The organism is Mesorhizobium sp. BAC0120, from assembly GCF_033542235.1.
In the GTDB taxonomy this organism is placed as follows: domain Bacteria; phylum Pseudomonadota; class Alphaproteobacteria; order Rhizobiales; family Rhizobiaceae; genus JAWRCU01.
In genome coordinates, this window is the sequence record NZ_JAWRCU010000006.1 from 346,030 (window position 1) to 395,781 (window position 49,752).

General features: G+C 63.9%; 43 protein-coding genes and 1 pseudogene (1 of these 44 only partly in view). 14 read left to right on the forward strand and 30 right to left on the reverse strand.

Annotated features, from left to right (window positions below; translation table 11 throughout):
• Positions 1-448, forward strand: partial view of a Glu/Leu/Phe/Val dehydrogenase gene (locus SAZ10_RS16895; RefSeq protein WP_318610531.1) — the 3' end only. The gene continues 818 nt to the left of window position 1, outside the view; 448 of the gene's 1,266 nt are visible here — the last part of the coding sequence; its start codon lies off the left edge, out of view; it ends in the stop codon at positions 446-448.
• A 73-nt stretch (positions 449-521) separates the two neighbouring features.
• Here SAZ10_RS16895 and SAZ10_RS16900 read toward each other — a convergent pair whose 3' ends face one another.
• From SAZ10_RS16900 to araD, 3 genes are all read right to left on the reverse strand, one after another.
• The gene (locus SAZ10_RS16900) at positions 522-5,636 is read right to left on the reverse strand and encodes an autotransporter domain-containing protein (protein ID WP_318610478.1); all 5,115 of its coding nucleotides are present in this window, start codon (positions 5,634-5,636) and stop codon (positions 522-524) included.
• Positions 5,637-6,209: 573 nt separating this feature from the next.
• Positions 6,210-7,139: a helix-turn-helix domain-containing protein gene (locus tag SAZ10_RS16905; RefSeq protein ID WP_318610479.1), complete on the reverse strand. Its 930-nt coding sequence runs from the start codon at positions 7,137-7,139 to the stop codon at positions 6,210-6,212.
• A gap of 562 nt (positions 7,140-7,701) precedes the next feature.
• Positions 7,702-9,444, reverse strand: coding sequence for an L-arabinonate dehydratase (gene araD, locus SAZ10_RS16910; RefSeq protein WP_318610480.1), 1,743 nt, complete (start codon positions 9,442-9,444; stop codon positions 7,702-7,704).
• 278 nt (positions 9,445-9,722) lie between these two features.
• Here araD and SAZ10_RS16915 point away from each other — a divergent pair, with 278 nt between their 5' ends.
• Complete coding sequence (locus SAZ10_RS16915; protein ID WP_318610481.1) at positions 9,723-10,496, forward strand: SDR family NAD(P)-dependent oxidoreductase; 774 nt, start codon at positions 9,723-9,725, stop codon at positions 10,494-10,496.
• Between the two features lie 142 nt (positions 10,497-10,638).
• On the opposite strand, the gene SAZ10_RS16920 is transcribed toward SAZ10_RS16915, so the two are convergent.
• From SAZ10_RS16920 to SAZ10_RS16960, 9 genes are all read right to left on the reverse strand, one after another.
• Positions 10,639-12,054 carry an FAD-binding oxidoreductase gene (locus SAZ10_RS16920; protein WP_318610482.1) on the reverse strand — a complete coding sequence of 472 codons (1,416 nt, stop codon included), beginning with the start codon at positions 12,052-12,054 and terminating at the stop codon, positions 10,639-10,641.
• Between the two features lie 23 nt (positions 12,055-12,077).
• A complete protein-coding gene (locus SAZ10_RS16925) occupies positions 12,078-13,082 on the reverse strand; it encodes an ABC transporter permease (protein ID WP_318610483.1) in 1,005 nt (334 codons plus the stop codon).
• A 22-nt stretch (positions 13,083-13,104) separates the two neighbouring features.
• Positions 13,105-14,631 (reverse strand): sugar ABC transporter ATP-binding protein, encoded by a 1,527-nt coding sequence (locus SAZ10_RS16930; protein ID WP_318610484.1) that lies wholly within the window; start codon positions 14,629-14,631, stop codon positions 13,105-13,107.
• Positions 14,632-14,737: 106 nt separating this feature from the next.
• Entirely contained in the window at positions 14,738-15,832 is a 1,095-nt protein-coding gene (locus tag SAZ10_RS16935; protein WP_318610485.1) for a substrate-binding domain-containing protein, read from the reverse strand.
• A 237-nt stretch (positions 15,833-16,069) separates the two neighbouring features.
• Positions 16,070-16,774: a ribose 5-phosphate isomerase A gene (gene rpiA, locus SAZ10_RS16940; RefSeq protein ID WP_318610486.1), complete on the reverse strand. Its 705-nt coding sequence runs from the start codon at positions 16,772-16,774 to the stop codon at positions 16,070-16,072.
• Between the two features lie 35 nt (positions 16,775-16,809).
• On the reverse strand, positions 16,810-17,649 hold the full coding sequence (locus SAZ10_RS16945; RefSeq protein WP_318610487.1) for a MurR/RpiR family transcriptional regulator: 840 nt from the start codon (positions 17,647-17,649) through the stop codon (positions 16,810-16,812).
• A 9-nt stretch (positions 17,650-17,658) separates the two neighbouring features.
• Positions 17,659-18,339 (reverse strand): phosphoglycolate phosphatase, encoded by a 681-nt coding sequence (gene gph / locus SAZ10_RS16950; protein WP_318610488.1) that lies wholly within the window; start codon positions 18,337-18,339, stop codon positions 17,659-17,661.
• Between the two features lie 19 nt (positions 18,340-18,358).
• On the reverse strand, positions 18,359-19,879 hold the full coding sequence (xylB, locus tag SAZ10_RS16955; protein ID WP_318610489.1) for a xylulokinase: 1,521 nt from the start codon (positions 19,877-19,879) through the stop codon (positions 18,359-18,361).
• Between the two features lie 5 nt (positions 19,880-19,884).
• Complete coding sequence (locus SAZ10_RS16960) at positions 19,885-21,348, reverse strand: NAD-dependent succinate-semialdehyde dehydrogenase (RefSeq protein WP_318610490.1); 1,464 nt, start codon at positions 21,346-21,348, stop codon at positions 19,885-19,887.
• Between the two features lie 388 nt (positions 21,349-21,736).
• Here SAZ10_RS16960 and SAZ10_RS16965 point away from each other — a divergent pair, with 388 nt between their 5' ends.
• Positions 21,737-21,934 carry a DUF2934 domain-containing protein gene (locus SAZ10_RS16965; RefSeq protein ID WP_318610491.1) on the forward strand — a complete coding sequence of 66 codons (198 nt, stop codon included), beginning with the start codon at positions 21,737-21,739 and terminating at the stop codon, positions 21,932-21,934.
• A 135-nt stretch (positions 21,935-22,069) separates the two neighbouring features.
• On the opposite strand, the gene SAZ10_RS16970 is transcribed toward SAZ10_RS16965, so the two are convergent.
• The gene (locus SAZ10_RS16970; protein ID WP_412535235.1) at positions 22,070-23,323 is read right to left on the reverse strand and encodes an MFS transporter; all 1,254 of its coding nucleotides are present in this window, start codon (positions 23,321-23,323) and stop codon (positions 22,070-22,072) included.
• Between the two features lie 111 nt (positions 23,324-23,434).
• On the opposite strand from SAZ10_RS16970, the gene SAZ10_RS16975 reads away from it, so the two are divergent.
• Positions 23,435-23,956, forward strand: coding sequence for a helix-turn-helix domain-containing protein (locus SAZ10_RS16975; protein WP_318610492.1), 522 nt, complete (start codon positions 23,435-23,437; stop codon positions 23,954-23,956).
• 87 nt (positions 23,957-24,043) lie between these two features.
• Here SAZ10_RS16975 and SAZ10_RS16980 read toward each other — a convergent pair.
• The 11 genes and pseudogenes from SAZ10_RS16980 to ehuB form a co-directional block, all read right to left on the reverse strand.
• A pseudogene (locus SAZ10_RS16980) lies at positions 24,044-26,268 on the reverse strand (molybdopterin cofactor-binding domain-containing protein).
• On the reverse strand, positions 26,268-26,762 hold the full coding sequence (locus SAZ10_RS16985; protein WP_318610493.1) for a (2Fe-2S)-binding protein: 495 nt from the start codon (positions 26,760-26,762) through the stop codon (positions 26,268-26,270). The pseudogene SAZ10_RS16980 and the gene SAZ10_RS16985 overlap by 1 nt, the downstream one beginning before the upstream one ends.
• Positions 26,763-26,764: 2 nt before the next feature.
• Positions 26,765-28,147, reverse strand: coding sequence for a cytochrome c (locus SAZ10_RS16990; protein ID WP_318610494.1), 1,383 nt, complete (start codon positions 28,145-28,147; stop codon positions 26,765-26,767).
• A 114-nt stretch (positions 28,148-28,261) separates the two neighbouring features.
• Positions 28,262-28,711, reverse strand: coding sequence for a PIN domain-containing protein (locus SAZ10_RS16995; protein WP_318610495.1), 450 nt, complete (start codon positions 28,709-28,711; stop codon positions 28,262-28,264).
• On the reverse strand, positions 28,708-28,962 hold the full coding sequence (locus SAZ10_RS17000) for a hypothetical protein (RefSeq protein ID WP_318610496.1): 255 nt from the start codon (positions 28,960-28,962) through the stop codon (positions 28,708-28,710). Before SAZ10_RS17000 ends, SAZ10_RS16995 begins: the two co-directional genes overlap by 4 nt.
• 157 nt (positions 28,963-29,119) lie before the next feature.
• Positions 29,120-29,887 (reverse strand): hypothetical protein, encoded by a 768-nt coding sequence (locus SAZ10_RS17005; protein ID WP_318610497.1) that lies wholly within the window; start codon positions 29,885-29,887, stop codon positions 29,120-29,122.
• Positions 29,888-30,222: 335 nt separating this feature from the next.
• Complete coding sequence (locus SAZ10_RS17010; protein ID WP_318610498.1) at positions 30,223-30,945, reverse strand: GntR family transcriptional regulator; 723 nt, start codon at positions 30,943-30,945, stop codon at positions 30,223-30,225.
• Positions 30,942-31,721: an ectoine/hydroxyectoine ABC transporter ATP-binding protein EhuA gene (gene ehuA, locus SAZ10_RS17015; RefSeq protein WP_318610499.1), complete on the reverse strand. Its 780-nt coding sequence runs from the start codon at positions 31,719-31,721 to the stop codon at positions 30,942-30,944. Before ehuA ends, SAZ10_RS17010 begins: the two co-directional genes overlap by 4 nt.
• Positions 31,718-32,377, reverse strand: a complete 660-nt coding sequence (gene ehuD, locus SAZ10_RS17020; protein WP_318610500.1) for an ectoine/hydroxyectoine ABC transporter permease subunit EhuD — start codon at positions 32,375-32,377, stop codon at positions 31,718-31,720. Before ehuD ends, ehuA begins: the two co-directional genes overlap by 4 nt.
• A complete protein-coding gene (ehuC, locus tag SAZ10_RS17025) occupies positions 32,374-33,102 on the reverse strand; it encodes an ectoine/hydroxyectoine ABC transporter permease subunit EhuC (RefSeq protein WP_318610501.1) in 729 nt (242 codons plus the stop codon). The genes ehuD and ehuC overlap by 4 nt, the downstream gene beginning before the upstream one ends.
• 54 nt (positions 33,103-33,156) lie before the next feature.
• Positions 33,157-34,026 carry an ectoine/hydroxyectoine ABC transporter substrate-binding protein EhuB gene (ehuB, locus tag SAZ10_RS17030; RefSeq protein ID WP_318610502.1) on the reverse strand — a complete coding sequence of 290 codons (870 nt, stop codon included), beginning with the start codon at positions 34,024-34,026 and terminating at the stop codon, positions 33,157-33,159.
• A 249-nt stretch (positions 34,027-34,275) separates the two neighbouring features.
• Here ehuB and SAZ10_RS17035 point away from each other — a divergent pair, with 249 nt between their 5' ends.
• From SAZ10_RS17035 to SAZ10_RS17060, 6 genes are read left to right on the forward strand one after another with little or no spacing between them, the layout of a single operon-like run.
• Positions 34,276-35,457, forward strand: a complete 1,182-nt coding sequence (locus tag SAZ10_RS17035) for a M24 family metallopeptidase (RefSeq protein ID WP_318610503.1) — start codon at positions 34,276-34,278, stop codon at positions 35,455-35,457.
• Positions 35,458-35,483: 26 nt separating this feature from the next.
• Entirely contained in the window at positions 35,484-36,632 is a 1,149-nt protein-coding gene (locus SAZ10_RS17040; RefSeq protein ID WP_318610504.1) for a Xaa-Pro peptidase family protein, read from the forward strand.
• A 6-nt stretch (positions 36,633-36,638) separates the two neighbouring features.
• A complete protein-coding gene (locus SAZ10_RS17045; protein WP_318610505.1) occupies positions 36,639-37,895 on the forward strand; it encodes a sarcosine oxidase subunit beta family protein in 1,257 nt (418 codons plus the stop codon).
• Positions 37,896-37,907: 12 nt separating this feature from the next.
• Positions 37,908-38,171, forward strand: coding sequence for a sarcosine oxidase subunit delta (locus SAZ10_RS17050; protein ID WP_318610506.1), 264 nt, complete (start codon positions 37,908-37,910; stop codon positions 38,169-38,171).
• Positions 38,168-41,116, forward strand: coding sequence for a sarcosine oxidase subunit alpha family protein (locus SAZ10_RS17055; protein ID WP_318610507.1), 2,949 nt, complete (start codon positions 38,168-38,170; stop codon positions 41,114-41,116). Before SAZ10_RS17050 ends, SAZ10_RS17055 begins: the two co-directional genes overlap by 4 nt.
• Positions 41,109-41,672, forward strand: coding sequence for a sarcosine oxidase subunit gamma (locus SAZ10_RS17060; protein ID WP_318610509.1), 564 nt, complete (start codon positions 41,109-41,111; stop codon positions 41,670-41,672). Before SAZ10_RS17055 ends, SAZ10_RS17060 begins: the two co-directional genes overlap by 8 nt.
• A gap of 138 nt (positions 41,673-41,810) precedes the next feature.
• Here SAZ10_RS17060 and SAZ10_RS17065 read toward each other — a convergent pair whose 3' ends face one another.
• From SAZ10_RS17065 to kduD, 5 genes are all read right to left on the reverse strand, one after another.
• Positions 41,811-42,593: a hypothetical protein gene (locus SAZ10_RS17065; protein ID WP_318610510.1), complete on the reverse strand. Its 783-nt coding sequence runs from the start codon at positions 42,591-42,593 to the stop codon at positions 41,811-41,813.
• Between the two features lie 88 nt (positions 42,594-42,681).
• Positions 42,682-43,194: a hypothetical protein gene (locus SAZ10_RS17070; RefSeq protein ID WP_318610512.1), complete on the reverse strand. Its 513-nt coding sequence runs from the start codon at positions 43,192-43,194 to the stop codon at positions 42,682-42,684.
• Between the two features lie 51 nt (positions 43,195-43,245).
• The gene (locus tag SAZ10_RS17075) at positions 43,246-43,647 is read right to left on the reverse strand and encodes a hypothetical protein (protein ID WP_318610513.1); all 402 of its coding nucleotides are present in this window, start codon (positions 43,645-43,647) and stop codon (positions 43,246-43,248) included.
• A gap of 171 nt (positions 43,648-43,818) precedes the next feature.
• Positions 43,819-44,157 carry a cupin domain-containing protein gene (locus SAZ10_RS17080; protein ID WP_318610514.1) on the reverse strand — a complete coding sequence of 113 codons (339 nt, stop codon included), beginning with the start codon at positions 44,155-44,157 and terminating at the stop codon, positions 43,819-43,821.
• A gap of 9 nt (positions 44,158-44,166) precedes the next feature.
• Positions 44,167-44,937, reverse strand: coding sequence for a 2-dehydro-3-deoxy-D-gluconate 5-dehydrogenase KduD (gene kduD, locus SAZ10_RS17085; RefSeq protein ID WP_318610515.1), 771 nt, complete (start codon positions 44,935-44,937; stop codon positions 44,167-44,169).
• 163 nt (positions 44,938-45,100) lie between these two features.
• Here kduD and SAZ10_RS17090 point away from each other — a divergent pair, with 163 nt between their 5' ends.
• Together SAZ10_RS17090 and ybaK are read left to right on the forward strand one after the other, a co-directional pair.
• Positions 45,101-46,393, forward strand: a complete 1,293-nt coding sequence (locus SAZ10_RS17090) for an FAD-binding protein (RefSeq protein ID WP_318610516.1) — start codon at positions 45,101-45,103, stop codon at positions 46,391-46,393.
• 8 nt (positions 46,394-46,401) lie between these two features.
• Positions 46,402-46,875 (forward strand): Cys-tRNA(Pro) deacylase, encoded by a 474-nt coding sequence (gene ybaK / locus SAZ10_RS17095; protein ID WP_318610518.1) that lies wholly within the window; start codon positions 46,402-46,404, stop codon positions 46,873-46,875.
• Between the two features lie 36 nt (positions 46,876-46,911).
• On the opposite strand, the gene SAZ10_RS17100 is transcribed toward ybaK, so the two are convergent.
• Positions 46,912-47,364 carry a quercetin 2,3-dioxygenase gene (locus SAZ10_RS17100; protein ID WP_318610520.1) on the reverse strand — a complete coding sequence of 151 codons (453 nt, stop codon included), beginning with the start codon at positions 47,362-47,364 and terminating at the stop codon, positions 46,912-46,914.
• A 133-nt stretch (positions 47,365-47,497) separates the two neighbouring features.
• On the opposite strand from SAZ10_RS17100, the gene SAZ10_RS17105 reads away from it, so the two are divergent.
• Together SAZ10_RS17105 and SAZ10_RS17110 are read left to right on the forward strand one after the other, a co-directional pair.
• Entirely contained in the window at positions 47,498-48,469 is a 972-nt protein-coding gene (locus tag SAZ10_RS17105) for a LysR family transcriptional regulator (protein WP_318610521.1), read from the forward strand.
• A 342-nt stretch (positions 48,470-48,811) separates the two neighbouring features.
• Positions 48,812-49,750 carry an IS110 family transposase gene (locus SAZ10_RS17110; protein WP_318610522.1) on the forward strand — a complete coding sequence of 313 codons (939 nt, stop codon included), beginning with the start codon at positions 48,812-48,814 and terminating at the stop codon, positions 49,748-49,750.
• The last annotated feature ends 2 nt before the right edge of the window (positions 49,751-49,752 follow it).

Here is a 49,752-nt window from a genome sequence, read left to right on the forward strand (position 1 = left end):
TGGGCATGAAGCCCTGTCTCCCGATGCACTCGTCGGCGTCACTTGCGACCTGCTCGTGCCGGCTGCACTGGAAAACATGATCGACGAGAAGAACGCCGCCTCGGTCAAGGCCAAGTTGGTGCTGGAACTGGCGAATGGTCCGGTTACGCCGGAAGCGGACGCCATCCTGGCGAGCAACGGCGTCGTGGTCCTCCCCGACATTCTGGCCAATGCCGGCGGTGTGACCGTGTCCTATTTCGAATGGGTGCAGAACCGGCAGGGCTACTACTGGCCCTTGGAGGAAATCCACGAGCGGCTGCGCGCCATCATGGAGCGCGAGGGCCGCGCGATCTGGAACATCTCGCGCGTCAAGGACGTCACGATGCGCACGGCCGCCTATGTCCATGCGCTGGGCCGCCTCGCCGAGGCAATCGAGGCGCATGGCACGCAGAGCTTCTTCGTAAGCTGAAGTCGGCGGGCTCTCGCCAGATGGCGGGAGCCGTAGATGAAGAGCCGGGAAATAGCCGCGCCACGACGTCGGTTCAAAACTTCACGTTGAAATTGGAGCGGACGGACTGGTCAGAAAGGCCGGGGCCGAACTGGCCGCCATAAGAGAAGCCGAGGGTTGCGGCCCGGGACAGCGCAATATCCAGACCGGCTTCGGCCACGGCCACGTCCCGCGTAAAAGGCACGCCGCCGACAGTGAAAGCGTCACCGCCGGCAAAATACAATGTGGCGAGCGGGGTGAGATCGCCAAAGGCATGGCGCCAGCCGACCATGCCCCTGGCGGTGACCGCGGCCCCGTTCAGGTCGAAGCTGCTCGAAGCACGCAGGCCGATCGTGGTGAAGGTCGCGTCGGTGTTCGCCGAAGCGCCGCTCAGCGCCGCGGCTCCGCCCTGTTCCGTGAAGCCGTCCGTATGCAGGTTCACATAGGCCAGATTGGCGAAGGGCTCGAACCGGGCCGCGCCAAGCTTGACGCCATATCCCAACTCGCCGAAGGCTTGTGCGGTGCCAGCCCTCTGGTCGCCCTTCAGGCTGTCGCCGAAGCCCGGGAACGCAACGCTGCGGCTCGTCGAAATGTCATGCCAAGTGTAGGCCGCGCCGGTGCGGAAGGCGAGATCGCCCAACTGCGTGCCGCCATAGAAGCCGACATGGTAATTGTCGCTCGAGCCCGAAGAATGGCGCTCCTTCACGTCGAAGCTCGAGCGGCTAAAGCCCGCCACCGCGCCGAAGCGCCAAGTGTCGAAGACCGGCGCATCCGCGCCGACGAAGAAGCCGCTGGTCCAGCGGCTGAGACGCGCGGCATTGCCATCGCCATCCGTGTGGCCCCAGGAGCCGAGCGCCTCACCCCAAACCGCGAAGTCATCAGTATTGGCCGCTGCCAGGCGCGGCTTACCGCGCTCATAGGTCACGACCGTGCCGCCGGCGGAACCCGCCTCGCCGAAAGCGGAACGGATGCGGTCGTCGACGGCGTTGCGGATGAAGCGGCTGTCCTCCATCAGTAACGTGCGCGCCGAAGCGTGGATCTCCCCCGAGAGCTGGTCGAAGGCGTAGCGGGCCTGGCTGGCTGACAGGTTTGCCACTGCATTGTAGAGCGGATTGCCGAAGCCAAGGCTCTCGACCCCGCCGCCGGTAGCGACCTGGTCCGGCGTGATGCCTGCGTCGACAAAGCTGGTGTTGTTGCGCCTCAACGTCAGATAGACGTTGTTGGCGTCATAGTTCAGCGTCGGATCGAGGAAGGCGAGGTTCGAGCTCACACCGTCAAACGTGCCGCTAAGCCCGCCATTGGCGCTCAGGATCGTGTAATGGGTCGAGGCTGCGTAGTTGCCTATGCCGGCCAGCACCTTGACCGAGCCGCCGTCAATTCTGGCCGTCCCGCTCGCATTGATGCGGTCGCCTTGCCCCGCCGCGTTCACCTCCACCTCGTAGATCGAACCCGGAATGAACGCGATGCCGGCGACGTTGAGCGTGCCGATCGAGTTGCCGGGCGCCACCGTACCCAATACAGTGGTGCTGCCGACTGTTCCGGTCCCTTGCAGGCGACCGCCCCGGAGCAGATCGACCGTTCCACCAAGCAATCCATCGACTGCAAGACTGCCTGCGGCGATCGAGGTCGTACCGGTGAATGCAGCTGCATTCCCGCTCAGCCGGAGCAGGCCGGCGCCGGTTTTGAGGAAGCTGCCACTTCCCGACAAGGTACCCCCATAGGCCGCCTCCGTGGCCTGGTCGAAGGTCAGGGACGCGCCAGCTCCGATCGCCGCATTGCCGCCGAACCGCTCGGCCGAGGACATCACCCCGCCGGCTTCGATCGTCCAGTCCAGTGAGGATGTTCCGGCGAGGGTCAGATTGCCCGCGCCGCGTTTGACCATCAGGCCGCGCCCACCATTGAGCGCCGTGATGTCACCGGCGAAGCGAGCGTCGCTCTGTTGATCGATAATGACGGTCCCCGCGTTGCCAATATGGCCCGAGATCGAACCGGCGCTGCCGATCAGCGTGCCGTTCCGGACGATCGTGTCACCATAGGCGTTGGCCGTATTATCGAGCCGCAGCGTACCAGAGCCGCTCTTCACGAAATTGCCGCCGCCGCTGACGGTTCCCGCCAGGCCGAGTTCGGTGTTCGCGGCGACATCGAAGCGTCCATCCTGCATCAATGTGATCGCGCGGCTGGTATCGAACGAGTCGGTGTTTGCGAGCATCCCGCCCTTGAAGGTCAGTCCACCGGTCGCTGCACCCAGGTTGGCGTCGCGTGCAACCTGGAGCGTGCCGGTCCGGATCTCGGCGCCGCCCGTGTAGCTGTTGTCGCCGTCCAGAATCAGCGTGCCGTGATCGGTCTTGACCAGCTTGCTGGTGCCGGTGAGTTCGGAGGCGATTGTTGCCGTCATGCCCGATCCAGCCGCCGAGCCGTCGCCGACGCGAACGATGCTCTCGCCGCCTGCTCCCTGAAGCGTGATGGGATCGCCCGTGATACGGTAGCCGTCGGTGCTGAACTGCAAGCCCGTGACGCCGATCGCGCCGGCAGAATCATCCACGTCCACCGTGCCGGCCGCGCCTTGGAAGACCGCAAAGGTTGGACTGGGCTGGAGCGGGCCGTTCACGGAACCATCGGCGGTCGTCCAGTTGCGACCATCAGCGCGCCAGACGCCGGAGCCCCCGTTGATGACGCCGTTGTCGTACAACGCCGTGTTGCCGCCATCCCAAAAGCCGAGCGTGGCGCCGACGCTCGAAATAAGGTTCACCTGTCCCCTGACCGAAGTCTGGATCTCGAGGTTATCCGCCGTCGCACCGTTGGGCGCCGAGCCGATCGTCAATCCGCCGCCGAGCAGGCTGCCGCCATAGTCGAACAAGCGATAGACGCCGACCCCAAATCCGCCCTGATCGGTGATGTGGAGCGCACCGTTGAGCGTCAGGTTGCTGCCGACGTCGAACAGCGCCCAGCCCGACGCTCCCCCGAGCGCAACATTGACCGTGCTGCCGGGCGCGAGCGTCAGATCGCCGTCGACTGTCAGCGTGCGGCCCTGAGTCCCGGCAAGAACGCCGCCTGCATTGATCCGAGTGGCGCCGACCCTGCCGGCGCCCGTCAGGGTGGCGCCGTTCTGGACGGTGGTGAGGTTCGAGCTTGCGATCGATCCGTCCACCTCGAGCGTGCCCGCTGCAACAGTAGTCGCACCGCTATAGCTGTTCTGCCCGATCAGGATCAAAGTCCCGGTTCCGGCCTTCACCACATCGCCGGGCGAGCCGCCATCGGCGATGACCCCCGAGATCGTGCTGACATTGCCGCCATTGATGGTGAAGGTCGGATCGCCGGAAACGGTAACGGCGTTGGCCAAGGTAAGACCGTTGCCTGTGAAGATCAGCTCGGTGCCGTTGGCCATTGCGAGCGTCCCACTGCCGAGCGCAGCGCTCGCGCCAACCGCAAGCGCGCCGGCCGTGAGTGTGGTACCGCCGGTATAGCCGTTGGTACCGGTCAGCGCCTGAGTCCCGCTGCCGATCTTGGTCAGGCCGCCGCGGCCGGAGAGCGTGCCCGCAAAGCTCGTCGAGGTGCCGTCGGCGCCGGTCGTCAGGATTGCGGAACCGAGCGTGACATTGCCCGCACCGGCGAGCGAGCCTACGGTTTGGTTCAAGCCGTTGAGGTCAAGTATCGCATTCGAGGCCACTGTCACCTTGGTGTTCTGGCCGAAAGCCCCCGTCGCGCCCGCGCGCAAGGTTCCGGAGGCCACCGTGGTCACGCCCGTATACGTATTGGTCCCAGCGAGGATCAACGTACCTTCGCCAAGCTTGGTGAGTGAACCGCTTCCGCCGAGGTCCTGGCTCAACGTGAACGCGTTCAACGAATGGGCAATGTCGAAGCCGCCGCCATGGGCGCCCCAATTGACCGTGCGCGCAGTAGAGGAAAAAGAGGTTCCGGTGACCTGCAACGTGCCGCCGTCGAACGTCAGGGCACTAGAGGCCGCGCCGAGATTGCTGTCCGACGCAACCGACAGCGAGCCCCCCGTGAGCGTCGTACCGCCGGAATAGCTATTGACTGCCGAGAGCGTCATGGCGCCGCTGCCGCTCTTGATGAGCCTGCCGGTGCCTGTGATGGCATTCGCGACCACCGTATCGTTGGACTGATCGAACGTCAGCGAGCCGGTCACGCCGACATCCCCGGTCAATCCCGACACCGGACCGGTCAAGTGCAACGTGTTGAAGCCCCCCGTAAAGGTGATGGCATTCGCGCGCGTCACCCCGTCGGCACCAAGACCTCCAACGATGCTGCCGCTCGAACCGATCGTGACGGTCAGATTTTGACCGACCAGACCGCCACCGCCGCTGCCACGAGTGCCGCGGGGCGCGCCGACGCCCAAGTGCCCGCCGGCACCGCCCTGGACGATGCCGTTGACAGTGATGGTTGCCGCGCTGATGTTTGCAAGCAGAACCCCGATACCGCCGTCGCCTCCGCTGCCTGCCATCATATTGGAGCCGCCGTTACCTCCCGCACCGGCCAGCACCCGGCTGTTGATGGTGACGATCGCCTCGCCGGACGTCGTCAGAACCAGTGCGGCCCCACCATTGCCGCCCTTGCCTCCGTCGACGGCAAAGGTGACCGCATCGCCTCCCCTGCCGCCAGCTCCGCCTTGGACCCGAGCGTCGATCGTGACCGTCGCCGCGCCGGACGCCGTGAGCAACAATCCGATACCGCCGCTGCCACCATTGCCGCCTTGGCCGCTCGCCTCGCCACCGGCGCCGCCGGCGCCACCGCGGACATTGTCGGTGAGCGCACCGAGATCGCCCGAGCCCGTAACGACAGCCCCGTAGCCCCCGGCGCCACCCCCACCGCCATATGGGCTCACCGTGTTGCCAGAACCGCCGGCGCCGCCAGAACCGCCTGTCACCATGGATGTCGGCAGCGTATCGCCCATGAAACCATGGGCGCCACCACCACCGCCGGCGCCGGTGCCGTTCCCCCCGGCAGCGCCCCGCAGGTCAGTGGCGTTGCCGCCTGCTCCTCCCTTCGCGCCGGAATAGCCTGATCCGCCCTGTCCGCCGGTTTGTCCTGCGCCACCACCTCCACCGGTACCAGCGCCACTACTGCCGCTACCGCCCGCGCCGGCAGGGTCGTCAATGCCACCGGTTCCACCACGCCCCCCCGAACCACCATCGGCGAGCGCGGTCGACATCGGCACCGTGCAAAATGTGCAAACAGACAGGGCGATTGTGGCGAGAACGGTTGTCGGGCGAAGAGGCCCGGCATGGCACCATTTGAGCGAACGATGGCGTTGGCCTTTGCTTACGCCGGATGGCAGACTGCAAATCATCATCAGCAAGCCGGAGGTGTCTTGCCCGACGTCGATGTCATGCTGCTCAAAACCACACCCCCGCACGCCGCAGCCGCCACCGCTTCGCCGTCGCGGCCGCGGACCTGACGTTGTCATCGTTGAATATTGATCCGTCGCGATGCCGAAGGCCGCGGTGCCTCCGGGTCGATCGACTTCGGCCCCCATATCAACGCGGTCGCAAATGATCACGCGGTCTCGGCGGGCGACCTTGAAATGTTGCCTGCCGTGCAAGACCGGTAACGTTCCATGCAAGAACAAGGACCCAGCCGCGGTTCCACGGCCGATGGAAACAAGGTCTTCGTTGGGCCGCCTTCGTGCGAGGCTGTTGCTAGAGCGGCGTGAGTTCAAATTGAACCGCCACGCCGCTCTATCTCTTTGTTTCGCATCGGAATTCTTACTTTTCGGTCCGATGCTCTAGCGCAGCCGCTGGATCCAGGACCACCAATCGTCCGCCCGCGCGTGGGGCGCAGGGTGCCCTTCGCCGTGGGCGGCCAGGCTGCGCACCTCGCGTGCGGTCATGCCGATATGCCGCCGGAAGGCGCGGCTGAAGCTCTTGGAGTTGGTGAAGCCGTACGCCTCGGCGATCTGAGCGACGTTGCGGTGGCGCTGCGCCGGGTCAGCGAGCGCGTTGCGGCACGCTTGCAGCCGCTGCTGCAGAACATAGCTGGCGAAGCCGTCGAACGGTTCGAACAGATAATAGAGCTTGCGCCGCGAGATGCCGAACGCCGCCGCAACGCTGTCGGCCGACAGGCCGGGGTCGCCGAGGTGGAGTTCGATGTGGCGCGAAATGGCGCCGAGCAGCGAAGAGACGACGCCCTGCCGGCCCTCCTCGCGCACGCTGCCGTTGATGGCGGTGGCGGCAAGCTGCAGCGTCGGCGCCACCAGCGCCTCGGCATCCTGCGGCTGCAATTGCGGCGCGCTTTGAAACAGCGCCTCGAGGTGGCCGTGCAGCAGCCGCACCAGCGGGTCGCTGCCCGATACCACGCGCATGTTGTGGTTGTCCGCTGTGGCAAGCAGCGGCGTCAGCAGCCGGCGCGGGACCACAAGGTTGAGGTTGCGAAAATCGGTCGCGGCCGCGGCCTGCGGCTGGGCGAGGTCCGATATCCAGAGGTCGCCGGGCCGGGTCCGCTCGCCCGCGCCGCCATCGCGCCGGCCGCAGCTTCCCTCAGTGTAGAATTGCAGCAGCAGGTGGTCGAGGCCGTCGCGGCTGATGCGCCGCGCAGAACGGTCGAAGGTCTGCGCGACCGTGCGGCAGCTTCCCAGCACGAGTTCACCGAGTTGGAAACCTTCGACGGTGGCCCGGAAGCCGTTCTCCGGCGCTTGGTGCAGGCGGATGTCGAACATGACGCCGACCCTGTCCTGCCAGACGGCGGCCGCCTCCCTTGCGCAAAGGCCTGCGGTATCGAGCACGGAGCGGGGCAGCATCAGGATATCGTGGTCGTCAATTACAAGGAGTCTGTAGGAGGAGCTTGGCAGAACGCTGAGGAGCGTTCGCAGCGCGGATCGGCCACTATTTATAGTATGACAGGATCCTGGCAATCCGGGATGAAGGCAATGCGCACGGCCGAGATTCGATCTGCGAGAAGCGGCAATGTGATGTGAGGATAGCCCATCAGGTGGTGGGTCAGGGCTCACTCGACCTCGTATTCGTGCCGAGCTTCCTGTCCAATCTGGACGTCCTGCCGGAGGAGCCGAAATATGGACCGCATTGACCTGCTGGTTGTAGACCTGCATGGCGCGCCTTTCGGCAGGCGGCACTGACGTGAGCCCGCGTCCCGCTCTGTCCTGTTGAACCAGCAACGCCAGCCGGCGCTCCCGCACGCTCAGGTGGATTATTTCACCGTTGCGGACCAGCGCGGACGGCCCGCCAGCGGCGGAATTCCGGCGAGATATGCAGGACGGAGCTTCAGGAAAAGCCGGCTTCGGGATCCGGCGTCATGCCGGGCTTCGCCAGGAAGTCGAGGTCACAGCCCTCATCGGCCTGCAGCACATGCTCGGAGAAGAGCGCGCCGTATCCTCGCTGGTAGTGAGGCGGCGGCGGTGTCCAATCGGCCCGTCTTTGCGCGAACTCCTCCTCGGTGATCAGAAGGTCGAGGCTGCGCGCGTCCGTATCAAGCCGGATAAGATCACCGGTCCGTACCAGCGCCAGCGGCCCGCCGACCCGGCTTTCCGGGCAGACATGCAATATGCAGGTTCCGTAGCTGGTGCCGCTCATGCGCGCGTCCGAAATGCGCACCATGTCGCGCACGCCTTGCGCAAGAAGCTTCTTGGGGATCGGCAGCATGCCCCACTCGGGCATGCCCGGCGCGCCGATCGGGCCGGCATCCTGAAGGACGAGCACGCTGTCCGGCGTCACGTCGAGATCGGGATCGTCGATATGGGCGAGCATCTCCTTGAAGTTCGGAAAGACGATCGCCGGGCCCGTGTGCTTGAGGAGTTGCGGGCTGGCGGCGGCCCGCTTCAGCACCGCGCCGCGCGGCGCGAGATTGCCCTTGAGCACGACCAGTCCGCCGGCAGCATAGACGGGGTTGTCGAGAGGCCGGATGACATCGCTGTCATAGGGTGCCGCGCCCTCGATCTCCTCGCCGAGCGAGCGTCCCGTCACCGTCAGGCAGGAAAGGTCTAGTTGGTCACGGATCACGGAGAGCAGCGCCCTGAGACCGCCAGCGTAATAGAAGTCCTCCATCAGATATTTGCCGGAGGGCTGCAGATTGCAGACCACCGGGACGGCTTCCGCGGCAGTGGAGAAATCGTCCAGAGACAATGCGATCTCGAGCCGCCGCGCCATCGCGATGAGATGGATCAGCGAATTGGTGGAGCCCGAGAGCGCCATGTCGGCGACAACGGCATTGAGGAAGGACGCGCGGCTCACAATGTCGCGCGGACGCAAATCCTCCCAGACCATTTCCACGATGCGCCGCCCGGCGAGGCTCGCCATCTGCGAGTGGGTGGAATCGACCGCCGGGATGGAGCTTGCGCCGGGCAGCGACATGCCGAGCACGTCGACGAGCGAGGTCATGGTCGAAGCCGTGCCCATGGTGTTGCAGGTGCCTGGCGAGCGCGCGGTCCCTTCCCCGAAGGCGCGCCAGGTCTTCTCGTCGATTTTGCCGGCCCGGAAATCGGCAAGCGCTGCCCAGGTGCTGGAGCCGGTACCGAGATTGCGCCGGCCGCGGAAATGGCCGCTCAGCATCGCGCCGGCCGGCACGAAGATCGCAGGAATGTTCATGCTCGCCGTGCCCATCAGCAGCGCCGGCGTGGTCTTGTCGCAACCGCCCATCAGGACCGCCCCATCGACGGGATGCGAGCGCAGGATCTCCTCCGTGTCCATGGCAAGCAGGTTGCGATAGATCAGCGTGCTCGGCCGCACATAGGACTCGCTGACGCTGAGCGCGGGCAGTTCCACCGGAAAGCCGCCTGCCTGCCAGACGCCGCGCTTCACATCTTCGACGCGCTGCGGGAAATGGGTGTGACAGGAGGCAAGCTCCGACCAGGTATTGATGATGCCGATGACCGGCTTGTCCCGGAAATCCTCGCCGGCATAGCCCATCTGCTTGGTGCGGTAGGACTTGTGATTGCCCGGCTGGCCAGGCGCCGCGAACCAGCGCTGGCTGCGCAAATCGGAAACGGAGATTCTCTTCTTCTCGGTCATCGGCTTGCTTTCAAAGTGGACGCGCTTATCGCTTCTTCCGCTGGAGCGCCCGCCTACTAAGATCGTCCACTTTGCCCATAATGCCCCCCTCTGCCCAGGCCACCTTCTGACCGCCGACGGCTATCGAGGCAGGTCAACTTGGAGCGCCTCGGCGCATCGAAGCCTGCGGCAGCCACCAATTCAATGAATACATGGAAACGCAGGTCGTCTATATCGAAAGCGGTTGAATCGCTCGCCGGCGCGGGAGCCTGCGAGCACGAAACGACGAGTGAGGAATAATGTATCTCCAGAAGTTCGATCTGACCGGCCGCGTGGCCGTAGTCACCGGCGCGGGTCAAGGTATCGGCCTGGCCTGCGCCGAGGCGCTCTGCGAGGCGGGCGCCGATGTGGTGCTGACGGATGTCAGCGCCGAGCGATGCGAAAGTGGTCGCGCAGCGCTCGCATCGAGCGGCTACAAGGTGAGAACCGAGATGCTGGACGTGACGGACAAAGCCTCCATTGACCGCGTCGCCAACGAGATGGCCCGCGAAGGCCGTCCAGCCGACATTCTCGTCTGCAACGCGGGCATCGCCCAGGCCGGAATTCCCTCGGAAGAGATGGACGACGCCGACTGGAACAGGATGATCGACATCAATCTCAGCGGCGTGTTCCGCTCTTGCCGCTCATTCGGCCGACATATGCTGGCGAAGGGCGCTGGCTCGATCGTCAACATCGGCTCGATGTCCGGAATAATAGTCAACCGCCCGCAGACACAGTGCCACTACAACGCGGCCAAGGCCGGGGTTCATCACCTCACGAAATCGATGGCCGCCGAGTGGGCGACGCGCGGCGTTCGCGTCAACGCGGTCGCCCCGACCTACATCGATACGCCTCTGCTGAGCTTCGCCAAGGAGGACAAGCCGATGTTCCAGCAATGGCTGGACGATACGCCGATGCATCGGGTCGGAAAGCCGGATGAGATTGCCTCGGTGGTGCTGTTCCTGGCGTCCGATGCCAGCAGCCTGCTAACCGGCTCGATCGTTTCGGCCGACGCTGGTTACACCTGCTGGTAGGCTCCGAACTGGGGCGCAGCTGATACTGCTGCGTCCCGGAGCTAATATCGCTAAAGTCTTCTCCGCCGGAACCGGATCAGTATTTGACGCATCGGACCGAAATAGTGCGTACCGTTATTCGAACAAATCTGGAAACAAAGAGCTAAAGCGGGATCAGGCTGCCCGGATTCATGATGCCGAGCGGGTCGAAGGCGGCCTTTATGGCTTTCACGGCCGCGCGCTGCTCCGGCGGCAGCCAGTCCCAGTAAGTATCCCGGCGACTGCGGCCGACGCCGTGCTCGGCGCTGAAGGAGCCGCCGAGCTTGCGCACGACCGCATAAAGTCCGTCGAGAATTTCCTTCCCGCTATCGTGTATGGCCTCGTTCGAGAGATCGGGCGGCGGCATGACGTTGAAATGGATGTTGCCATCGCCGGCATGCCCATAGGCCAGCGGCTCCCATGATGGCCATGCCGAAAGAATATGGCGGCGCGAATCCTCGATCATCCGGGCCACATCGCTCAGGCGGACCGAAAGGTCGGTGCGGATGTGCCTGCCGCGTCTGGCCTGCCCTTCGACAAGATCCTCGCGGATCGCCCAGAAGGCGCGCGCATGCGCCCTGGTCTGTGCGATCGCACCGTCACCAAGCAAATCCGCCTCGAAGGCTTCCCCGAGCAGGTTCTCGATCAGCGCTCGGCCATCGATCGCGGAACTGCAGCCCAGCTCCATGATGACATGGACCTGCCAGTCCCCCTCCAGCGGCACGCGGGTATCAGGATTTGCCAGCTGCGCAAGCGCGATGCACTCCGAACCAATGACCTCGAAAGCGGTCAGGAGATCCGAGCAAACGCGGCGAGCCATGCCGAACAGGGCCATGGCATCTTCGAAGCTGCGAACCCCGAGATAGGCGGTCTCGACATTTGCCGGCCGCGGGAAGAGCTTCACCTCCACGCCCGTGACGATGCCGAGCGATCCCTCCGAGCCGATCAGAAGCTGCTTCAGGTCGTAACCGCGATTGTCCTTGCGCAGTCCGGTCATGCCCTGCCAAAGGCTGCCATCGGGCAGGACTGCCTCCAGCCCGAGCACCAGGTCGCGGGCCATCCCGTAGCGCAGCACATTGATGCCGCCCGCATTCGTGGCGACATTGCCGCCGATCTGGCAGGAACCCTGCGCGCCGAGCGCGAGGGGAAACAGCAGATCTTCAGCTTCCGCCGCATCCTTCAGCGTCTGAAGCACGGCGCCGGCATCGGCGCGCAGCGTAAAATTGGTCGGATCGAGGCCGCGAATGCGATTGAGTCGCTCCAGCGAAACGACAACAGCTTGAGCTAATCCATCCGCAATGCTTCCCGAGACCAGGCCTGTGTTGCCGCCTTGCGGGATGATTGGAATGCGCCGATCGGCGCAGATGCGCACGATTGCCTGGACCTGCTCGACCGAGTGTGGACGCAGTATCGCCAGCGCGGAGCCCTGATAGTCGCCCGTCCAGTCATGAAGGTAGCGTGCTGCTTCAGGCGCCTCGCCTTCGATTACACCCGCGCTGTCGAGGACCGCACGAAAGCTCTGAAGGTCAGCGGTGGCCATGCCGTTGAATTCCGTGGCTCGTATCAGCCGAAGTAGCGGACGCGGATCGCGTCTATGGCCACGGCGATGAAGATCATCAGGCCGCCGATCATGCCCACATAGAAAGAAGGCACGGCGATGATCGCCAGGCCGACCTGTATGATGGTGAGCAGAAGCACACCGCCCAGCACGCCGACCACGTTGCCACGGCCGCCAAAGACGCTGACGCCGCCGATGATGGGAGCGGCAATCGCATAGAGCAGATAGCTCGATCCCTGGTTCGAAGTGATCGCCATCTGCCAGGATGCCAGAAGGTAGCCTGCCACGCCCGACAGGAAGCCGGCGATGGTGAAGGCGATGATCTTGATGCGATCGACACGAATGCCGGCCGAATTGGATGCAACCGCGTTGCCGCCCACCGCATAGATGCTGCGGCCCAGCACGGTGTTGCGCAGCAGCACCGCCATCGCGACAAGCGTCACGACAAACACCACCGGCATCACCGGCCAGCCACCACCAAATGCGGCCTGGCCGATCCAGACATAGCCGTCGGGAAGATTGGTGATGGTGCGGCCCTGCGTCAGCGCCAGAAGGGCGCCCTGGAGGATGATCATCATCGACAAGGTCTGGATGAGGGAAACCATCTTCAGCTTGGTGATGCAAAGCCCGTTGAAGAAGCCGATCAGGGTCGCCACTGCGATGCCGACAATCATCGCCAGCACCCAGGGCAGCCCCAGATCTGAGTAAGCCATTGCGCCGATGGCCGAGGAAAAGCCGAGATTGGCGGGCAACGACAGATCGATCTCGGCCACCAGAAGCGGCAAGGCGACGGCCAGCCCTATCATGCCAAGCACTGTGGCCTGCACCATGATGTTCTGCAGGTTGAAGGTGGTGAAGAAATACTCGTTGAAGAGGCCAAAGATCACCACCAATGCGATAAGCCAGATCCAGACGACATTGTGCAGAATCCAGCCAAGCGCAGATTTCCCGCCTTGCTTTGGCACAGGTGCTGCGGCCGGCTTCACACCGGCTGTTGTGGCTTGGCTCATGGCGTCCTTCCCTGTCCGGCTATCATACATCCGCCTTCTCAATGCTCTCCTGGCGGAGGCGCTCGCTGGAGATCGCCTCGCCTGCGAGCTCTTCTCGAATTTCGCCGTTCTCGAACACGCAAACCCGGTCGACGGCACGTACGATCTCGTCGATGTCGGTCGACACGATGATGACGGTGACGCCGGAACGGCTCAGCTCGTCGATGATGCGCAATACATCCTGCTTCACGCCGATATCGATGCCGCGCGTCGGCTCGTCGAGGATGAGCAGCCGCGGTTCCGTCGCAAGCACGCGGCCAAGGCACACCTTCTGCTGGTTGCCCCCGCTCAGCGTGTCGACGACGGTGGACGGGCCAGCGGCCTTGATGCCCATCGCGCGGAAATAGCGCTCCGAGAGCACCCGTTCCGCTTCCGGCCGCAGAAAACCGGCGCGTGCGACGGCGGAGAGGGATGACAGCGATATGTTGGCGCCGATGGTCATCTGCGCCACGAGGCCGTCCCGCCTGCGATCATCCGACAAGAAGGCCACTCCCAGGTCGAAAGCGTCGCGCGGTGTCGCCGGCAAAGGGCGAGGACTGTCCTTGCCGAAGGCAATCGTTCCGGACCGGACGGAAGCCAGCCCGAAGATGGTCCGCGCCAGCTCCTTGGCCCCTGCTCCAGGCAAGCCGGTGAAGCCGACGATCTCCCCCGGCCGGAGATCGAGTTCCCTGACGTTCAGCCGATCGCTGACGACGTCCCGCAGTCGAACGGCCGGTTCTTCACCGTCAAATGTTCGACGCGCGTGCTGGAACAGCACCAAGCCGCGGCCCAGCACCAGTTCGGAGAGCTGTTCGGAGGTCAGGCTCGCGACATCCTCTGTGCCTCCGGCGAGAGCGCCGTCGCGCAGAACGGAGCAGGCGTCGCAGATGTGCAATATCTCGTCATTGTAATGGGAAATGAAGATGAAGGTGACGCCCTGCGCCTTCAGTTCGCGCATGAAAGCGAAAAGCTGGACGCGATCCTCGACGGTCAGTGCCGCCGTCGGCTCATCGAGGATGATCACCTTGCCGCCGCTGAACATGGCCCGCAGGATGTTGAGCTTGCGGCGGGCGACGGCGTCGAGCTTGCCGGCCATCGCCTGCGGGTCGATGCCGGAGCCATCCAGCATTCGGGCGGCCTCGGCCTTCAACCTGCGCCAGCTCACGAAACCACCCTTGCTCGGCCAGATGCCCAGCATCAGATTTTCAGCCGCCGTGATGTGGTCGACTATCATCGGCTCCTGGGTGACCAGGAAGACGCCAGCCTTCTCCATTGCCTTGACGTCGAACTTCTCGATTGGTCGGCCGTCCAGATAGATCGTTCCGGTCGATGGTTCGCGCTGGCCGGAGATCAGGCCGACCAGTGTCGATTTGCCCGCGCCGTTTTCGCCCAGCAAGCCGTGGATGGTTCCTCGACGGATGCCCAGTGACACGTTGCGCAGCGCGGTGGTGGGCCCATAACGCTTGCCGAGATTCTCGACCTTGAGGATGAAGGGATCCTCGCCTGATTGCCTGGCGGAAACGGCTGTCAATTCGGGTTCCAACTCAGATGAAGCATGCTTGCGCGGCTCTCGACCACGCGGCAATGCCACGCCGGCGAAGCCGGCGTGGCACGGGAGGATGATGCGTCGCTATGCATCAAGTATATGGAATGCCCCATTCTTTCTCCGAGATCGCGCCCCAGTGGCGCTTGTCGCCCGAGTTGGCGCCATCGATGACGAATGGGGGGATGATGAGGGTCGGGCCGGTCGAGCCGGCGACGATCTCGCCCTTCTCCCAGAAGTACTTCTTGTTCTCGTAGGTGCCGGTCGGCACCGCCTCGCCCTTGATCGAATGCTTGACGAGCATCTCGACGGCGATCTCGCCATAGGCGATCGGATCTTGCGAGACGCAAGCGTCCATATAGCCGTCCTGGATCCATTTCAGCGCAACCGGCTCGCCATCGATGTTGACGAAGATCACATGCCCGTCTTCGCCGACCTTCTTCCACCGACCCTTCTGCTGGAGCGCCGTGACGATACCGCGCGACGGTGAATCGGACGGCGCATGGACCGCATCAAGATCCGGGAATTCCGACAGCGTCGAGAGGGTAACGGCCAGCATCTGATCGAGCTGCCCTTCGGTCGGGCGCGTCAGATACTTGATGTCCGGATATTTTGCGAACTCCTCGTCCATGCCTTCCTTGCGCAGCCGCCAGGCGACGCTCTGCAGCGCGCCGAAGCAGTTGAGCACGGTACCCTTCGGGCTACCGTACTTCTTGGTCAGCTGCTTCACGATCTCCTGCGCGGCCATGACGCCGCCCTGCTTGTTGTCGAAGCTCACCGTGATGGCTACGTCACCGCCGTCCGACGGGGTGTCGATGATCGCGACGGGAATCTGCTTCTGATTATAGCGACGGATGGCCGAGACGATGGCCTGACTGTCGATCGGGTCGGAAACGATCGCGGAGGGCTGGCTCAGCATCAGGCTCTGCCATTGCTCGAGCTGACGCGTGTTGTCGAAGCTCGCATTGGTCGCCTGAAACTTCATCTTGTTGGCCTCGACGGCGCGCTTCACCGCCTCCTCCTGGATAACGAAGAAATAGTAATCGAGGCTCTTGTTGCTGAACGGGATGAAGCCCGCATCCTGCGCCCAGGCGGATTTGCCAAGGAGCGCGCCCGCACCCATGGCCATACCCAGTGCGCCACCGGCCTTCAGCACTCCGCGACGCGTCAGTCCATTCGTTCGATTCATCTGCCTCTTCCCAATGTGTCCATCTAGCAATACTAGTTACCTCGATAACGCGCAAGGCTCGGCTTACCTGAGAAACCAATTTTTCGCTGTTTGTGGGGCCAGAGCAGTGAACGCTACCAGGCCACAAAGCGTATTTTTTTCTGCTGTTTAGCTCGATAGTACGCCGCAGCGCCAGGAACGGGGAAAAGTCCGGCACCGACGCCGCTCTTTCAGCGGCAAAATGTTCAATTCACTAGATCACCGCATCGAGACGTAGCTTGTGCCGTCGAAGCGGCCAACCACCATGCCCTGCGATTCGCGGGTGAAGAGCCCGTTCTCGACCACGCCGGGGATACGATTAAGTTCGATCTCGAGTTTGGCGGGCGAAGGAATGACGCCACAGCGGCAGTCCAGAATGAAATTGCCGCTGTCGGTCACGACGGGCTGGCCACCGCGCATGCGGCGCTCGATAACGGCCCCCTTTATGCGGTGATCGGCGAGCACGTTCGCGACCATGCGCTCGGTCTGCTTCCAGGCGAACTGGACGACCTCGACCGGAAGCGGAAAAGCGCCGAGCCGTTCAACGATTTTGCTCTCGTCGCAGATGGTGATCATGCGTTTCGAGGCATGGGCGATGATCTTTTCCCACAACAGGCAGGCGCCACCGCCCTTGATCATGTTGAAGTCGCGATCGATCTCGTCCGGCCCGTCTACGGTCAGGTCAATTTCACCGATGTCGTTAGGGTCGGTAAGCGCGATGCCCGACTCGCGGGCCACGTCGTTAGTCGAGCGCGACGTGGTGGTGCAGGTGACCTTCAGACCGTTGGCAACATGCTTGCCGAGCTCACGCACGAAGAAGTGGGAGGTCGTACCCGATCCCAGACCGAGCTTCATACCATCCTTCACGAACTCCTCGATCACCCGCCGTCCGGCCGCTTTCTTCGCTTCGTCCTGCCCGCTCATTTCATATCCTTTTCCTTAGGCCCCGAAGGGCAAGTTCAGATTTTATCGGTCTGCCAGGAGTCGAGGGCCGGCAGTTGGTCCGGGAATTCGCTGCCGCTCCTCATCGCGATCGCCGTCACCAGCATGTTGACGACGAGGTGGTGGTTCAGGCGGGACGCAAGCGGCGTCATGATCTCGGTCCGGTCGTACGGCAGCACGGCAATCAGCACGTCCGACACGTGAGCGAGCGGACTGTCGGCTGCGGTGATCGACAAGATGCGCGCTCCCCTGGCGCGGGAGGCGATGGCGACATCGACCATCTGCTTGGTGTGGCCCGACTGGGAGAAGATCAGCGCGACCTCGTTGGGCCGCGATGTCTCGGCGTGGAGCCACTGTTTCTTGCGCCCGATGAGGGCTGCGCATCGCATGCCCAGGCGCTGGAACTTGTGCTCGGCGTCGAGCGCCGTGATCTCGGAAATGCCGCTGGCATAAATGCCGATCCACGCTGCTGCGTGCAGCAATTTCGCCCCGGCATCGACCTCACCTGGATCGAGGTCCTCCAACAGGCGTTGAACGGCGTTCAGCGAGTTGCGCGCCGTCTTGCGCACGACGTTCTGAATCGAATCGCCCGGAACGATCTGCTCATAGGCAAACGGCGCGGACGGCACGAGGCTCTGGGCAAGGCTCAGCTTGAAATCCTGATAGCCCTGGAAGCCGAAACGCCTGCAGAAGCGCATGATCGTCGGGTCGCTGACGTCGCACTGCTCCGACAGGCGGGCCATGCTCATGTGGATCACTTCGCCCGGATTGGCGCTTACGAAGCGCGCCACTCGAAGCTCCGCCGCGCCCATCTCCTCGCTTTCCTGCAACACACGCTGCAACAAGCTCGTCGCCATCTGTTCCCTCTACCTTGTTGGCACAGGTCCAGGATTGGCCGCGAGATCGATCAGGCGGTCAAGGCGCCACTCCGGTTCGACCACAACCTGACTGCCCGATCCCCAGGAAACCGCATAGAAGGGAACCCCCGCCGCGCGGGCGGTCGCCTGATCGACCTTGGTGTCGCCGACATAGGCCCAGGCGTTTCCATTGAGGTCCATGCGCTCGGCCACAGCCAGCAGATGACTTGGATGCGGTTTGCACGCCGGAGCGGCGTCGGCGCCCACCACCGTCTCGAACAACGAGGCGATACCCAGGATTTCCAGGACCCTGAGAGACAGTCCTTGCGGCTTGTTGGTGCAGATGCCGAGGCGCACACCGGCGCCGCGAAGCGCTTCGAGATCCTCGCGGACATGGGGATAGAACAAGGTGCGCTCGGCCGGTTCGCGGCTGTAATTGTCGAGATATTCCTCGACCGCCTCATCAACGGTCTTGTCGTCGACAGGCAGGCCTAGCGCCTCAAACATGTCCAGCAGCAGGCGACGCGCCCCGAAGCCGATGAACTTCTCGACGAAGTCAACGGTTTGCGTCGGCCAGCCACGTCGATCCAGCACCTTGTTCATGGCAGCCGCTATGTCCGGTGCGCTGTCGATCAACGTGCCGTCGAGATCGAAGACAAGCGCTTTGTAGCTGGCATGACGATGGCTCATGACGCCTCTTTCTCTGTTATCAGGGGTCAAGTCGGGCTCTGTCGATCTCGTCGAAGCTCGGGGCAAGCGCATGGTAGAGGCCGGCATAGACGTCGAAGGCCTTGCGGAGAACTTTGGCTCCGGCGCTGTCGGGCGTCTCACGCGTCACGGGCCGGCAGACCTTGGCCGCCTCGACGGCATTCGGCCACATATCGATCCCGACACCGGCCACGAGCGCCGCGCCGAACGCACCGCCCTCGGCGGCCCCCTCGGTTGTCACGACATCGCAGTCGAACAGGTCGGCCTGCATCTGACGCCACAGTGCCGAACGCGCGCCACCGCCTGAAGCCTTGATGACTTTGCGGCCGATATCGACCTTTTCCATGAGGGCGTAGATGTCGAACAGCGAATGGGTCACGCCTTCCATGACGCTCCTCGCCATGTCGGCAGCGCCGTGGCGGGCCGTCAGCCCCACAAACCCGCCGCGAGCGGCAGGGTCGGGATGCGGACAGCGCTCGCCGTTGAGGTAGGGCAAGAAAAAGAGCCCACGTGACCCGGCCGGCGCACCGGCGGCAATCTCACAGACCTGCTCCGCCGAGAGCGCGTTGCCTTCGGAAAAGCCGGCAAGCAGCGTGCGGAACCATTCCATCGCGCCGCCGGCGTTGAGGGACACTCCCATGCAGTGCCATTTCTCCGGCGCTACATTGCAGAAGACCTGCAGCCGCCCGTCAGGATTGGCTACCGGCTCGTCGAGGGCTGCCGCCACGATGCCTGCGGTCCCTATCGTGGTTTGAAGCTCGCCCGGCCCGATCACGCCCGAACCAATCGTCTGAATGACGCTGTCGCCACCGCCGCCGACCACGGGCGTGCCGGCCGGCAGACCGAAGAGTTCCGCACCGGACCTGCTGACGCGGCCGCTGACGATGTGGGATTCGTGGCATGGGGGCATCAGCGCAGGATCGATGCCGATCACCTCCAGAAGGCCGGTCGCCCAGCTTCGATTGCGGGTGTCGAAAAGCCCGGTGCCGGACGCGTCGGACACCTCGGTCGCGAGCTCGCCCGTCAACAGCAGCCGGAGGTAGTCCTTCGGGTTGAGCACATGCCTGAGGCGGCCGAACAGCTCCGGCTCGTGGTTTCGCATCCAGACGATCTTGCCACCGGTGTAGCCCACCAGCATGCGATTGTTCGTCTGGCGGAGCAGGCCATCAAGGCCGCCCGCGCGCTCGGTGATATCGATGCATTCCTGACCATTCCTCTGATCGTTCCACAAGATCGCCGGGCGCAGTACCTGGTGCGCCGCGTCCAGCGGCGTGAGCCCGTGCATCTGGCCGGAAAGGCCGATGGCCGCGATCTCGACGCCCGGGCTTCGCGCGAGCACGCCGGCAACCGCGGCTCGCGCCCCATTTACCCAGAGTTGAGGATCTTGCTCAGTCCATCCGGGGTGCGGCTGCGACAATCCGTAGGTTTGCGTGCAGCTGGCGAGCGGCGCACCGTCAACGTCGATAAGCAACGCCTTGCAGCCGGAAGTGCCGATATCGATACCGAGGAGAGCCTGGGTCATGGCGCTCACCCCGCCTTGGGCTCGTCGTAACGGATGCGGATGTGCTTAAAATTCAGGTATTCAAGCATGCCCTCACGGCCGTGCTCGTAGCCCACGCCACTCTGCTTGCGGCCGCCATAGGGCGCGTTCATGATGCCTGCGTCGACATTGTTCACGGCGACGTTGCCATAGTCGAGTCGGCTCGACAGGTAACGGATCTCGTCCGCGTCCTTGGCATAGACATAGGAAGCGAGGCCGTAGGGCGTGTCGTTGGCGAGTTCGACGGCTTCATCCAGATTGTCGAAAGCCATGACGCCGACCAATGGCCCGAAAGTCTCTTCCGTCATCACCTTCATCGCGTGCGTGCAGTCGGAAACGACTGTCGGACGGAAGAAGTGGCCGCGCGAAAAAGCCTCGCCCTCCGGGGCACGCCCGCCGGCAATGAGCTTTCCACCCCTGGCCAGGGCGTCGGCCAGGTGATCCATGGTTTTGTTCAAAGGTTCGGCCGACGCCATGGCGCCGACATCGGCATCCGGCGTGTCGATGCCGTTCCCGACCACCAGCCGGTCGGCCGCCTCGCCGAGGCGGCACACGAAGGTCTCGGCGACCGGCCGCGCGACATAGATGCGATTGATGGCAATACAGATCTGCCCCATGTTGCGGAAGGAACGCCGCACCGCTCCCTTGACCGCAGCATCCAGATCCGCCGATGCCGTAACGATCAACGGGCAATTGCCGCCGAGCTCGAGCGACAGGCGCTTGATCGTCGTGCAGGAGCGCTGGATCTGCAGGCCAACCCTGCTCGACCCGGTGAAGGCGATCTTGTCCACGTCGGGATGCTCGACCAAGGCCTGCCCCACCTCGGCTCCGGAGCCGGTGAGGACGTTGACCACACCGGCGGGGATGCCCGCCTTTTCAGTCATCTTGGCAATAGCAAGTGCTGTGAAGGGAGTGAGTTCAGCCGGCTTGATGACGATGGTGCAGCCTGCAGCCAGCGCGGCGCAAAGCTTCCACCCGATCAGCTCGGCCGGATAGTTCCAAGGCGTGATGGCGCCTACCACTCCGATCGGCTCGCGCACGACCAGGCTATCGATATCGGTCGTGGTATTGGGGACAATCTCGCCATGGATGCGGACCGCCTCTTCGGCGTAGAAGTGGCACGCCTCGGCCAGCTTCAGGATCTCGCCCTTGGCCTCGTTGAGCGGCTTGCCCTGCTCCAGCGTCATGATGCGGGCCATCGCGTCCGCCTCGGCCGCAATATTGTCGCCGAGCGCGTGCAATGCTCTGGACCGCTCCAATGGCGCTCGTCGCGACCAGGTCTTGAACGCCTTGCGAGCCGCGGCGACGGCTTGATCGACCTCGCGGGGCGTCGCCGCAGCGACATGGCCGATCACTTCCCTTGTGGCCGGATTTTCGACAGCAATATGTGCGCCTTCGCCGCGGCGCCACGAGCCGTCGATAAAGAGCCGTTCGACGAGGTCCTGCAACACGGGACGATGCTCCTCTAAGCCTTGCCGGCCGCCAGTCTCGACTGCCGGCGGAGGGGATAATATAGAAATACTACATGCGCAACACCCTTCACTGAAGCGCGGTCATGTGCCCCGTTTCGTCAGGCGCATGGCTCAACCTGTTGATAATTTGATCACGAGAAACTCGGAGCGAGTGCGATAGCCTTGCACACGGGAAAGCCATGAAGCCATCCCGGTTCGGGCTTTGGCCAAAATAGTAGTTATACTATGAGTCAACCTCCGCTCGCGTACCCCGCTTTGTCAATGCCTCAGACGTGCCCTTCAGAGAAGAGTGACGATCCGATCTCCGAAACCGATCGGCTGGGGTCGCGTTCATCCCAAGAGCGGGCGACACCAATGGAGCAGCGCAATGCCTAGCAAGGAAGAGTGGATCAAGCAGCGCGCGCGAGAGCTTTGGGAGCGCGAAGGCCAACGACCCGAGGCCGAGCAGGAATGCTGGGACAAAGCCGTCCATGAATATGAGGCGGCGAGTTCGGAGAGTGAGCACGGGCCCGCAAATACGGATCCGACCGTCGGTTCAGGTTCGGATCCCACGCGAGAGACCTGATAGCCTCGCCCGCCCACAATGATGGATGCTCACATGTTGGCGAGCATGCGCCATCAAGTTGCAATTGCCGCGACGCTGAAGCGCAGACGGATAAGCCCAGGTTGGAGAATTGGCTGCCGTTGCGAGCAGCATCGCTCACACCAGCGGCAGATCGCGAACGCCGCGACTGCCACGGCGGGTCAAGCACCAGAACACGAGACCGGCTGCGCTGAAGGTGGCCCCGAGAATGGCGACCCCGGGCCAACCTAGAAAAGCATAGATCGTCGTTGCCGAGATCGCGCCGATGCCGCTGCCTATGGAATAAAACACCATATATCCACCCACGAGGCGGCTTTGGGCTTCGGGATGCGCAGCAAGGATGAGGCTCTGATTGGTCACGTGGACAGCTTGCACGGACAGATCGAGCAAGATGACGCCGATCGCGAGAGCAATCAGCGAGGAATGCAGGAGCGCGATCGGCAGCCAGGAACAGGTCAAAAGAGCCAGCGCGATTCCGGTCGTCGATTGTCCAAGTCCACGGTCAGCAAGACGGCCCGCACCGCCGGCGGCGAGAGCGCCTGCCAGTCCGGCCAGGCCGAAAAGACCGATCTCTGTATGCGACAAGAACAGGGGCGTTGCGCTCAGCGGCAGGACCAGTGAGGTCCACAGTGTGCTGAAGCTCGCGAAGATCAGAAGCGCCAAGACGGCACGGCCCCTGACGAGCCGATCACGCAGGAACAGCGTCGGTATTGAGCGCAATATAGCTCCGTAGCTTTCGGAGGTTGGCTTGGTGGCATTGCGCGGCAGGAGACAGGCGAGCAACGCGCTCATGACGAATGTCAGCAGAGCGGAGGTGAGATAAACAGACCTCCAGCCACCGAGATCGGCGATAACCCCTGACACGAAGCGGGCGGAGAGAATTCCGATCACGACACCGCTGGTGACAAGACCCACGGCGCGCCCGCGTTGGGACGGCGTGGAGAGCGTTGCAGTAAAGGCGACGAGAACCTGCACCACCACGGCCAGCAGTCCAACCACGATCATCCCAGCGAACAGCACGCCCACATGGTGCGCCGTGCCAACAAATACGAGCGCCACCGCCGACAGGAAGGTTTGAGCGACGACGAGCTTGCGGCGATCGACGAGATCGCCGAGCGGCACGATGAAAACAAGACCGAGCGCATAGCCCGCCTGCGTCAGCATAACGACAAGTCCGATCGAGGCAGGGCTGATCGCGAAGGCGGCAGCCATCGAATCGAGCAAGGGTTGAGCGTAGTAGATATTGGCGACACTCATCCCGCATGTGACTGCAAACACAAGCAACAGGCCTCGGGTCACTCCGTAGGGCGAGCCGTGCTGGTGTGATCCGGCGACGATTGTCCCGGTTGCCCCGCCCGCTGCTTCCGTCATGCTCACGCGACCTCATACCAAAAATTAGTCCTATATTGAGACCACTTGCGTTTCACCAAGTCTAGTTCTATTTTAGAACCAGTTTTGCGATGGTAGGTTGGAGGACGCCCGGTGGCGAAGCGGATCAGTTTGGCAGACGCGGATTGCCCAGTCGCTCGCGCTTTGGATGTCATCGGCGACTGGTGGTCGTTGCTGATCATCCGCGACGCCTTCGACGGTGTGCGGCGCTTTAGCGACTTCCAGTCGGGACTGGGCATCGCCAAGGGAATGTTGTCAACGCGACTCCGCGATCTTGTCGAGCGCGGCGTGCTCACGACGGAGCCGGCCTCGGACGGGAGCGCCTATCGGGATTACGTCCTGACGGAGCGGGGCCGCAGCCTGTTCCTTGTTCTCGTCGCGCTTCGCCAATGGGGGGAAGGTCATTTATATCGGGAAGGCGAGCGTCACTCGCTGCTTGTGGATACCGCAAAGAGCGAGCCTGTCGCTCGGCTGGAACTTCGGTCGAGGGATGGGCGCGTGCTCCGCTGGACTGACACGCGCGTCCGGAAGGTCGACGAAAAATCTGAACTGCCCGGACGCAAAGCCGTTGGTCGAACCAAGGTAAAGGACCTCACGCGAAACGCGCGAGATTGACGGATTGCGGCAACCATTTCGGCCTCATGGACGAGGATCCATCTCCGCACCTATCCTGGCCTGCGGTTGTGATGCGCGAACACATGATCATATTGCGTTCAGCGCCGCGCTGACGCGCTCACGTGTAAGCGGCAGGTCGAAGAGCCGTTTGCCGATCGCGTTGCGAACGGCGTTGCTTACCGCCGCCGAAGTCGGGCCTTGTGCTGCCTCGCCGGTTCCCAGGAAAGGCTGGCCAGGCTGGTCGATGACGTGCACGTCGACGCTGTCCGGAACACTTGCAAAGCGCAGGATCGGATAGCTCGACCAGTCTATGCTCGTGATCCGTGTCCTGTCGAAGGTCACCGCCTCGTAAAGCGTCCAGCTGATCGACTGTAGAATGCCGCCTTGCGTCTGGTTGCGGATGCCGTCCGAGTTGACGGCCTGGCCGCTGTCGATCGCCGCGACGGCGCGCACAACGCGGATGCGTCCGGTTTCCCGCTCGATCCCGACCTCCACGGCAACCGCCAGATAGGCGGCATGGTTCTTGTAACGGGCGAACGCAAAGCCTTTGCCACGATCGGCGCCCAGATCGCCTTTCCTCCAATCGAACTTCTCTGCGGCAAGCTTCACCACGCCCTGCGCGCGCGGATCGTCCAGGTGAGTCAGCCGGAACTCTACCGGGTCGCGATTGGCCTTCAGCGCCAGCTCGTCGATCGAGCTCTCGATCGCGAATACGTTGGCGTAGGCGCCGAGAGAGCGAAGAGCTGAAACGCGGACGGGCATGTCCGGCAGGAAGTGCCACAGCACCCTTTTGTTCGGGATCGTATAGAGCGGATCGGCGTTGCGGTCGCCATTGCCGGACGGCGTGATCTCCATCTTCGCCGGCTGCGGCGTCGCCGGGTTCCCCTTGTGGCGCGCCGCAATCAGGGCGCCCGCACCGCCGGGTCGTGTCGAGTGCGTGTTGCTCCAGACGTCGAGCGCCCAGCTGTCGATCTTGCCACTGTCGACTGAGGCCCGCACTTTCACCACCATCGCAGGGCCGAACGGCTCCCAGGCATGTTCCTGCTCGCGCATCCACTGCACACGCACCGGCCGGCCGGGCAGCTTCGAAGCGATCAGGGCAGCATCGCCAGCCGCATCATCGGCGCCGTTGTGGCCGTAGCAGCCCGAGCCTTCCATATGGATGACCCGCACCCGCTCTGCGGCATCGACAGCATTCCGGCAATCGCGCCGCGATCGGGAAACACACCTTGCGTATGGGACCAGACGGTGAGGCCTCGGGCTTCGTCCATCAGCGCAACAGCACAGGAAGGGCCGATCGATCCGTGAATCTGATAGGGCCGCGTGAAGGTCGCCTCGAAACTCTCGCCCCGGAAGGACGGGTTTCCGGCCTCGGCCACCGTTCCGACCTCGCGCGCCAGTCCTTGCAGGACGTTCGGCAGGTCGGCCTCGTCAGGCAGGGCTTGGGTTTCGTTCCATTTGGCCGCGGCGGCGAGCGCGCGCATGGCGACGATCGCCTGATATTCCTTATTGGCCACGACGGCGAGGAAATTGCCGTCGCGGATCACCGAGACAACGCCCGGCATCGCCTGAATCGGGTGGGTATCGAGCTCGGCAAGCTTGGCGCCATAGCTCGGGGGCCGAACGACGCGCGCATGCAACATGCCGTCGAGCCTGAGGTCCTGTACATAGGCGACGGCGCCGGTCACCTTGCCGGGGATATCGACCCTGCGAAGCTCCTTGCCGATCACGCGCAAGGCATCCGGCTGCTTGAGCGCCGAGCTCGGCTTCGCCTCGACATGCAGGTTGAGACCCGCGGCGAGCTCGCCGTAGCTCACGGAGCGGCCATCGGAGGTCTTGATCGCTTTTTCTTGCGCCTTCAGCTCGGCCACAGCAACGCCGAGCCGTGGCGCAGCCGCCGCAACCAGCAATTCGCGGACCTGCGCGGCCGCGTTGCGGATGGCGGTGCCGCTGTTCTGCATGGACTGGCTGCCGGCGGTAAAGCCTTCGTTGGGCGTGCGGCCGGTATCGGCGGTAATCAGCTCGATCTCGGCGGGTCCAACATCCAGTTCTTCGGCAGCGCATTGCAGCAGCGCCGTGCAAATGCCCTGGCCAAGTTCCGCCTTGCCGGTGAACACGGTGATCTTCCCTTCCGCGTCGATGCGAATCCAGGAATCGAGGAAACGATCGCCATCCAGACTGCCGGGCAGTTTCTGAGGCGATGCCGGAGGCGCAGACTCCTGACCATAGGCGCCGCCGATCGAGAAGGCGACGACGAGCGCGCCGCCGGCCTTGAGCAGGCTGCGGCGGCTGAGGTTTGGATTGGCGTTCATCAGCCTGCCCTGTCCTTCAGTTGACCCGCGGCGGACTTCATCAACTCGCCGGCGCGGCGGATCGCGGCCAGGATGCGCATATGCGTTCCGCATCGGCACAAATTCGTCCGCAGCGCTTCGCGGATATCGGCATCGGTCGGGCTGGTGTTCTTCTGCAGCAGCGCCTGCGCGCGCATCATCATGCCGGGAATGCAATAGCCGCATTGCGCCGCCTGCATCTCCATGAATGCCGTCTGGATCGGCGCCGGCGCGTCGAGCGTGCCCAGACCTTCGAGCGTCGTGATCTTGCGGCCTGCGAGAGCCAGAATCGGCGTCACACAGGACAGCACCGCCTCTCCGTCCACGATCACCGTGCACGAGCCGCATTGTCCAAGCCCGCAGCCATATTTGGCGGCATTCAGCTTGAGATCGTCGCGCAGCACGTAGAGGAGCGGCGTTGCCGGATCCGCATCGACCTCATGTGCTGCGCCATTGATCTCGAGTGTCAGGCTCATGATCAGTCCTCCGCACCTACATTGACCGGGGCCCTTTCGATGCCCTCGGCCGGCCGCACGAGGACCTTGTATTCGCCGCTGCGGGTTCTCCTTGCCATCTCGGCGACGCCCTGCCAGGGCTCACGACCGGAAAACCGCGCACGCATATAGGCGAGGAGATCGGCAATTTGATGATCGCTGAGTGCGCCGGCAAAGGAAGGCATAACCGGGCTGGCTTCGCCGTCGGCCGGCGGCAAGCCGAAAAGCGTGACGTTGATGATGTTCTGCGGGTTGGGCGCATTGACAGCCGTGCTCAGGCGGAAGTCCAGTCCGCCATAAGGAGGTGGGCGCCCGCTCTCGTGACAGGTCGCGCAGGCAGCCGCATAGATGGCTGCGCCCGGCATGTCCTCGTGCGGCGCGGCCGAGACCTGGGTGCCGTTCTCTGTGGAAGAAGCGCCGCGGCCGGCACCTATTTCCCGGCGCAGACGGTCCGCGGCCGCTTTGCGCTCCGCGTCGGGGGCGCCCATCCCGTCAACCACATATGCGGCGATCGCATCGATGTCGCTGTCGGGCAGGGCCGACAAATTTCCGGTCACTTCCGCCATCGGCCCCCGCGAGACACCGTGCAGCTCGTGCCAGCCATGGCGCAGGTAGAAGGCCATCGACTCCCTGTCCCACGGGATAGGTGTGTGCGAGCTCTGATCGATTGCGTAGGCCTGCCAGCCTTCCGCCTCGCCGCCGGAAAAGCGCCTCGCTTTGTCTTCGGCGCCGAGACGATTGCGGGGCGTGTGGCAGGCGCCGCAATGGCCCAGCCCGCGGGCGAGGTAGGCGCCGCGATTCCATGTCTCGTCCCTGGAGAGATCCGGTTGGAACGGGCCCGAACTGAGGAAGAGCAGCTTCCAGGCTGCAACGAACGGTCGGAACTGTAGCGGGAAGACAAGCTCGTTGGCTCGCGGCTCGGATTTCACAGGCTCGCGGGTCATGAGGAAGGCATAGAGGGCGCTATTGTCCTCGTCCGTCACCAGCGTGAAGTGATCGTAGGGAAACGCCGGATAAAGATGCCGCCCCTTCCGATCGACACCCTCGCGCATGGCGCGACCGAATGCAGCCTCCGTCCAGGTGCCGATCCCCGTTTCCGGGTCTGGCGTGATATTGGTCGAGTATATCGTGCCGAACGGCGTCGGGACCGCAAGCCCCCCGGCGAAGGCCTTGCCGCCGGGAACGGTGTGGCACGCGATACAATTTCCCAATGCGGCGAGTGCCCTGCCGTGCGCGATCAAGGTCGGATCGAAGTTCGTAGCGATCTGCTGGGCCGGGATCTCCCGGCGCCAGGCCAGCGCACCAAAAGCCGCGGCCGCAACGACGACGATGGCGATGAGAACCGCGAAGATTTTTTTGCCGCGCATTTGCTTCCGGGATCGTCAGGCACGGGAACGACCCGCGGGCGTATTCGTTCCGGCTGTCAGGCCGTCAACCGTTAGTTGTGTGGTGGTCAGCCATCCAGGCAAACCGCGGGATCTCTATTTCGCCCGAAGGGGGCTGACGGGGTTGTCCGTCACTTTCGAGCTGTGTGCGCGACTGTCAAAGCCGCAATCCCGGCAAACCAAAAAGTCATCGGCGTTGACTGTCAGCAATTTGTAGCCGTGCTCGATCGCCTGGGCCGCGATCCACAGATGGTTATAGCGTGGCCGGGGCGAAGGTCCGGCCTGCTTGGCGGCTGCAGCGAGCACGCCAAAGGCGGCGGCCGTATGCTTCGTGACGCCCAGTACTGGCCTGCTCTCTACCTGCCGCAAATAAGCAGCGCGCACTGCACGCTCGGCGGGAACGCGGCAGGCCTCTACCCCGAATCTCAATTCGCCCAAGCTGATCGCCGACGTAAAGACAGAAGCCTCTCCAGAGGCCGCGATTACCGCTTGCTGATCAACTTGGCCAGCGGCGAGCCCAAGCCAGATACAGCTATCGAAAATCACTCCCAGGGATCGCGTATCGCTTCGTCGAACGCTCCACGACTTTCCTTGCGCCAAGCGGCGGCCTGTGCCGCCGTCATGACAGGTTGTAACCCGGCGAGCGCCTGGGTCGCAGTCATGACGCGCTCGGGCGGGGCAATCCGGGCGATTACCGTGTGGTTGCGTTCAACCATCACAACTTCGCCTCTGCCCGCGACCATGTCCAGAATCTCGCGCGTGTTCCGTGCCAACTCCGTAGCGCTGACGGTTTGCATGGGCCCTTACCCCGCATTTGTGTAACAACACATATAGCGCACAATGATGCGCTTGGTTAAGGCACACGACTTGCCCTCAGCTGACAGGTGGGTACGGTTGTATTGACCCGTCACGATCTCCAGCCTGAGCGATTTCCCAATTCTGGAATGTCCGAACTCAGGTTAGCACCGGCCCGCGGACAAGGCCATCGAATCGTACACGCATGGCGTGCCCTCGCCAAAGCGGTTCGGGCGGAATGATGTAGTCGGGGTCGAAGGCATCATCGGCGCTCGCGAACGCCACCGACGCGAAGTACCCGACCTTCCCAAGCGATGCACAGGATTCGGCGATGCGCTCCCAATCTGCCGGCGGGCCCGCCGCCGGGGCCGGGTACCGCACCGCCCGCACAACGACCCATTCCGGCTCGCTGTCGCCGACGAACCAGACCGAGGGCTCGATTTCGGGGTTGCCGCTCCACGACATCAGTTCCTTTCCGGCCCCTGTCAAATGTTCCCGCACGACCTGGACGGCGGCATCGTGGACCTCCCAATCCGTCATCTCGATGCGTTCATCGCTCACGAGCGCGACCGGATCGACCGGCAACTCGGTGAGAGCGCTCAGCAGTCCCCAGCCGGATGCTTCGGTTGTCCATTTGCCGGCGTGACTGCGCATCGGCATGACGCAGGCGTGTCCGTTGCAGCCTTCGGCGATGCGCGCGAGCCCCCTTCGGCTGCCGGGCACATCAAGCTCGTCATCCACATCCTCGATCCGAACGAAGAAAAGCTGATTGCCGAGGCGGAAGGACAAGTGCTCCAGATAGGGCGGCGTGAGCGTCGCCTTGAGCCAGCTTATCGGTCCCTGCGCCTGCGCCTGAATGTGCTGCCCGGCAGCCTGCCAACAGCGTGCAAACTCGCCCGAAATTTCGGGTGTTTCGATCTTGTACATGGCCTTGATTTCCCCCACGAATAGACCGCAATCTACCGTTTTCGCCTGCGGAAGTCGCGGATAGCGTGCGTAAACTGCTGAATGGACACGCCGGTACCTTTCGGCCGGCGAGGCGGTGGGGGTAGTTGAGGATAGGTCGGCGGGACAGCGCCCCCCTCTGTCCTGCCGGACATCTCCCGCACAAGGGGGGAGATTGGCAGTCTTCGAGGGTTTCGCCAATCTCAAACGCAGGCGATCGGCGAAATCCAATCGGCAGTCCCATCTCCCCCTTGTGGGGGAGATGTCCGGCAGGACGGAGGGGGGCAACGTAGGGCGCTATTTTTCCGCTGTCCCCTCTACGGAGAGCCGCTCAATCCTGAGTTCCGATGCAGCATCATGCGCCGAAAGCTCATCGAGATATGAGCTCTCCTGATGTGGCCGATCGATTCCCAATCACCGATCTCGGCGGCAGCAAGTACCTCCATCATCTCGCGGCGGAAGGCGGTGAATTCCTCCACAAGGCCTAGTTGCGGCATCATCTTCAGCACGACGCGCGCGACTTGGAAGTAGAGGCGCTCGGTGATCTCGCGCAGCGGCTGGTTTCCGGTCATCGCGGTGAGCTCGTAGAAGAAGTCCATGTTGAGGCGCAGGAACGCACGCTGATCCGGATTGAGCATATCGGCGTCGCAGCGCTTGATCAGAGCGCGGATGCGGTCGAGATCCTCGACCGTGCGCGGGATCGGCGAAAGCTTGCCGACCAGTTCCGCCAATTCCAGCCGCAGGTGATAGACCTGCTGCAGTTCCTCGACGTCGACATCGGTGACTATGGTGCCGACGCCATGAACGGACTGGACCAGACCCTCGGCTTCGAGCCGCGCCAGTACACGGCGGACGGGCGTGCGGCTGATCTCGAATTCCTTGGCCAGCTCCTCCTCGGAGAGATGGGTTCCCGGCGGATAGTCGAGCAGACAGATCCGGTCGCGCAGTATGAGGTAAATGCGCTCGAAGCGTTCACGGGCCGACGGCGGGCGCGGCTGGGGCTGCGCCGCATCCGGCACAGCGTCCTCATCAAAGCTCATCCTGCCTCCAGGACGGCGCGCAGGAACTGACGCGTCCGGTCGTTCTTGGGGGAACCGAACAGCTCGTTCGGAGGTCCCTGCTCGCAGATCTTGCCGCCATAGAAGAAGCAAACCCGATCCGAGAACTCCTTGGCGAAGCCCATCTGGTGCGTGACCATGAGCATCGTCAGGTCGTGCTCGCGCCCGAGCTGCCTGATCACCTGCAGCACTTCACCGACAAGCTCGGGATCGAGCGCCGAGGTCACCTCGTCGAACAGCATGATCTTGGGGCGCATGGCACAGGCGCGGGCGATGGCGACACGCTGCTGCTGGCCGCCGGAAAGCTGCGAGGGATAATGCCCCTTCTTCTCCGAAAGCCCGACCATGTCGAGCAGTTGGGCCGCTCGCTCCTCCGCGTCCTTGCGCTTCATGCCGAGCACCGTCATCGGCGCCTCGATGCAGTTCTGCAGGGCCGTCATGTGCGGGAACAGGTTGAACGACTGGAAGACCATGCCGATCTTGGCGCGCACACGGCGGATATGGCCGAGGTCTGCCGGGACGAGCGTTCCGTTCTTCTTCATGTGCGTGAGCGGCTCGCCTTCGACCCAGATGACGCCGTCGTTGATCTTCTCCAGCGTCATGAGCATGCGCAGCACAGTGGTCTTGCCGGAACCCGAAGGGCCGATGATGGAGACCTTTTCGCCGCGGGCGATGTCGAGATTGAGCCCGTCGAGAACGGTGAGCGCGCCGTAGCGCTTCGATACGTTATCGAAACGGACCATGGGTTCTACCTTCATCGGATGGTTCTCCGGTTGAGCAGGCGTTCGACTGCCCGGATCATTGCGGCCGAGACCAGGCTCATTGCCAGGAAGAACAGCCCGACGAGCGTCATCGGCTCCGTATAGCGGAACGTCTCCGAGCCGATGATCTTGGCCGTCTGCATCATTTCCAGAACAGCGATGGCGGAAAGCAGCGGCGTCTCCTTGAACAGCGCGACGAGATAGTTGCCGAGAGCAGGCACGACCGGCGGGATAGCCTGCGGGATGATGATGTCGCGGAACGTGGTCAATGGTGAGAGGTTGAGGGCGATCGAGGCCTCCCACTGGCCGCGAGGAATATTGTCGAAGCCGGCGCGATAAACCTCCGAGCAATAGGCTGCATAGTGGAGGCCGATCGCCAGCACGCCGGCCGTGAAAGCATCAAGCACGACACCGAATTTCGGGAAGACGAAATAGAGGAAGAATATCTGGATGAGAAGCGGCGTCGAGCGGATCAGCTCAACCAGCACCGAGATCGGCCAGCTTGTCCATGGCACGGCGATGCGGATAACCGCCAGCACGAGTCCGAGCGAAGCGGCGATGACAAATCCCAGCAGCGTCGCCTCGATGGTGACGATCGCGGCGCGCGCGAGGGTAGGCAGTATCTCCAGGACAAAACTCCAATCCCAGATCATACCGCCCTCCCACGAGCGAGACCGACCGACGCCCGCTTTTCCAGCAACCGCATGCCGATGGTGAGCATGAGCGACATGGCGAGGTAGATCAGCAGCACCATCGTGAAGATGGGCACCGTCTTGAACGTGCTCTGGTTCATCTGCTGCGCCTTGAAGGCGAGGTCGGAAAGCGTGATCAACGAGACCAGCGCGGTCGATTTCAGCAATTCGATGAAGAGGTTGCCCCAGGGCGGGATCATCGCCACGAATGCCTGCGGCAGGATGATCCGGCGCAGCATCTGGGCCTGGCTCATATTCAGCGCCGTCGACGCCTCCCATTGCCCGCGCGGAACGGACTGGATCGCGCCGCGCACGCATTCCGACCCGTAGGCGCCGACGTTCAATCCGAGAGCCAGGACCGCGACCGTGAAGGCGTCGAGCAGGATGCCGAACTCCGGCAGCACGAAAAACAGCCAGAAGAGCTGCACCAGCGCCGAGGTGCCTCGGAAAATTTCTACATAGGCCGTGGCGAGCCATCTGAGCGGGAGCGCACCGTAGAGACGGGCGAGCGCGGCGAGCACGCCCATGACCACCGCAAGGATGCTGCCGAGGGCGGCGATTTCCAGCGTGAGCACCGCCCCCTGGAGCAAACCTGGCAAGAAAATGCTGTACGCCTGCTGCGTCGCCAAGAGCGCGACAGCCGCGACGGCAGCGATCAGCATGGCAACGAGCGTGCCGATCCCCATCTGCTTCTCCAGAAAAAGAGGGCGGCACTTTCGCGCCGCCCATCAGCTGGGATCCTATTTACCGGCGCACAGGTCGGCCGTCGTCTTGTTCGGCAGGTAGTCCTTCCCGAAGCCGAACTGCTCGACCAACGCGATGTGCTCGGGCGAGCCGATGAATTTCTTGAGCTCGGCGTTGAATGCTTCCTGAAGATCGGTGTCTTCCTTGCGGAAGCCGAAGCCGCCATGGCCCTTCACCGACTTCCCGGCGACCTCGCCGAACGGCTTGGTCGATTCGACGCCATCGGCCTTCTTGGCCATATCGGCGATCGAAAGCGCCGTCAGTGAGGCGGCATCGGCGCGGCCGGACTGCACTGCGGCGACCAGGCTCGACTGATCAGGCAGAATTACGAGCTGGCCCTCGCCAATGCCGGCGTCCTTCGCATAGCCAGCCTCGACGGCGCCGGCCATCACGGCGAGCTTGAGATCAGGATTGTCCTTGATGCTCGAATAATCCTTGATGCCCTTCGGATTGCCCTTTGTCACCAGCATGGCCTGGCCGATGCCGTAGGAAGGCTCCGAGAAGTTGATCTCGGCGCAGCGCTTTGGATTGATGAACATGCCGGCAGCGATGATGTCGAAACGGCCGGCCTTCAGGCCCGGAATGAGCGAACCGAACTCGGTGAGCACGCCGTCGACCTGTTGGATGCCCATCTTGGCGAGCACCGCCTTGGCGACTTCCGGCGCCTCGCCGGTCAGCTTCCCGTCGGGAGTGGCATAACCGAACGGCGCCTCGTTGGCGAAACCGACGCGGATGTAGCCCTGCGCCTTGGCGCGCTCGAGCGTCGATTCAGCATGCGCCGGGAGCGATGCGAATGAAGTCACGGCAAGCACCAGGGCGGCACCAGCCTTCACAACCATACGGCGAGATATCGTTAACTTGTCCATGAGTTCCCCTTTGGCCTTGCGTTTGCCTTACCCGGATCGACCGTTCGTGAGACGTGTTCACCAGGTTCGATAAGACGTATACAACTCCCCTGGACATCTCGCAAGACAGGATGTAATACCACCAGAAATCCGACCGATATGCGACGTTGGATGACGCAATCGCAGGTTAGTTGTGCACAATTAGTAAGCGAGTGCATGACGTTGCGGAACACTCGCGTTGGGGAAGATGACGGCATCCCGGGGAGAGATGTGAGCGGTCCGAGGGCATTCACGGAAGCCGAATATGCAAGCCGCCTCGCAGGCGTGAAGCAGCGCATGCAGAAGGCCGGTTTCGACGTCATCATCTGCCAGGACCCGGCCAATATGTGCTGGCTGACCGGCTATGACGGCTGGTCCTTCTATGTGCCGCAATGCGTGCTTGTTCACCTCGACGAGGAGCGGCCGATTTGGTTCGGCAGGGCCCAGGACGCGAAGAGCGCTGGGATGACAACCGGCCTGCCCGATCGCAACATCGTTCCTTTCTCCGAACGCTTGGTCCAGCAGCCGGTCGAGCATCCCTATGATGAGCTAGCCGAACTCATCCGCATGCGCGGCTGGGGAAAGTCGCGGATCGGCGTCGAGATGGACGCGCACTATTATGCTGCGCGCTGCCACGCCCATCTCGTCGCGGGCCTGCCGGACGCGCGCTTCGCCAATAACCATGACCTGGTGAACTGGGCCCGCCTGGTGAAGTCCGATGCGGAGCTGGCGCTGATCCGCGAGGCCGGCGAGATCTGCAGTCATGCCATGAACCGCGCCATCGAAAAGATGCGGCCCGGCGTCCCACAGAACCATGTCATCGCCGAGATTTATCATGCGCAGATCATGGGCCTGCCCGGCACCGGCGGCGACTACACCGCGATCTGCCCCCTGATGCCGGTCGGCGAAGGCACCAGCACGCCGCATCTCACCTGGTCCGACGAGCCCTTGCCCGACAGCGGCCTCGCTATCCTGGAGATTGCCGGCGTCAGGAAGCGCTATCACGCCGCGCTAACCAGGACCGTCCATTTCGGCAAGCCGCCCGACGCAATCCTCGATATGGCCAAGGCAATCGTCGAAGCCGTCGATGCCGGCCTCGAAATGGCGAAGCCCGGCAACACCTGCGAGCAGGTCGAAGCCGCGTGGCAGGCCGTGCTCAGGGGGAACGGCCTCAAGAAAGAAAGCCGCGTCGGCTATCCCGTCGGCCTCGCCTATCCGCCCGATTGGGGCGAACGCACAGCGAGTCTCAGGCCGGGCGACACCACCGTGCTCGAGCCCGGCATGTGCTTCCACTTCATGGCCGGCGTCTGGCTCGATGCCTATGGCGTCGCCATTTCGGAATCCTTCGTCATCACCGATAGGGGCGGCGAGCGCCTGTGCGACGTGGCGCGCAAGCTCATCGTCATCGACTGAACGAACCCACACAACGAGGCCGCCTGATGGAGCGCAATCCGTTTTCCGAAGCCGAGATCGCCGCACGCCTTTCGAAGGTCCGGGCGTCGATGGCAGAGCGCGAGCTCGACACCGCGATATTCGCCTCGCCCGAGAACATCTTCTATCTCACGGGGCTCGACCACTGGGGCTATTTCGCGCCGCACCTTTTGATCGTTCCGCTCGAAAGAAAGCCCGTCCTCGTCACGCGCGCGATGGAGAAGGTGACCATCGAGAAGCAGGTTAAGGCGGCGGAGTTCCGCGGCCATACCGATAGCGAAACCGCGGCCGACCTCGCCGCACGCGTTATCGTGGAGCTCGGCCTGTCGGGGGAGCGGATCGGCCTCGAATACTGGACATCCGGGCTGAGCCATGGCCTCGCCTTGAAGCTCGAGGCTCAGGTCGCCGCCAGATGGAGCGATGTCTCCGGGCTGGTGGACAAGATGCGGCTGGTGAAGAGCGCCGAGGAACAGGCGCTCATGCGACAGGCCGCTGAGGTGACGGACGCCACTGCCCAAGCCGCGATCGCGGCGATTTCAGATGGCGCATCCGAGCAGGAAGTCGTTGCACAAGCCATGGCGGCGATGGTTCGGGCCGGCGGTCATGTGCCGGGCTTCGGCCCGTTCATCCGCCCGTCCGCCCGTCTCGGCGAAGAGCACACGACCTGGGGTTCCGGCGTCTATCGCAACGGCGAACCTGTCTTCCTGGAACTCGCAGGCTGCATCTCGCGCTACCACGCGCCGCTCGGGCGGCTCGTCCGCATCGGCAGCATCAGGCAAGAGGATGCGAGAATGGCCGAGGTGACGGCGAAAGCCTTCGACGCCGTCGTTGGGGCAATTCGGCCAGGTGCGAAAGCGCGCGACGTCTATGCTGCCTGGCAGGGCGTCGTCGACGAGGCCGGCCTGTCGCATTATCGCCGGCACCATTGCGGCTATTGCGTCGGGGTCGGCCAGCCGCCGTCCTGGACCGGCGGCAACTCCGTAACGGGGTTGCGGCACGATTCCGATCTCCCGATCGAGACCGGGATGAGCTTCCACATTCTGTCATGGCTGATGGGCACGGGCCGCGGCGACGACTTCATCTCGAACACCGTGCTCCTCACCGAGACGGGTGCTGAAGTACTGACGCGCACGCCGACCGGTCCGATCGTTCGCTAACCCCTCATGGCGCGCTACTCCGCATTCACGCTCTTCCGCAATGCGCTCAGCGGCCACAAGAACTGGCCGCGCGCCTGGCGCGCTGCGGAGCCCAAGCCCTCCTACGATGTGGTCATCATCGGCGGCGGCGGGCACGGCCTTGCGACCGCCTTCTACCTCGCCGAGAACCACGGCATCCGCAACGTCGCCGTGATCGAGAAAGGCTATATCGGCGGCGGCAATGTCGGCCGCAACACCACCGTCATCCGCTCGAACTACCTGCTCGACGGCAACACCCAGTTCTACGAATTCTCGATGAAGCTCTGGGAGGGCATGACGCAGGCGCTGAACTTCAACGTGATGTTCTCGCAGCGCGGCCAGCTCGTGACCGCCCACTCCGCCGACCAGCTCGACGTCTTTGCGCATCGCGCCAACATCATGCGCCTGAACGGCATCGATGCCGATATCCTCGATCGTGAGGATGTTCGCCGGCTCACCCCCTATCTCGACTTCTCTGAGACCGCGCGATTCCCGATCCACGGCGCCATCTTCCAAGGCCGCGCAGGCACCGCCCGCCACGATGCCGTTGCCTGGGGCTATGCGCGTGCGGCCGATGGCCATGGCGTCGCCATCATCCAGAATTGCGAGGTGACCGGCTTCATTCGAGACGGGGAGCGGATCGTCGGCGTGGAGACGACCAAGGGCCGGATCGGCGCCGGCAAGACCGGCATGGCCGTTGCCGGCCACACGTCGGTGCTCGGCAGCAAGGCAGGTCTCGAACTCCCGATCGAAAGCCATGTGCTGCAGGCCTTCGTCACCGAGCCGCTGAAGCCGCTGGTCGATCATGTCGTCGCCTACGGGGCGGACCATTTCTACGTCAGCCAGTCCGACAAGGGCGGGCTGGTCTTCGGCGGCAATCTCGACGGCTACAATTCCTATGCCCAGCGGGGAAACCTCGGTGTGGTCCGTGAGGTAGCGGAAGCAGCCATCGCGCTGATGCCCTCCATGTCGCGACTGCGCATCCTGCGCCACTGGGGCGGCGTCATGGACATGACGCCTGATGCCAGCCCGATCATCTGCCCGACCCCGATCGAGGGCCTCTATCTCAACGGCGGCTGGTGCTACGGCGGCTTCAAGGCAACACCGGCCTCCGGCTGGTGCTTTGCGCACACGATCGCGACCGGGAAGCCGCATCCGCTGGTCGCTCGCTACGGCCTCGACCGCTTCCGCGCCGGCAGCATGATCGACGAGGCCGGCGCCGGCCCATTCGCCTGGCTGCAATAGGGAGCGCGACCGATGCTGCGTATCGAATGCCCATGCTGCGGCCCGCGCGACCATGACGAGTTCCGCTATGGCGGCGACGCCTCCGTTGTCCGGCCGGCACATGACGATCCCGACCCGGAGGCCTGGTATCGCTATGTCTACGTCCGCAAGAACCCTGCCGGCCCGCACCGCGAATTCTGGCAGCATGTGATGGGTTGCCGGCAGTGGCTGGTCGTCGAACGCGATACGCGCAACCACGCCATCTCATCCGTCGTCCTTGCCAGGAGATCGGCATGAGCTCTCAGGTGAGACGGCTGGCGTCGGGCGGGCGTATCGATCGTTCGCAGCCATTCGAATTCAAGTTCGACGGCCGCTCCTTGGCTGGATATCGCGGCGACACGCTCGCCTCGGCGCTGCTCGCCAACGGCGTCACGCTTACCGGCCGCAGCTTCAAATATCATCGGCCGCGCGGCATCTTCTCAGCCGGCCCGGAGGAGCCGAACGCGCTGGTCACGGCCGGCATGGGTAGTCGTCGCGAGCCGAACCTGGCGGCCACGACACTGGAGTTGTCGGACGGCCTGGTGGCCGAAAGCCAGAACCGCTGGCCGTCGCTGGCATTCGACCTGCAGGGTGTGAACAGCCTGTTCGCGCCATTTCTGACTGCCGGTTTCTACTACAAGACCTTCATGGGCCCGACCCGGCGCGCCTGGATGTTCTACGAGCATTTCATCCGCAAGGCGGCGGGCCTCGGAAAGGCGGGTATCGAGCCGGACCCGGATCACTACGAGGTTCGCCACGCCTTTGCCGATGTGGCGGTAGTCGGCGCCGGGCCGGCCGGATTGTCGGCAGCTTGCGCGGCGGCCAAAGCCGGCGCGCGCGTGACGCTGATCGAGCAGGATTTCCTGCTCGGTGGGCAGCTTCTCGGGGAGCGGCCCGAGAGTGCGGCAGCAGCGTGGCTGAGAGAGATCGAGGCCGAGTTGCAAGGGCTCGGGAACGTCACGACCATGACACGAACGGCCGCGTTCGGCGTCTATGACGGCAATGTGCTGGGGCTGGTCGAACGGTGCGCCGACCAGGGTGCCAATGGCGGCGCGCGGCAGGCCCTCACCATTCTTCGCAGCCGTGCCATCGTCTTTGCGGCCGGGGCGATCGAGCGGCCCTTGGTGTTCCCGAACAACGACCGGCCCGGCGTGATGCTTGCCTCGGCGGCCCGGACGTATCTCAACCGCTTCGCAGTCCTGCCGGGACGGAAGGTCGTCGTCGCCACGACGAATGATGGCGGCTGGCGCACGGCGTTCGATCTTGCCGCCGCGGGAGCCGAGGTCGAGGTCGCGGACCTGCGCGCAGAACCGGCACCGGGGCTGCAGGCGGAAGCTGCGCGTCTCGGCATTGCGGGCCGCACGGGCACGCAGATCGCCGGTCTGAAGGGCGGCCATGCGGTCAAGGCAGCAAGGCTTACCGGGTCGGGAAAGGAAACCGAGATTGCCTGCGATCTGGTCTGCGTTTCCGGCGGCTGGTCGCCGACGGTCCACCTTACCTCGCAACTCGGCGTCAAGCCTGTCTATCGCGACGCCATCGACGGATTCGTTCCCGGCAAGCTTCCGGCGGGCCAGTTCGGTGCCGGTTCGATGATGGGCGGCTCGGCAACGAAAGACGCTATCGAGCAAGGCCACCGCGCCGGCATCGAGGCCGCATCATACTGTGGCAAGTCGGTGGCAGTACCCGCCCCTGCCCCGCTGGATCTCGGCGAGACCGCTGCGGCGCCATTCAGGCAACCCTCTTCCTTCGGCCGCGGAAAGGCCTTCGTCGACTTCCAGATGGATGTCACCACGGCCGACATCGCACTCGCCCATCGCGAAGGCTACGAATCCGTCGAGCATCTGAAGCGCTACACCACGCTGGGCATGGGAAGCGACCAGGGCAAGACCAGCAACTTCGCCGCTCTTTCGGCGATGGGTGCGCTCCGCAACGCGACAATTCCAGCCACGGGCACCACGACCTTCCGCCCGCCCTATACGCCGGTCGCGATCGGGGCGCTGGCCGGCCGCGCGGTCGGCCATCACTTCAAGCCGGTTCGCCGCACGCCGATCAATGATTGGCATGTCGCGAACGGCGCCGAGATGCTGGAAGTCGGCCTATGGATGCGCCCCTTTTACTACCGCGCGTCGGGCCGCGACGTGAGCGAGGCCTATGTCGCAGAAATGCGGACCGTGCGCACGACAGCCGGATTGATGGACATCTCCACGCTCGGCAAGATCGACGTGCAGGGCCCCGACGCGGCCATCTTCCTTGACCGCGTCTATGCAAATGGCTTCGCCAAGCAGCCTGTCGGCCGTGCCCGCTACGGCGTGATGCTGCGCGACGACGGCATCGTCTTCGACGACGGAACCACGACGCGGCTCGCGGAACACCGCTTCTTCATGACCACCTCGACGGCCAAGGCCGCCGACGTGATGTCGCGCCTTGAATTCCTGCTCGACACGGTCTGGCCGGACCTGCGCGTCGCCGTGACCTCGGTGACCGACGAATGGGCGGCGATGTCGGTCGCGGGTCCGAGGAGCAGGGAAATCCTGGCTGCGGCTTTTCCGGATCTCGATGTGTCTAATGACGCCCTGCCCCACATGGGGCTCTCGGAGAGCGAGTTCGACGGCCGGGCGCTGCGCATCATTCGCCTCAGCTACTCCGGCGAGCGCGCCTACGAGGTCTATGTCGGCGCAAGCGCTGGCGAGGCCGTCTGGCGCCGCCTCGTCGAGGCCGGCGCGCCGTTTGGCCTCAAGCCTTACGGCGTCGAGGCGCTCGGCGCGCTGCGCGTCGAAAGGGGGCACGTTGCAGGTCCCGAGATCGACGGCCGCACCACGCTCAACGACCTCGGGCTCGGCCGTATGGTTGCGAAACGCTCCGGGTATGTCGGCGAGGTGCTGAGCCGTCGTCCCGCCTTTGAAGCTCCTGACCGCCAACGTCTCGTCGGGCTCGAATGCATCGAAGAAGGAAAGCGCCTGCGCGGCGGCGCGATCCTCTTCCAGCCGGACGAAAAGATGGAGGGCCACGGTCGCGGCCGGGTGACTTCGATCACGTTCAGTCCGGAGCTTGGCCGCTATGTAGGCCTCGCTCTTCTCGCCGGCGGTGCAGCGAGCGAAGGGAACGAGATCATCGCCGTGCATCCGATCAAGGCCGAAACAGTACGCGCCCGCGTCGTCTCGCCGGTGTTTCTCGATCCGAAAGGAGAGCGGCTCCTTGGCTGACACGCATTGCTACCTGCCGATCGAGCCCTGCACCATCCTTCAGGTCGAGGCATGGGACAAAACGCTGCCGGCATTCGAGGCGGAGCTGTCCCGGCAACTCGGCGCCAAGCTGCCGGCTGCTGTCGGCGAAACCGAGTCCTTGGGCGGCTGGGCAATTATCCGCGTTGCGCCGCGCCGGTTCTGGCTAGTGGCCAATGAAAAGGCCCGCCTGTCCTGTTCGATCGAGCCGGAGCTGGGGAGCCAGCTGTGGCTCAGCGAGGGCCGGCTGCGGCTCAGGCTGAGCGGTCCGCACACTTTCGACATCCTGAGGGCATGCGTGGCGATCGACTGGCAGGCCGAGGAGGCGAAGCCCGGGCGCGCCGTCCAGACCAGCTTCCATCATGTGCCGGTGGTGGTGATGCGGACGGCGGAGGATGCGTGTGATCTGCTGGTGCCGCGCAGCTTTGCGCAGAGTTTGGGGGAGTGGGTGGCGGAGGTCGCCGCGCCTTTCGTGACCGGCCAAGGTTTGATCGTAGGCGCTGCCCCTCACCTGCCTGCCGGCATCCTCTCCCCGTGAACGGGGAGAGGGACGACTGCCGCTTGTGTTTCGCCAATCGCCAACGCTGCAGAACAAGCGCCGTCATCGCGGCCGGCGTCCTTCTCCCCGTTTACGGGGAGAAGTGCCCGGCAGGGCGATGAGGGGCGGCGCCAACGATCAAACATTGTCTCCTCTGGCATTGCGACGCTCGCCCCGCATCCAAACTTTCCAGCAATAGCGCCCCAGCGCGCGCAGGTTTGGCATCTTGTAGATGGGCCCGAGTTCGTGCAGCGGCGGCTCCGGATCGGGCAGGCGACGATGGGCGATGAAGTGCTCGACGACCCCACACAGCGCTTCATCGGCGGCTGCAAACAGGTTCTTGCGGTTCAACCCGATATAGCCGGCCGTAACCACGTCGCCGCGCGCCAGAACCTCTCCGCCGTCGAGCGTGCTGGTCAGGCGCTGCACGATGTAGCCGGATCGAGGTGCGCCCTCGACGATCTCCCAAAACCCCGGCGGCCCACCGCGGAAGGCGCGATTGTCGCCGTGATGGATCGAGATAATCCCGTGACGCGCCGCCGTCAGCATCGCACCCCGATAGATGCCGCGGCCGCCGAGCCGGATGATCAGATCGATATCCGCCGCCTTGATCCTGGCGATCTCCTCGTCGGAGAAATCCTTGAAGTGCCCTTTGAAGCGGCATGCCAGCAGCATCACCTGCCCGGGATCAAACGGAGGCTGGCGCTGGCCGGCCAACAGGCACTCCGCATTCAGGAGCAGCCTCCAGGCCGCTCGCGCCGGCAGGTCACGCAACCGGCGCCTGTAGCGATTGGTCGGGCGCTCGATGAGGAAGAGCATCTCAGCGCCGGAAGCAGCAATGGCCGAACGTGTCGATGCCCAGGAAAAGACGGCGCAGCCTTCTTCGGCCAGTATTCCGATGCGAGGCAAATCCGGATTCATGACCCGCCACGGACCAGCATCCGGGCCCCGCAGGGCCTTCTGGTTTTTGGTTGGCGCTGCGGTGATTTGCAGAACCTCTTGGCGCGCATCACTCCGCCGAGCCGGTGCGGATCACGAGTAGCCGGTCTGCCCCGGATTCGGGCAGCCAGACCTCTCCCTTGCGGCCGTTGATCTGGCGGACATCGGCGTTTTCCGTGGAGTTGGGATAGGCGGTGAACTTTCCGGTCTTCGGGTCGAAGGCGTACACGGCATCGGCGCCGAAATCTGAGAGCCAGACAATGTCGCGCTCGTCGACGTAGACCGCATAGGCACGAGGAGCATCGCCGGGCAATCGCCAGCTCTTCCAGCTTCCGTCATGGGGGTCGTAAACTGAGACCTGTCCCGAGTTCCACTCGGAGATCCAGAGCCGTCCCCGACTGTCCGACCACACGCGGCGCGCTCCCTGGTCGGGGGTCGAAGGCTCGATCACGCGTGCCTCTCCGCTCTTGCGGTCGATCTTGGCGAGATAGCTGCCGGCGAGCGACACGAAGTAGATGTCTCCACCGGGAGTTGCGGTGATCCCGTAAGGTCCGGGTCCCTTCGGGGCCTGGAAGGTCTTCACCTCGCCCTTCGCCGGGTCGAGCCTTCCGTAGATTCCGCCCTGCCCGGTAAACTAGAGAATGCCGTCTCGGTCGAAAGCCGCGGTGTTGAGATCGGCGTCTCTGGCGTCCTGAGGGAGCGGCCAGGTCTTGATTGCCTCGCTCTTCGGATCGAAGCGCACGATGGCGTTGAGCCCGCCATCGGTGATCCAGGCCGCACCGTCCGGACCCTGAATGACGCCGTGCGGGCTGGAGCCCTCGCCGAGCGGCACCTGGCGAAGCTTGCTCGTCGCGGGGTCGAGAATGCCCAGCGCCCCCTGCGCCTGGGCCGTGTACCAGATATGTCCGTCAGGTGCCGGCGCGACGTCATGGGGGTGCGCGCCCCGCGGCACGTCGTAGACCTGGCGCTCCGCAGCTTCGGCCGCGAAAGCGAGAAGGCAGGCGGCGATTGCGATGAGAGGCAAGAGGCGGCGCATGAGGGATCTCCATGCTGCGCCATCTAGATAGGGCGGGACGAGTTGGAGTGGAGTCGTTCGTCCTGCTCCAGCGCTTCGCCTTTCCTCGTGAATTGAACGATCTGGTAGTCAATCAGTTCGTCGAGGCTCTCGATAGCGGACTGGTGCTAGGAGCACCGTCGTATCATCGGTTCAAGCCAGGAAATCCGCTCTCTTCGGCGTGAACGTGTCGACCAGCCGGCCGGCCTCCAGCGCCTTCACGCCGTGGACCAGGTTGGACGGCACGATGAAGGCGCCGCCGGCAGCTATCGTCTGAACCCTGCCGTCGATCGTCACCTCGAACAGGCCCTCGAGCACATAGCTCGCCTGTACATGCGGGTGCGAATGCAGGGCACCGACTGCGCCTTTTTCGAAGGCGAATTCGACCATCATCAGCTCGCCGGTGTGGAGCACGACGCGGCGACGGTTGCCGTCAGGGGTCGTCGTCCATTCGCCCTCACCGGCAAGTGCGAAAAGCTTCGTTTCAGTCATCTCGGTTCCTCATCTTGCGAGCCAGCCGCCATCCACGGGAATAGTCGCGCCATGCATGTAGCGGGAGGCAGGCGCGAGCAGGAAGACGGCGGCATCGCCAATGTCGCCCGGCTCACCCCAGCGGCCGGCGGGGATGCGGGAGAGGATGGAGGCGCTGCGCTCCTCGTCTTGTCGTAGCGCGGTAGTGTTGTTGGTGACGATGTAGCCCGGCGCAATCGCGTTGACGTTGATGCCCTTCGCCGCCCACTCGCAGGCAAGCAGGCGTGTGAGGCCGAGCACGCCGTGCTTCGAGGCGGTGTAGGAGGCGACCCGGATTCCACCCTGGAAGCTCAGCACCGAGGCGATGTTGACGATCCGGCAAGGCCGGCCGGCAGCGACCACGTGCCGCGCGAAGGCCTGGCTGAGAAAGAAGGTGGTCTTGAGATTGAGGTCCACCACCTCATCCCAGTCGGTCTCGGGGAAATCGACGGCATCGGCGCGACGGATGATGCCGGCATTGTTGACGAGGCCGTCGATCGGCCCGCCGGATATCCAGGCCGCGTCCAGCATCTCCTGCGCCGCCTTGTGATCGGCGAGGTCGCACATCACTGGACTGAACGCAGCGCCGCCAGCGGCGGCCTCGACCTGATTCGCCGTCTCGTCCATAGAAGAGCGGCCTACCGCGACGATCGCAGCACCGGCGCGCGCAGCGGCAACTGCAATTCCCTGGCCGATGCCTGTGTTGGCGCCGGTAACCAGAATGCGCTTGCCCGCAAGGCTGAATGCGGAAAGATCGCTCAAAGCAGCTGCTCCATGGCGAAAGGTTCACGCCGATATAGTCGACATTCCATGCAGATGCGATCTTGACTATCTGGGCGTGCAACGACTGGAGTGCACGGCGACTTTGCCAGCGCTTCGACTTGCAAAGTCTTCCAACGCGGCTGCGTCCGCTGAGAGACCGTAGATGTCAGACGTGAGCACATATTCCCCAGCAAAAGCGACAAGCCCGCGCACCAATTGGGCGGGAAACCTCATCTACGGTGCCGAGCGCTTTCTGGTGCCAAGCACGGTCGAGGAAGCGCAACTGGCAGTGAGGACCGCGGACAAGGTGCGCGTCGTCGGCTCGCGCCATTGCTTCAACGACATCGCCGACACGACGGGTGTCCAGCTTTCGCTGGAACGACTCAATCGCGTGCTCTTCCTGGACAGGACGAGGCGCCAGGTGACCGTCGAGGGCGGCATCCGCTACGGCGAGATAGGGCCAAATCTGCACGAACATGGATATGCGCTTCACAATACCGCCTCCCTGCCGCACATCTCGATCGCCGGCGCCTGCGCGACCGCAACGCATGGTTCGGGAGCGCAGGGCAACCTTGCCGTCGCGGTCGCGGCAATAGAGTTCATCGACGGCAAGGGCGACCTCGTCAGGCTGTCACGTGAGCCGGACGGCGACAGTTTCGCCGGCGCGGTGGTCAATCTCGGGGCGCTCGGCGTCGTGACCAGGCTGACGCTCGACCTGCAGCCAACCTTCCATATCCGCCAGGATGTCTTTTGCGGGTTGCCGTGGGCGGCGCTGGAAAACCGTTTCGACGAGATCATGTCGAGCGGCTACAGCGTCAGCGTGTTCACGGCTTGGCAGGCCGACGCGGTCGAGCAGGTTTGGACCAAGAGCGCCGTGGCGCCGGACGGGACGTTCGCGGCCAGGGATTCTCTTTTCGGCGCGCAGCCGGCGACTGTGAAGCTGCATCCAATCGCTGGACTGGATGCGGTCAATTGTACGGAGCAGATGGGGATTGTCGGCCCGGCTTATGATCGGCTTCCGCATTTCCGGATGGGATTCACTCCGGCAAGCGGCGACGAGCTCCAGGTCGAGTATTTCGTGCCGAGGGAAAATGCCGTCGCAGCGATCCGGACGCTGAAAAAGCATGGCGATTGGCTCGCGCCTCTGCTGCTCATGAGTGAAATACGGACGATCGCGGCCGACGATCTATGGATGAGCCCCTGCTATCAGGCGCCATGCGTGGCATTCCATTTCTCCTTCAAGCAGGATTGGCCGGCGCTGAAGGTGCTATTGCCGGCTCTTGAAGAGGCGCTTGCACCACTTCAACCACGCCCGCACTGGGGAAAGATGTTCACGATGGCGCCGGAGAAAATACGGGCTCACTATCCGAGACTGGCGGATTTTCGAAGGCTGCTCCAAAAGCACGATCCGCAGGGCAAATTCCGCAACGCGTTTGTCGAGCGCAACATTTTCTGAGGGCATCGATGTCCAAGGCGACGCGCGCCACGAAAATGCTGGAGCAGGCAGGCATTGCCTTCACTGTCCACGCCTATGACTATGACCCCGACGCCGAGAGCATCGGCCTCCAGGCTGCCGAAGCACTGGGCGAGCCGCCGGAGCGCCTGCTCAAGACGCTGATGGCGCGGGTCGACGGCAAGCCGGTCTGCGTGATCGTGCCTTCCGACCGCGAGGTGTCGATGAAGAAACTCGCGGCCGCATTCGATGGAAAGTCGGCCGAGATGATGAAGCCCGCCGATGCCGAGCGGCTTTCCGGCTACAAGGTCGGCGGCATCAGCCCGTTCGGACAGATGCGCAAGGTTCCGACGGCGATCGAGGTCCAGGCGCTCGCGCAGGACGAGGTCTACATCAATGGCGGCCAACGCGGACTGCAGGTGCGGCTGAAGCCGCAGGACGTCGTCGCCCTGCTTGATGCCGTTGTGGCGCCGGTGGTCGCGTGAGGCCCGCGGTGTTGCGCAGCAAGCGTCATGCCGAACTCAACGCTTAAGAGGCGGGCCGACGAATTCGAGATCGTAGCGCGCAGCAATGCGAGCAACCTCGGAGATGTCCTGAGGTATTCGGTAGTTTCCCGCGGCCATCTCAAGGAAAAAGGCCTCGCTACCGCCGGGCGTGAGAATGGTGACCCAGCGGGCCGGATTGGGACCGATCACATGGAAGGTGTGCGGCTTTCCGCGCGGCGCGAAGACGACGTCGCCAGGCCCGACCGTGCGGGTCTCCCCATCCAGCCAGAAGATCGCCTCTCCCGACAGGATGTAGAAAGTTTCGTCCTCGCGCTGGTGGACGTGGCGCGGCGGCCCGGAATCAGGCGCGGCAACCGCCTCGAAGACCCCCATCTGCCCGCCGCTCATGTCGGCGGTCAAAAGGACCTTGTAGGTCGAGGCCTGCCAGGACACGGTCTCACCCGGAGAAACGGTCACGTGCTTGTTCATCGCAGATATCCCCATTGTTGAGCCGATCGTCTGATCGGCTGTCGATGGGCCGCCGGCCGGTGGCGTGCCGCGACTATTGCCATTATCGTGGGCTCGGCGGAAATTGCTTTGTGGAATAGCTACTATCACGGGGATGAATTTCCAAAATCTCGATCTCAATCTGCTCAGGGTTCTCGACGCGATGCTGCGCGAGCGCAGCACCACGCGCGTGAGCGAGCGCCTGCGGCTGAGCCAGCCGGCGGTCAGCGCAGGGCTCAGTCGGCTGCGCCGGTCCCTCGGAGACCCGCTGTTCGTGCGGCAGGGCAACGCCATGGTGCCTACGGCATACGCCGAAAGCCTCGCAGCACCTCTCAGGCGCGTGCTCGACGACCTCGAGGCATCGCTCAGGGGACCGGACGATTTCGACCCCAAGACGTCGCGGCGCGTCTTCAAAGTATTCGCGACCGACTACTACTCGGAATTGCTCATCCCCAGGCTGATCGACACGATCGCCCATGTCGCGCCTCTGATGCGGTTTCAGCTCGTCTACGGCCCGCAAGAAATTCTCTTTCGGGAGATCGGAGAGGGCATCGTCGACATGGGGATTTATCCGACCCTCTCCGGCCCCGATTGGGTCATCCAGACCGCGGCGATCCACTCTTCCTTCCTGGCGGTCGCAGCACGCCAGCACCCGCGGTTCCAGCGGGCCGGACTTCGGCCTGGTGACGTCGTCCCGCTCGACCTGCTTTGCGACGTCCCGCATGTGCTGTTCTCGCCGCAAGGCAACCTGCAGGGAATGGAAGATGCCGCCCTTGCCAAGCTCGGCCGCAGCCGGCACGTGGCGCTTACCGTGCCGACCTTCTACGGCGTCGCCCGCGCCATCGCGCAGAGCGGACTGATCGGGGTCCTGCCCTCGCGGTTTGCAACCTCTCTTGCGAGCCGACTTGGCATCGCCTGCTATCGGCTGCCGCACGACCTGCCGCTCGCGAGGCAGTTCCTCTACTGGCACCGCCGCAACACCGCCTCAGCCGAGCATCGCTGGATGCGCGAACAGATCCTTTCGACGCTCGAGCCCCTCGATGAAGTGAAGCATCCGCTCAGCGAGGAAGAGCTCCGAGGCGCCTGAGCAGGATCGTCGAACGGCGATGTTACTGAATGATTTCAGGCAAGCGGAAGTCTGGTTGCAGTTGCGAAAGCGGGACTTGCAGCAACTAAAGCCTTCTGCTCTCAGGTTGACGCCTGCAATGAACTATTTTGACCGTTGGCGCTGCCCCTTGTATCTGCGCGGAAAGGTTTCTGTGCGATGGAAGCGACTGAGCCTCGAACCGGATGGCCATCCGGTTCGAGGCTTGGCGAAGTCGCCCGACGCCCCTTCGGCTACAACCGTCGATGAGCATGGGATCTTCGCCTTCGTCACGTACGACCGAATAGTCGCTTGGCTCCAATCGCACGCACAAGGCAGGTTATCGTGAACAACAGCATCTGTGGAGTGGATGTTTCGAAAGAGTGGCTCGACGCGCATGTCGAGCCGAGCGGGGCGGCGAGCCGCTTCCGCAACGACGCGGCAGGCATCGCCGATCTCGCCGGCTTCTGTCGGGCCGCGGGCGTCGAGCTCGTCGTCATGGAGGCGTCGGGCAGCTATGAGCGACTGCCGTTTCTGCTGCTGTGGGAAGCGGGCCAGCCCTGCGCCATCGTCAACGCACGCAATGTGCGCCACTTCGCCGAGGCGATGGGCTTCCCGGAGAAGACCGACAGAATCGATGCCACCATGATCGCCCGCTTCGGCGCGACCAAGAAGGTCAAGCCGACCCCGCCGCCGAGCGCGGCGCAGATGCGGCTCAAGGCGCTGGTCGTCCGGCTTTCCCAGGTGAGCGGCGATCTCACCGTCAACAAGCAGCGCAGGTGCGCGGCTGGCGACGCCGAGACCGTGGCCAGCCTCGACGAGGTTATCGCGCTCTTGAAGCGCCAGCAGCGTCGGCTCGAGGGCGAGATCGCCTCGCTGATCGACGACGATCCGCTGTGGGCACGCCTCGACCAGGCCTTCCGCTCGCTCAAGGGCGTTGCCGACCGCACCGTGGCACGGCTGATGGCGGAGCTGCCCGAGATCGGCATCCTCTCCAACAAGGCCATCGCCAAGCTGGCAGGCCTGGCGCCGATCGCCAACGACAGCGGCAAGCGCAGCGGCCGCCGACCGGTGCGCGGCGGGCGCACGGGACCACGCGCGGTGCTGTTCGTGGTCGCCCGGACCGTCGCCCGCTACGATCCGCACATGGCGGCCTTCTATCAGCGGTTGCAGGCGGCAGGCAAAGAGAAGATGGTCATCCGCATCGCGCTCGCCCGCAAGCTGCTCGTCATCCTCAATGCAAAAGCACGCGATGCGCGCATCGAGTTCGCTAATGCAACTTGACA

What these genes read in the sequence shown, in the direction of transcription:
- SAZ10_RS16920 (WP_318610482.1), bottom strand. Translation starts at nt 12,054, where the DNA reads ATGGCCACCGCTGACCTTCAGAGCTTTCGTGCGGTCCTCGACAGCGCG.
- SAZ10_RS17105 (WP_318610521.1), top strand. Translation starts at nt 47,498, where the DNA reads ATGAATTTCCAAAATCTCGATCTCAATCTGCTCAGGGTTCTCGACGCG.
- ybaK (WP_318610518.1), top strand. Translation starts at nt 46,402, where the DNA reads ATGTCCAAGGCGACGCGCGCCACGAAAATGCTGGAGCAGGCAGGCATT.
- ehuC (WP_318610501.1), bottom strand. Translation starts at nt 33,102, where the DNA reads ATGGGGATCGGCACGCTCGTTGCCATGCTGATCGCTGCCGTCGCGGCT.
- SAZ10_RS17005 (WP_318610497.1), bottom strand. Translation starts at nt 29,887, where the DNA reads ATGTACAAGATCGAAACACCCGAAATTTCGGGCGAGTTTGCACGCTGT.
- SAZ10_RS17075 (WP_318610513.1), bottom strand. Translation starts at nt 43,647, where the DNA reads ATGCGCCGCCTCTTGCCTCTCATCGCAATCGCCGCCTGCCTTCTCGCT.
- SAZ10_RS17040 (WP_318610504.1), top strand. Translation starts at nt 35,484, where the DNA reads ATGGAGCGCAATCCGTTTTCCGAAGCCGAGATCGCCGCACGCCTTTCG.
- SAZ10_RS17010 (WP_318610498.1), bottom strand. Translation starts at nt 30,945, where the DNA reads ATGAGCTTTGATGAGGACGCTGTGCCGGATGCGGCGCAGCCCCAGCCG.
- SAZ10_RS16945 (WP_318610487.1), bottom strand. Translation starts at nt 17,649, where the DNA reads ATGGCGACGAGCTTGTTGCAGCGTGTGTTGCAGGAAAGCGAGGAGATG.
- SAZ10_RS16965 (WP_318610491.1), top strand. Translation starts at nt 21,737, where the DNA reads ATGCCTAGCAAGGAAGAGTGGATCAAGCAGCGCGCGCGAGAGCTTTGG.
- SAZ10_RS17065 (WP_318610510.1), bottom strand. Translation starts at nt 42,593, where the DNA reads ATGAATCCGGATTTGCCTCGCATCGGAATACTGGCCGAAGAAGGCTGC.
- SAZ10_RS16970 (WP_412535235.1), bottom strand. Translation starts at nt 23,323, where the DNA reads ATGACGGAAGCAGCGGGCGGGGCAACCGGGACAATCGTCGCCGGATCA.
- SAZ10_RS16915 (WP_318610481.1), top strand. Translation starts at nt 9,723, where the DNA reads ATGTATCTCCAGAAGTTCGATCTGACCGGCCGCGTGGCCGTAGTCACC.
- SAZ10_RS16925 (WP_318610483.1), bottom strand. Translation starts at nt 13,082, where the DNA reads ATGAGCCAAGCCACAACAGCCGGTGTGAAGCCGGCCGCAGCACCTGTG.
- ehuD (WP_318610500.1), bottom strand. Translation starts at nt 32,377, where the DNA reads ATGATCTGGGATTGGAGTTTTGTCCTGGAGATACTGCCTACCCTCGCG.
- SAZ10_RS17090 (WP_318610516.1), top strand. Translation starts at nt 45,101, where the DNA reads ATGTCAGACGTGAGCACATATTCCCCAGCAAAAGCGACAAGCCCGCGC.
- xylB (WP_318610489.1), bottom strand. Translation starts at nt 19,879, where the DNA reads ATGACCCAGGCTCTCCTCGGTATCGATATCGGCACTTCCGGCTGCAAG.
- SAZ10_RS16905 (WP_318610479.1), bottom strand. Translation starts at nt 7,139, where the DNA reads ATGTTCGACATCCGCCTGCACCAAGCGCCGGAGAACGGCTTCCGGGCC.
- SAZ10_RS17045 (WP_318610505.1), top strand. Translation starts at nt 36,639, where the DNA reads ATGGCGCGCTACTCCGCATTCACGCTCTTCCGCAATGCGCTCAGCGGC.
- SAZ10_RS17000 (WP_318610496.1), bottom strand. Translation starts at nt 28,962, where the DNA reads ATGCAAACCGTCAGCGCTACGGAGTTGGCACGGAACACGCGCGAGATT.
- SAZ10_RS17055 (WP_318610507.1), top strand. Translation starts at nt 38,168, where the DNA reads ATGAGCTCTCAGGTGAGACGGCTGGCGTCGGGCGGGCGTATCGATCGT.
- SAZ10_RS16935 (WP_318610485.1), bottom strand. Translation starts at nt 15,832, where the DNA reads ATGAATCGAACGAATGGACTGACGCGTCGCGGAGTGCTGAAGGCCGGT.
- SAZ10_RS16990 (WP_318610494.1), bottom strand. Translation starts at nt 28,147, where the DNA reads ATGCGCGGCAAAAAAATCTTCGCGGTTCTCATCGCCATCGTCGTCGTT.
- gph (WP_318610488.1), bottom strand. Translation starts at nt 18,339, where the DNA reads ATGAGCCATCGTCATGCCAGCTACAAAGCGCTTGTCTTCGATCTCGAC.
- SAZ10_RS17080 (WP_318610514.1), bottom strand. Translation starts at nt 44,157, where the DNA reads ATGACTGAAACGAAGCTTTTCGCACTTGCCGGTGAGGGCGAATGGACG.
- ehuB (WP_318610502.1), bottom strand. Translation starts at nt 34,026, where the DNA reads ATGGACAAGTTAACGATATCTCGCCGTATGGTTGTGAAGGCTGGTGCC.
- ehuA (WP_318610499.1), bottom strand. Translation starts at nt 31,721, where the DNA reads ATGAAGGTAGAACCCATGGTCCGTTTCGATAACGTATCGAAGCGCTAC.
- SAZ10_RS16985 (WP_318610493.1), bottom strand. Translation starts at nt 26,762, where the DNA reads ATGAGCCTGACACTCGAGATCAATGGCGCAGCACATGAGGTCGATGCG.
- araD (WP_318610480.1), bottom strand. Translation starts at nt 9,444, where the DNA reads ATGACCGAGAAGAAGAGAATCTCCGTTTCCGATTTGCGCAGCCAGCGC.
- rpiA (WP_318610486.1), bottom strand. Translation starts at nt 16,774, where the DNA reads ATGAGCGGGCAGGACGAAGCGAAGAAAGCGGCCGGACGGCGGGTGATC.
- SAZ10_RS17050 (WP_318610506.1), top strand. Translation starts at nt 37,908, where the DNA reads ATGCTGCGTATCGAATGCCCATGCTGCGGCCCGCGCGACCATGACGAG.
- SAZ10_RS16900 (WP_318610478.1), bottom strand. Translation starts at nt 5,636, where the DNA reads ATGTCGACCGCGCTCGCCGATGGTGGTTCGGGGGGGCGTGGTGGAACC.
- SAZ10_RS17100 (WP_318610520.1), bottom strand. Translation starts at nt 47,364, where the DNA reads ATGAACAAGCACGTGACCGTTTCTCCGGGTGAGACCGTGTCCTGGCAG.